The sequence below is a fragment of the Devosia sp. P3_B2 genome, assembly GCF_056402875.1.
Genome location: NZ_JBFUGO010000011.1, coordinates 111839 through 167980, shown reverse-complemented (window position 1 = coordinate 167980; position 56142 = coordinate 111839). Strand labels below are relative to the sequence as shown.

The following is a 56142-nucleotide window of genomic DNA, read 5'->3' as shown; positions in this document are numbered from 1 at the left end:
TCGGCGGCAACCTCTTGATGAATGTCGGCCCCACCGCCCGCGGCACGTTCGACGTGCGAGCCGAGCAGGCGCTCGGCGTTTATCGCGACTGGATGCGGGTGAACGCCCGTTCGATCTACGGGGCAGGGCCCTCGGACTTCACCCCGCCCAATGGCTGCAAGTTCACGCAGGTTGGCGACCGGCTTTACGTCCACGTGCAGACCTGGCCGTTCCGCCACATCCATATCGATGGGCTGGGCGGCAAGGTGAAGTACGCCCAGTTCCTGCACGATGGCAGCGAGATCCACTGGCTCGACCCAAAGGCCGAGGTGGACTCCAACATCGGCGTCGCCGTCGGCAGCGGCATGCTGACGCTCGAGCTGCCGGTCATCAAGCCGGACGTCGTCGTGCCGGTGATCGAGCTGATCCTCAACACCTGAGGGCCGGCGGATGAGCTTGGAGGAAGAACTGTTCGCCACGATGACCCCGGTCATCGCGGAACTGGCGGAAAGCGGCGACGGCGCGGTGTCGCTCGGCGGATCGCGGGCCAAGCACCGCTCCGACTCGCAGTCGGACTACGACTTCCGGGTCTATGCCGATCGGTTCAAGGGCCCCGAACTGCGCCAGACCAAGGCCTGGAAGCAGTTCGACGAAGTGCTGCAGGGCTGGGAGGCCAAGGGACTGCGCCTCGACGGCGTCTGGGCCCGCAGTTACGCCGGCGTGCAGGCCGACCTCGACGCGTGGATCGCCGGCCGCGGCGCCACCAAGCACTATGAGTGGACGATCTGGGGCTACCACCTGCCCACCGATCTCGCCCACCAACAGATCATCGTCGACCCGCAGGGTATCCTGGCGGGCTGGAAGGCCCAGCTCGCCACCTACCCGGAAGCGCTGCGGGACTCGATCATCACCCAGCACCTCGAGGTGCTGCGCTACTGGGCCGCCGACTACCACTACGCCAGCAAGGTGACCCGGCGCGATCTGGTGTTCCTGGTCGGGCTCACCGGCAAGCTTGTGAATGCGATCAACCAGGTCGTGTTCGCCATCAACCGCACCTACTACCCGGGCGACGGCTGGAATCTGGCCATCGCCAAGGACTTCGCTCGGCTGCCGCCCGATTTCATCGCGCGAATGACGGCCATTCTTGAGCCGGGCGACGACTGGCAGCGCCAGCGTACCGAACTGATCGCCGTCATCGCCGATCTGGAGGTGCTGGTCGCCGAATAGGTCCGCCCCGCACGTCGCCGCGCCAAGTGAGGAGGGCGCCCTCGTGCAGGACCAAGACACACGTGCCTGAACAACCAACGACATCCCGAGGAGGAACTATCGTGAAGCTATCTCTGATCTTGGCAGCCGCCGCTCTGGTGGGCAGCTCGGCCTTCGCACTTGAGGTGCAGGCGCAGGACGCCCCCGTCAATCTCACCTGGCAGATGTGGGGTGACGAAAAGGACACCGCGCTATTCCAGAGCATCGCCGACCTCGTGACTGAGGAATATCCCAACATCAAGGTGACGCCGCAGTTCTCCGGCTGGACCGACTACTGGACCCGCCTGCCGGTGCTGGCCTCGTCCGGCCAGATCGCCGACCTCGTGGCCATGCAGTCGATGCGCATGCCGAGCTTCTATGGCGTCCTCGAGCCGCTCGATCCGTTCATCGCCGCGGACAACTTCGACAAGTCGGTGTTCGAATCTTCGATCATCAGCGGCCTGTCGCAGGATGGCGTGCAGTACGCCCTGCCTTACGACGTCGGCCCGTGGCTGGTGTTCTACAACCGCGACAAGTTCGCCGAGGCCGGGCTCGCCGAGCCCAAGCCCGACTGGACCTTCGACGACTTCAAGGCCGCCGCCGAGAAGCTCACCAGCGGCGACAATTACGGCTATGCGGTGCAGGCATTCGACTTCATTGCCCAGCCGGTCGCCCTTGGGGCCGAGTACTTCAACGATGGCAACCAGTTCGACCTGACCAACCCCGGCTACGCCGCCGCGGTGGGTAAGCTCGTCGACCTCGTAGCGGTGGCCAAGGCCTCGCCGGTCTTTGCCTCTGGCGCCGGCGCCCAGACTGGTAGCGGGCGCTTTGCCGCCGGCAACGCGGCCATGGTGATCGACGGCCCGTGGTCGCTGCTGACCACCCAGGCCTCGGTGGGCTTCAAGGTCGGTGTCGCACCGCTGCCGCGCGGCGAAGGCCCGTCGCGCTACATCACCGCCGGCTCGGGCTGGGGCATCTCGGCCGCCAGCCAGCACAAGGACGAAGCGTATAAGGCGCTCAAGGTGCTGACCGGTCCCAAGGCCGCGGAAATCCTCGCTTCGGCCGGCCGCGCGCTGCCCGGCCGCCTCGCCGAGCAGAAGTTCTGGTACGACGTGGCCGCCAAGGATATCGCCGGCGCACGCGAGACGCTGCAATATTCCTTCGAGCATTCGACCCCGTTCCGCATCAACGAAAGCTGGAACGAGTTCGAGAACCTGATCACCCAGTACATCCCGCTGGCCCTCAACGGTGACAACACCACGGACGCGGTTCTGGCCGATATCCAGAGCCAGCTGCCGTAAGCCCTGGCGCCCGGCCGGTCAGCAGCCGGCCGGGCGCCTCAGCCGTGCATCGGCGCCAACGCGGCGCCGCCAGGGAGGAGGTGCCCATGACGATCATCCAGGATACCGCGGTCGCCGCCAGTGCGCCCGCCGCCCGCCAGCGACGGCGCAGCGGACCGCGCGACGGCCGCACGGCCTTCTTCTTCCTCCTGCCCAGCCTCTTGGGCGTTATCCTCTTTCTCGTCGTGCCGATCATCGCCTCGCTGGCGCTGAGCTTCACCAACTGGAAGCTGCTCGGCAAACCCGCTTTCGTCGGCGTTGCCAACTATGTCCGGCTGTTCACCGCCGACCCGCAGTTCTGGACCGTGCTGCGCAACACCCTGTTCTTCACCGTCGAATACCTGGTGCTGAACATCATCATCTCGGTTGGGCTCGCCACCTGGATCGCGAGCCTCAAGCGAGGGCAACGGTGGTTCCGGGTGGTGTTTTTCCTCCCCACCTTCACGCCCGGAATCGCCGTTGCCATTGTCTGGATGCTGATCTTCGCGCCGGGTGGCTTTTTCGATTTCATCATGAAGTCGCTGTCGCTGGGCGTACCGAACCTTCTGACCGACCAGACGCTCGCCATGCAGGCGGTGATCATCGTCTCGCTCTGGGCCAATGTCGGCTACAACACGGTGCTGTTCAACGCCGCGCTCGACATGGTGCCGCCGAGCTACCTCGAGGCGGCAAAAATCGACGGCGCCAGCGCCTGGGACCGCTTCTGGAAAATCCGCCTGCCGCTGATCTCGCCGACGCTGTTCTTCGGCACGGTGATGACTGCAATCACCTCGCTGCAGGTGTTCGACCAGATCTACGTGATGACCCGCGGCGGTCCGGGCAACGCCACCGCTACGCTGGGCTATGCCATCTACCAGCGCGGCTTCCAGAACTTCCAGATGGGCTACGCCTCTTCGATCGCCTGGGTGATGTTCGCGCTGATCATGGCGCTAACCGCCCTTCAGTTCTGGCTGCAGCGCAAGTGGGTGCACTATGACAACTAAGGCCCGTTCCCGCGCCGCCCTGGCGCTCGATATCCTCAACCATGGCGCGCTCATCCTGGTGGCGCTGCTGTTCCTGTTCCCGTTCTTCTGGATGGTGTCGAACGCGGTGCGCTCCAACGCCGAGGTGCTGGCCATCCCGGTGCGCATCCTGCCGCACGAGTTCCAGTGGGACAATTTCGCCAAGGCCTGGTCGGAGCTGCCCTTTGGCCGGTTCTTCCTCAATTCGATGATCGTCGCCGGCAGCGTCACTGTGATCACCGTGGTGGTCTCGTGCCTTGCCGGCTACGCCTTTGCCCGCCTGAAATTCCCTGGCCGCGATGCCCTGCTGCTGGGCTATGTCGGCACGCTCATGGTGCCCTCGATCATGCTGATCATCCCGCTGTTCCTGATCGTCAACAGCCTCGGGATGGTCAACACCTTCCAGGGCGTCATCCTGCCGGTGGCCTTCGGCACCTTCGGGGCGTTCCTGCTACGCCAGTTCTTCCTCTCGATCCCCGACTCGCTCGAGGAAGCGGCGCTGATCGACGGGGCCTCGCGGCTGCGCATCCTCATCAGCATCATCGTGCCGCTGTCGATGCCGGCCATCGGGCTCCTCTCGCTCTTCACCTTCATCGCCCAGTGGAACAACTTCCTCTGGCCGCTGATCGTGATGACCGGCCAGGAAAACGCGACCCTGCCGGTCGGCCTCACCCACTTCCAGACCCAGCAGGGCACGCAGTGGAACTACATCATGGCGGGCGCCGCCCTCTCCATGCTCCCCGGCATCGTGCTGGCAATCCTGCTGCAGAAGCTGATCTACAACAGCATCGCCCTGAACGCCGGCATGGGCGGGCGGTAGCGCCCGTCCAACCCGCTAGATCGCAAACCTCGCAACAGCGACGCCCTTGGTTGCTGTTTCGAAGCTGACCATGGCGCCGCAAAGCGGCCAGCGGGCCAGGTCTTCCGCGGCAACCCCGACGCTGAGGCTGGTGACGAACAGCGTGTCGAGGTCAGGGCCGCCGAAGCAGGGCATGGTGGGGCGCAGGTTCGGCAGGTCGATCCAGTCGAGCAGCACGCCGTCGGGTGAGAAGCGATTGAGCCGGCCCGCCGAGGCGCCGCCCGACCAGTAGTTGCCGTCAACGTCGCAGGCGCCGCCGTCGGGGCGGCCGGTGGCTTCGTCGAGGTCGAGCCAGCGCCGGCGGTTGGTGGCCGCGCCAGTGGCCGGATCGAAATCGAGGATGTCGACCCAGATGCCACGCGAGTCCGAGTGGTACATGCGCGTCCCGGCCGCATCCCAGGCGAGTCCGTTCGATATTCTAAAACCCTCGGTGATCACCGCCATGCTGCCGTCGGGCGCGAAGCGATAGAGCGTGCCGGCCGGGTTGGCGTCGCCGCTCGCATCCATCGAGCCAACCCAGAACGCGCCATCCGGGCCGACCTTGCCGTCGTTGAGCCGCATCTCTGGCTTGGCGTGCGTAACCGACGCGAGCGCCTGCCGGCTGCCGTCGCGCGGGTCGAACAGGATCACCGTGTCGCGCAGTGCGACGATGAGTTGCCCCGATTGGCAGAGCCCCAGCGCACCCACCGGCTCGCCCATCTCCCAGCGCTGCCGCGCGCCGGTGAGCGGATCGATCCGATGGATGATGCCGGGATTGATGTCCACCCAGTAGAGCAGCCCGGTCCGATCGTCCCACAGCGGGCTCTCGCCGATCTCGCAGCGATCGGCGGCGACGGTGCTGATAGCCGGTGCGCTCATTCGTGGCTGTCCTGCGCGAGGCTCCACTCGCGATAGCGCCGGCGTCCACCCTCGAGGTGCTGCCGCATGGCCAGACGCGCCTCGTCGGGCTTCCGATCGCTGATGGCGTCGAAGATGCGCTGGTGCTCGGCGCGGATCACGTCGAGGAACTCGGACTTGCTCTTGTCGTTGGAGAAACTGGCCCCCAGCGCGCGGCGCGGGATCAGCCGCTCGCCCATCTCGTCGACGAACAGGCGGAAGCGCTTGTTGTTGGTGGCGTCGGCGATAGCGCGATGGAAGGCGCGGTCGGCGTCGGTGGCGAGCGTATTGTCGCTGAGGTGGCGGTTGAACTGGGTCATCGCCTGCTCCATGCGCAGGAGGTTCACTTCCGTCCGGCGCTCGGCGGCGAGGCCAGCCGCCTCGACCTCGACGCTGATGCGGAACTCGAGGAAGTCGAGCACGTCGCCGATCTCCTCGGGCGCTGCCATCAGCATGGAGAGGCCGCCGGCAGGCAATGGTGGCTTGCTGACGTAGACGCCGCTGCCGCGCAACGAGCGCAGCCGGCCCTCGGCCTTGAGGCTCGCGATCGCCTCGCGCACCACGGTGCGGCTGACCGAGAACTGCTCGCACAGCCGGTCGGCCGGCGGCAGCTTGTCGCCGGGCTTCAGGTCGGTGGTTTCGATCAGCCGCAGCAGGTCGAGCTTGACCCGGTCGGTGAGGTGTATCGCTGGGCTGGATGACATTGTCGTTCTGGCGCCGTTTATCCGTCGTTCAGAGGCCATTCATAGGCGTGGCAAACCGGCGGCGAAAGAGGGGCGATGCTTTAGTCCCGGTTGCCCACATGATGAAACTATCATACTGCTTTGAAGAAGTCATATTTTTGGAGGGAAAGAATGTACGTAGGCACACAACTTGGCGGAGACCAGTTCGCCAAGGTCGGGGATCGCTACCTCGGGCAGCTGGCGCAGCTCGGCGTCCGGCATGTCTGCATCGACCCGGTTGGCGACCCGTGGCAGTGGAATCGCGACATCCTGATGCGCCACGCCGAGCATGTCTCGAAGTTCGGCCTCGTGCTCGATATGGTGCAGCTGCCGCTGCCGTCCTCGGGCATCGAACGCAATCACCAGGCGCCGGGGATTGTGCTCGGCAAGCCCGGCGAACGCGATCGCGAAATCGACGGCATCTGCAAGATCATCGAGGCGCTGGCCGAGGCAGGCATCGGCGCCGCGAAGTACAATTTCAACGTGCTGGGTATCCCGCGCACCGAGTCCGAGACCGGCCGCGGCGGGCAGAAGCTCTCGACCTGGCGTGCCGACCAGGCGACCGATGGCGACACACTGACCATCGCCGGCAAGGTCTCCGCCGACGAGTTCTGGGAGCGCATCGAGTACTTCCTCGAGCGCGTTGTCCCGGTCGCTACCGCCAACAAGGTGCGCCTCGCCTGCCATCCGCACGACCCGATGACGCCGCCCGGCTATCGAGGTTTCGAGACGCGCGTGCTCTCGAGCGTCGAGGGCCTGATGCGGTTCGTCCAGACCTGCGAGAGCCCCTATCACGGTCTCAATTTCTGCCAGGGCACCGTGGCCGAAGGCATGGAAAATCCGCGCGCCGAAATCGGCGAAGTGATCCGCTGGTTCGGCAGCCGGAAGAAGATCTTCAATGTGCATTTCCGCAACATCAAGGGCGGCCGCTACTCGTTCACCGAGGAGTTCCCGGACAATGGCGACATGGACATGCCGGCGGCGCTCAAGATCTACCACGAGGTCGGCTATGACGGCATGATCATGCCCGACCACGTGCCACACATCGATGCCGACAACTCGATGGAAACCGCCTTCGCGTTCTGCTTCGGCTACATCATCGGCCTGTTTCAGGCGAACGGCTGGGACCCCTACGGCGCCTGAGGTTTTCGCCTAAATGCAAAGGCCCGGATCGCGAGATCCGGGCCTTTTCGCCTCGGGCAGGGAGAGTGCCGTCAGGCGTTGGCTGGAATCAGATCCGCGAGGATCTTGCGCTCACTCGCATCGAGTTCGGTCAGCGGGGTGCGCACCTTGCCGGCGGAGCGGCCGACGAGCTCTGCACCGGCCTTGATCATCGAGACGGCGTAGCCGCGCTTACGGTCGCGCAACTCGATCAGCGGCAGGTAGAAGCTCTTCATTAGCCCGTCGATCACCTGCGTGTCGCGCTGCCGCACCGCGTTATAGAAGCGCAGCGCCAGCTCGGGCACGAAGTTGAACACCGCCGACGAATATGTGGTGACGCCCATCTCGAGATAGGGCTGCGCGAACACCTCGGCGGTGGGCAGGCCTCCGATATGGACGACGCGATCGCCGAGCCGGTGGGCGACGCGCTGCATCAACTGCAAGTCGCCGATGCCGTCCTTGTAGCCGATGAAATTCGGGCAGGCTTCAGCCAGCTTCTCAAGCCCGGCGGGTGACAGCCGCGTGTTGTCTCGCGCGTAATAGATGACGCCGAGTCCGACGGCATTACATATCGCCTGCATGTGGGCGATGACGCCCTCTTCTTCGGCGAACATCAGGTAGTGCGGCAGCACCAGGATGCCGGCGGCACCCGCCGCCTCGGCGCGCTTCGCCAGATCCACTGCCATCCTCGTGCCATAGCCGACGCCGGCCAGCACCGGCACATCGGCAGCGCTGTTCTCGACCGCCGTGCGGATCACCGCGTCGTACTCGTCATAGCCGATGGAAAAGAACTCACCCGTGCCGCCCGCCGCAAACAGTCCCGCGGCGCCATAGGACGAGAGCCACTGCAGACGCTTGGCGTATGAGGCCGCATCGAACTCGCCATCGGCGCCAAAATCGGTCACCGGGAAGGAAAGCAGCCCCGAGCCGATCTTCGATTTGATCTCGTCAAAAGTCACCAGGCGTCTCCATGGCGGTCAGAGAATTAGTACTATTTCTTTCTGCTACCACCCCAAAAACCCCGCTGTCAACGCAATCAAGGGTATGTCATCCACGCTCCACGTCAAAGAAGTATGATTTATCGTTGACAGCGCCATTGCAGTCATACCACATTGCCACCACCGACGCTGAAGGAGAACGCTCCCGGCGTTCGGAAGCAATTCTCACGGGAGGGTGAATTGAAGCATTTCCTTATGGCTTCGCTGGCCGGGGTATCGATGCTGGCATTGGCCGGCGCTGCGCTGGCAGCCGATTACAAACAGGCGCCGATGCTCGACGCGGCCGTTGCCGACGGCACGCTGGCGCCGGTAGCCGAACGTGTCGGCGCCGCGCCGCGCGTCATTACGCCGGTAAGCGAAATCGGCCAGTATGGCGGCACATTCCGCGGCGGCATGGTGGGCGGCAATGACCGCAACATGCTCTTCACCTACTTCGGCTACGAGCCGCTGCTGGCCTGGGACGCCGAGTGGACGGGCGAGGTCGTGCCCAACATCGCCAGCGCCTACAGCGTCAGCGAGGACAGCAAGTCCTTCACCTTCACGCTGCGCGAGGGGATGAAGTGGTCGGACGGTACGCCGTTCACCGCCGATGACGTGGCGTTTTTCATCCAGGACGTGCTGCCGGACGCGAAGCTGTTCCCGACCAAGCCGGGCTGGCTGACGGTCGAGGGCGAGCTGCCGACGATCTCCGTCGCCTCGCCGACGGAGTTCACGCTGTCGTGGACCAAGCCGAACGGCCTCTTCGTCCTCAACGCGGCCAGCGTCTACGGCGTGCAGCTGACGCTCTTGAGCAAGGCCTATTGCAGCCAGTTCCTGCCCAAGTACAACGCGGATGCCGATGCCCAGGCCAAGGCGGCAGGCGTCGCCGACTGGGCCGAGCAGATGGTCAACATGTGCGGCGTCGGCATCGAGAACATCCAGCGCTGGCGCAATCCGGATCGCCCGACGATCGAGGCGTGGCGGATCACTGAGCCATACGTTGCCGGCGCCACCCGCGTCGCGCTCGAGCGCAACCCGTATTACTGGAAGGTCGACACCGCCGGTAACCAGCTGCCCTATATCGACGGGCTCTCGATGTCGGTGAATGCCGAAGCGCAGACGCTGCTGCTCAGCGTGCTGGCCGGTGAGATCGACTACGAAGTTCGCCACACCGCCAACACCACCAACCTGCCGGTGCTGTCGGAGGGCCAGGAGGCCGGCAACTTCCGCCTCAGCCCGCGCGAGTCCCGCGTTGGTAATGCGCTGACCATCTCGGTCAACCTCAACTCGCACGATGCGGTGAAGGCGCCGATCTTCTCGAACAAGGACTTCCGTATCGCGCTGTCGCATGCGCTCGACCGCCAGGCGATCATCGATACGGTCTACCTGGGGCAGGGCACGCCGCGGCAGGTCGCGCCGCTTGAGGGCACGCCGTTCTACAACGAGAAGCTGGCGACCCAGTATCTCGAGTTCAACCCGGACGAAGCCAACCGCCTCCTCGACTCGATCGGGCTCGATAAGCGCGGCGCCAACGGCCTGCGCCTTGCACCAGATGGCAGCCCGCTGGTGGTGAACGTCGCCGCGGTGACTGCGCTCGGCAACATGGCCGACGTCGCGGAACTCCTGGTGCAGTACTGGCAGGCGGTCGGGGTCGATGCCCGCTTCACCGCCATGGATCGCACCCGCTTCTACGAGGAAAAGACCGCCAGCCAGCACGACATCGTGGTGTGGGGCGCAACCTCGGGCGGCATCGACGTCTACATCGATCCGCGCGACTACTTCCCGTTCTCCACGGAGTCGAATTTCGCCGTCGACTGGGCCAAGTTCTACATCAAGGACGGTGGGGTCGAGCCGCCGGATTACGTGAAGCAGCAGTGGTCGCTCTACGACCAGATCAAGGCCACGTCGAACGTCGACGAACAGGCGAAGCTGGTGAGCCAGCTGCTCGATATCAGTGCCGAGCAGTTCTACCAGATCGGCGTCAGCTCGGCGATCCAGGGCTTCTCCGTGGTATCGAACAAGCTCGGCAACGTGCCGGACGATACCCCCACTGGCTGGATCCATCCGGACCCGGGTACGCTGAATACCGAGCAGTTCTACTTCAAGCAGTAGTCACCGAACGCGCGATCTGGCGGAGTCCATCCGCCGGATCGCCCAACGCACGGGCGGTTCATGCTCCTCTACATCCTCAAGCGAATAGCCGGTATGATCCCGGCGATGGTGGCGATCTCGATCCTCGCGTTCACCGTCATCCAACTGCCCCCGGGCGACTACGTCTCAACCTATGCCGCGCAGATCGCGCAGTCGGGCGAGACCGTCGACAGCGCCGTGCTCAACAGCCTCCGCGAGCGCTACGGGCTCGGTGAGAATGTCGTGGTGCAGTACTTCAAGTGGATCGGCGGCATCGTCACCCGCGGCGATTTCGGCGACAGCTTCGAGTGGAACCAGCCGGTCACCGAGCTGATCTGGGGCCGTATGGGGATGACGGCGCTGATCTCGGTGCTGACGCTGATGTTGATGTGGGCCTTCTCGCTGCCCATCGGCATCTATTCGGCGGTGCGGCAGTACTCGGTCACCGACTATGTGGCGACCGCCTTCGCCTTCCTTGCCATGGCGACTCCCAATTTCCTCCTCGCCATCGTTCTGCTCTATGCCACCACCATGTGGTTCGGCGTCTCGGTCGGCGGCCTGTTCTCGCCGGCCTTCGAGAACGCGCCGTTCTCGCTGGCCAAGGTGTGGGACTTCATTACCCACGCCTGGATCCCGATCTTCGTCCTCGGCACGGCGGGTACTGCCTCGCTGATCCGCGTGATGCGGGCGAACCTCCTCGACGAACTGCACAAGCCCTATGTGGAGGCGGCCCGCTCCAAGGGCTTGCCCGAGGGACGGCTCATCCTGACCTATCCGGTGCGGGTAGCGCTCAACCCGTTCATCTCCACCGTCGGCTGGGTGCTGCCGGCGCTGATCTCGGGAGAGCTGGTGGTCTCTACCGTGCTGAACCTCCCCACCGCCGGCCCGCTGCTCCTGCAGGCGCTGAAGAGCCAAGACATGTACCTCGCAGGCGCCTTCATCCTGTTGAGCGGAGGCCTGGTACTCATCGGCACGCTGGTCTCCGACATCCTGCTCGCCATCTCCGACCCCAGGATCCGGCTGTCATGAGCGCGCCCACCGAAGCCACCGACATCGAAGCCGGTCTGCTCGATCAGCAGCTCACAGCCGGGCGCTTGCAGGCCGCCGGCCAGTGGACCCTGTTCTGGCACAAGTTCCGCAAGCACAAGCTGGCGCTGCTCTCGCTGTTTATCGTCGGGCTAATCTACTTCGTCGCGCTGTTCGCCGAGTTCCTCGCGCCGCAGGACCCGGCCAAGTTCGATCCGCGCTTCACTTACGTGCCGCCACAGACCATCGGCTGGTTCGTCGATGACGGCGCCGGCGGCTCGCGCTTCCAGCCGCATGTCACCGGCTTCGACATCAAGGTCGATGCCAAGAGCTTCCGACGTGTCTTTACCCCGAAGCCGAGCGAGATAATCCCCATCGGGCTGTTCGTCCGCGGCCAGAGCTACAAAATGTGGGGGCTATTCGACGCGGATCTCCACCTGATCGGGCCGCTCGAGAAGGGCAAGCCGTTCTTCCTCGCCGGTGGCGATCGGTTGGGTCGTGACCTGCTCAGCCGCACCATCCACGGCACGCGCATCTCGATGTCGATCGGCCTTGTCGGGGTCAGCCTATCGCTGGTCATCGGCATGATCCTCGGCGGCATTTCGGGCTATCGCGGCGGCACGGTCGATCGCGTGATCCAGCGCGTCATCGAGTTCATCCGCTCGGTACCGACCATTCCACTGTGGCTCGGGTTGGCGGCCGCCATGCCGAAGGACTGGCCGCCGCTGCAGGTGTATTTCTCGATCCTCGTCATCCTGTCGCTGATCGGCTGGACCGAGATTGCCCGCGTGGTGCGCGGCCGCTTCCTCAGCCTTCGCACCGACGATTTCGTCATTGCGGCGCGGCTCGATGGGGTCCGCGAGTTCCGGCTGATCATGCGTCACATGATGCCGAGCCTCTACTCGCACATCATCGCCGCCGTCACCCTCGCCATCCCGCACATGATCCTTGCGGAAACCGCGCTCAGCTTCCTCGGCCTCGGGCTGCAGCCGCCGATCGTCAGCTGGGGCGTGCTGTTGCAGGACACGCAAAACCTCCGCGCCATCACCCAGGCGCCGTGGCTGTTCGTCCCCGGCATCTGCGTGGTGGTGGCGGTGCTGTCGCTCAACTTCCTCGGAGACGGCGTCCGCGACGCTGCTGATCCCTATGCCAAGTAACGACACGCCCAACGCCAAACCGGTCCTCGTCGTCAAGGATCTCGCCGTCGAGTTCCCGGTGCACAAATCCGTGGTGCATGCGGTGCGGGGCGTCAGCTTCAGCCTGTCCCGCGGAGAAACGTTGTGCCTCGTCGGCGAAAGCGGCTCGGGCAAGAGCGTCACCGCCCGCGCCATCCTGCAACTCGTCGCCGCGCCCGGCCGCATCACCGCCGGAGAAATCCTGCTCGATACCGGCAGTGGCGAGGTCGACATCGTCAAGCTCGGCGCGCTCGGCCGCGGCATCCGCGAGGTGCGGGGCCGGCGCATCGCCATGATCTTCCAGGAGCCGATGTCGAGCCTGTCGCCGGTTCACACCATCGGCCACCAGATCATCGAAGCCATCCTCCTGCACGAAAAGATCAGCAAGGAGGAGGCCCGCAAGCGCGCCGCTGCGCTACTCGATCGCGTACGCATCCCCAATCCGGAAGCGGCGCTCGACCGCTACTCGTTCGAGTTCTCTGGCGGCATGCGGCAGCGCGCGATGATCGCCATGGCGCTCTCCTGCAACCCGGAAATCCTCATCGCCGACGAGCCGACCACGGCGCTCGACGTCACCACCCAGGCCGAAATCCTGTCGCTGCTGCGCGAGTTGCAGCGCGACCGCGGCATGGCCGTGCTGTTCATCACCCACGACATGGGCGTCGTCGCTCAGATCGCCGACCGCGTCATGGTGATGTTCAAGGGCGAGATGGTGGAGCAGGCCGACGTGTTCGACCTGTTCGAACGCCCGCAGCAGCCCTACACCAAGGCGCTGCTCGGCTCCGTGCTGAAGCTCGAAACGCCGGCGCCCCGTCCGCCGCGTCCGGCCGAGGAATCGCCGATCGCCGAAATCAGCGACCTGTCGCTGCATTTCCCGCTCAACCTCGGCATCCTCGGCAAGCCGACGGCGTATCTCAAGGCCATCGACGGCGTCAGCCTCACCATCAACAAGGGCGAGACGGTCGGCGTCGTCGGTGAGAGCGGCTCCGGCAAGACCACGCTGGGGCGCACGCTGCTGCGCATCTACACGCCGACCGGCGGGCAGGTGAACTACTGGCGGGGCGACGGCGTCGAGGTGGATATCGCGCGGCTGTCGAAGCGCGAGATGAAGTCGCTCTACAGCGAAGTGCGCATGGTGTTCCAGGACCCGCATTCCTCGCTCAACCCGCGAATGACGGTCTACCAGATCATCTCCGAGCCGCTGCGCACCAACACGGCGATGACCGAGCGCGAGATGCGCGACCGCGTGGCGGAACTGCTGATGCGCGTCGGGCTGCCGGCCGATGGCGGCGAACGCTATCCGCATGCCTTCTCCGGCGGGCAGCGGCAGCGCATCTCCATCGCCCGCGCCATCGCCCTGCGTCCACGCCTGATCATAGCCGACGAACCGACCTCGGCGCTCGACGTCTCGCTACGCCACCAGGTGCTCGACCTGATGCGCGGGCTGCAGGACGAGTACGGCCTCTCCTACCTGTTCATCAGCCACGACATCTCGGTGATCCGCTATTTCTGCGACCGCGTCGCGGTGATGAAGAACGGCAAGATCGTCGAGATCGGCGACGTGGCACAGATTTGCGAGCGGCCTGAGCATCCCTATACTCAGACTCTGATCCGCGCCGTTCTCCGCCCCGATCCGCGCCTGCGGCTCTCGGCTCCCGCCTGAGGAAACCCATGCCGCAAATCCTGTTGACTGGAGCCGCCGGCAGGCTCGGCACACACTTCCGGTCGAGATTTGCAGAAGCGGGCAGGGCGTTCCTCGCCACCGACATCCTAGCCCCGGCGGACGGCGGGGCCGTGGTCATCGCCGATCTGGCCGATCGTGCGGCGGTCGACGACCTGATGCGTCAGGACATCTCGGCGGTGGTGCACCTGGGCGGGATGTCCAAGGAAGCGCCGTGGCACCAGATACTCGATACCAACATTGTCGGCACCTACAACATCTTCGACGCCGCCCGCAAAGCCGGCGTGAAGCGCGTCGTCTACGCCTCGTCCTACCACGTGCTGGGCATGCACCCCGCAACCGAGGTGCCGCTCGATATCCACTCCGAGCTCCGACCTGACACGCTCTACGCCGTCAGCAAGCTGTTCGGCGAGAACCTCGGCCGGCTCTATCACGACAAGTTCGGCATCGGCTGCATGAGCATCCGTATCTGCGCCGCCAACCCGTCCAACACGCAGCGCGACCTGAAGCTCTTCGTCCACCGGGACGATCTGGTGAGCCTCGTCACCACTGCCCTCGACGCCCGCGACCTCGGCTATCGCACCGTCTTCGCCATCTCAGACAACGAGGGCGCCTGGTATCTCAACGATCCGGACCAGACCCTCGGCTGGCGTCCACAGCACTCAGCCAGCGAACAGCCGTTGCCCGAAGGCAAGACCGAGTGGCCCCAGCCGGACCCGGTCGTCACCCGCCTGCAGGGCGCCACCTTTGCCAACTGGGGCCATTTCGACGACTGACGGCTAGCCCTTGAGTCCGGTATGCGCGAGCCCTTCGATGAACTGGCGCTGCGCGAAAATGAAGACGATCAGCACCGGTAACGCGGTCAACGTCGCCGCCGCCAGCTGAATGTTCCACATCGGTCCCTGGTACACATCGACATACTGGGTCAGCGCTTGCGGCAGCGTGAAGTTGCCCGGCGAGGTCAGGAACACGATCGGCTCGAGATAGAGGTTCCACGAATGGAGGAAGGTGAAGATGGCGACCGCCGCCAGCGCCGGCTTCGCCAGCGGCAGCGCGATCTGCCAGAAGATGCCGAACCGCCCGAGCCCATCGACCCGCGCCGCTTCTTCCAGCTCCACCGGCAGCGCGATGAAGAACTGCCGCATCACGAATGTCGCGAACACGCTCGGCGCCCCGAAGATCGGCACGAGGATCAGCGGCCAGTGCGTATTCACCATCCCCCATTTGAGGAACATCTGGAACAGCGGCACGATGGTCACTTCGCTCGGGATCAAGAGCCCCAGCAGCACCACCATGAACAGCACGTTCGCGCCCGGAAACTTGATGCGCGCGAAGGCATAGCCGGCGAGCGACGACACCAGCATCGTGCCAATCGTGACGATCGCCGCGATGTAGCAGGAGTTCCAGTATTGCTGCGCGAAGGGCTGCAGCCGGAACACCTCGGAATAGGTCGACCAGTCGAAGCTGCGCGGGATGATCTCCGGCGGGAACGCGAAGATGTCCGAGATCGGCTTCACCGAGCTCGTCACCATCCACCAGGTCGGAAACACGAACGGGATGGCGAGCACGCAGAGCAGACCATACAGCGCGACGCGGACCCGCGGTGAGAGGTCAGTTTTCATAGAAGACGATCCGTTTGCGCATCTGCCACTGCGCGAAGGTCAGCACCGCGACGATCAGGAACAGGACGATGGAGATGGTGGCGCCGTAGCCGAAGCGATGGAACTGGAACGCCTGCTGGTAGAGGTAGTAGACCAGCACCGTCGTCGACATCCCCGGCCCGCCCTGCGTGAGCACCGCGATCTGCGCGAACACCTGTAGCGAGCCCACGATGGTGATGATCATGGTGAGCAGCACGGTCGGCGAGATCAGCGGCAGCGTGATCGAATGGAACTGCGTCCACCGGCCTGCGCCGTCGATCCGTGCGGCTTCGTAGAGCTCGCGCGGTACGCCCTGCAGGGCCGCAAGGAACAGCACCATGTTGAGGCCGACATTCTTGAACACCTGCACCACGATGACCGAGAGCATCGCGGTGGGCGGCGAACGCAGCCAGTTGGGGCCCTCGATACCGATAACCTGCAGCAACCCGTTGATGCCGCCATTGGCCTGAAGCAGGAAGCTCCAGACGATGGTCCAGGCGACCAGCGACACCACCACCGGCGAAAAGAAGATCGTCCGGAATACGGTGATCCCCTTGAGTTTCTGGTTCACCAGCACAGCTAACAGCAACGCCAGGCTCAGGTTGAACACCACCAGTCCGGCCGAAAAGATCGCCGTCGCGGTCAGCACCTCCGGCAGCGCCGGATCCGCCGCGAGCTTCTGGTAGTTCGCGTCGTTGACGAAGCGGAAGGTCCCGGCCAGCACGTTCCACTCGTGCAGCGAATACCAGAACACCAGCGCCAGCGGGATCAGCACGAAAACGACGATGCCGATCAGCTGCGGGGCGATGAACAGGTACCCGGCCAGCCTGTCCCGCCGGTCCGTCGTCCAGAACGGCCGCTTGCTCGTTCGGTCAGCTGTGGGCGCGGCGAAGGGCATGAGAAATCCTTGAAGGTGGCGAGGGCGCGGACGCCCTCGCCGGATAGGTTAGAGCATCGGTTGGATGCGGTCGCAGACCGACTTCAGCACGGCCGGGACGTCTGCTTCCGGCACCCACAGGGCATCAAGTGCCGCGCGGGCCGTCTGTTGGATCTCGGCGAAACCGGCATGACCGGGCTTCACTTTGCCGGTCGAGATGCCCTTGATCACCACGGCCTCGATCTGCTCGGCAGAGAGCTTCGGATTAGCGGCGCCCAGCACTTCGGCGGTCAGCAGGCTCGCCCGCGGCGGCGGGAAGAACTGTGCGAGCTTCTTGGCGTTCTCCGGGCTGGTGAAGAAGGCGAGGAAGTCGGCCGCCACCTGCGGGTTCTTGCCCGAGGCGAAGACCCCGATACCGGCCTGGCCGATCACCGCGTACTCACCTGCCGGACCAGCCGGGAGCGGCACGAGATCCCAGCTGAACGGGTTCTCCTTGGGCAGCAGCGAGGCGCGGCTGATCTGGGTGATGGTCATCGCCGCGTCGCCGGCAAAGAAGTCGGCGGTGACGCCAGGGCCGGGGATTGCCTTGTCGGTGAAGATGGCCTTGTGGATGAACGTCATCGCATCGACCATCGGCTGCTCGGTGAACGTGCAGGTCTTGCCGTCGGCGCTCCAGGGTGAGGCGCCCCAGCCGTTCCAGATGGCGGCCAGGTTGTCCCAGACTTTGTAGTCGAAATCGCGGACGATCAGCCCCTGCTTGCCCGCCGCGGAGACCGCCGTGTTGATAGCCTCGGCATTGTCCCAGGTCCACTCGCCCGCCGCGATCAGCTCGGCCGGTGTCTTCTGGCCGGTGGCCTTGATGACGTCGTTGTTGACGAACATGCCGAACGGCGAGGTGGAGAACGGGTATGCGTAGATCTCGCCGCCGGCCGTCCACAGTGCCAGCGCGCTTTCGGTCACATCGGCGAGGTTGTAGTCCGCCGCCCCCTCGAACGTTGCTTTCAGCGGCGACAGTGCCCCCGAACTGACGAAGTCGCCCGCGGTGGTCTCGAGGATCCACGCCAGATCCGGCGCATTGCCGCCGGCGATCTGCGTGGTCAGCGTCGTCGTGTAGCCGTCGAACGGCAGCGAGTCGAAGGTGATGTTCACCCCCGGATGCGCCGCCTCATACTCATCGGCAATGCCGTTGAAGAGCGCCAGGTGTGCCTCGTTGGCACTCCAGATCGCCATGCGCAGTTCCTGCGCCATTGCCGGTGCGGCAAGGGCGGAAAGGGCGGTAGTCGTCATCGCCAGTCCGGCGAGAATGGTCCTCAGTCTCATCATGTTCCTCCTTGTGCAGTCTCGGTGCGGTTCTTGGGTGTGAGGTTCCGCTAGTAGCCGCGCACGTCCGGCCAGCGGGTTTCGATCCCCTCGAGGGCGAGGCGGGCCTGGAAATCGCCCAGCTTCGCGTCGTCGGCCTGCACCTGATGCGGCGTCAGCCCCTCGTTGAGGCAATGTGCGGCGAGCAGTCCGGCGGCCTCGCCGATGTTCCATTCGATCGGGTGCAGCCGGTAGCAGCCGTTGGTGATGTGCGTGGTGCCGATGTTCTTGCTGGCCGGCAGCAGGTTGGTCATCCGCTGCGGCAGTAGTGCGCCGAGCGGGATCTCGAACGGGCACGAGGCGACGTCGATATAGTTGTCGCCGCCGGTCGAAGGGTGGAGATCGAGCCGGTACATGCCGATGCCGACGCTGTCGCGATAGTTCACCGCGCCCTGTTCGCCGCGCGTCGCATAGCTGAGGTCCTGCTCGACAATCGTGGTCACCGCCCGGATACGCCGGCTCTCGCGGATATAGGGCGCCATCGCCAGTCCGTGGCTGGTGCCGGTGACATCGCCGCGCAGCCGCAGGCCCGGGAAACCCTGGCCGCCATCCTCGCGCGGCGCCTCGGTCTGCAGCCAGTAGAACACCGACATCGAGAGCTCGGCCGCCTCGGCGAGCCGTGTCTGGTACACGTCCTCCGGCACGTCGATGATCGGCGCCTCGAAATAGTCGAGCATCGGCCAGTTCACGAGGCAGATGTCGGATTGGTAGGCACCGAGCACGAAGTTGCCCCGCGCCGCGATACGCCGGAACGTCCAGAGGTTGCCGTCGCCCGGGTTCTTGCGCTGGTCCGCGTCGACCAGCGTCGGATCGTCGTCCGGGTTCGGTGTGAAGCTGCGCACGGTCGGCAGGAGCGTGCGCGGATGCGGTGCGCGGAAGCCGATCAGCGGCCCGCCCCAGAAGCTTGGGGTCAGCGCCCGCCATTTCTCATAATTCTTCGGCTTGTCGATCCGCTGGTCGCCGTCGACATGGTCGATGGCAAAGCAGATCGACACCGCCTGCTGGTTGTCCGGCTGCGCCACATCAGGCGCCGACGGCTCGCCCGTTTTCGCCTGCGACTCGAAGCCGTTGACGTACTCCGTGCCGGTCATCGGCAGCAGATCGCCAAGCTCCGTCGCATCGATGATGTACTTCGCCGACACCACGATCCGCTCGCCGCTGTCGCGATGCCTGAGCGTCACGGCGCGCACCCGGTCGCCGTCGGTCTCCGCCGATACCGGCTTGTAAGGCTGCAGCACGGTGAGCTTGCCGCCGCCGCGATAGGGCATCAGCATCGCTTCCATCACTGCCAATCCCACCCGCGGCTCGTGGCAAAGCCGCGACACAAACCCGCCGCCGGGGTTGAGGTCGCCCCAGGCGCGGCTCTTTTCGGTCAGCGGAAAATGGTCGCGATAGTACTGGCGGATGCCGTTGCGCAGCGCGCGATAGCTGCGGGTGATACCGAACTGTTCGACCCAGCTGTGCTCGTCGGGCGGCACGGCCTGGCTGGTCATCTGCCCGCCGATCCAGTCGTATTCCTCCGTCATCACCACGGTGCGCCCGCCGCGCAGTGCCCCGAGCGCCGCCGCAACGCCGCCGAGGCCGCCGCCGATGATCGCGATATCTGCCGAAAACTCTTTCACTTGAAATCCGCCGCTAGGTTGGGAGTGCCGAGGGTTTCCCCTTCGACCGGTTCGCAGGCGAGCAGCACTTGCCCGCCCTCGGAATTGGCTTCGATCCGCTCGGCCAGCATCTGCGTCGCGCGCCGCGCCATCTCTTCGCGCGGGATCGAGAAAGTAGTGAACCGCGTGCCGGACTGGACGGGCCGGATATGGCTGCCGAGCACCACGATCGAGAGATCGCCCGGCACCGACAGCATCTGTGAGCGCGCCGCCGCCTCGACCACCACCGCGTCGGCCAGCTCGGTGAAGAACACCACGGTAGCGCCGGACTTGCGGATCGCCTCGAGTACCGGCAAGGCAGGGCCGCCCACTTCGGTAATGTGCAGAGCCAACTCGGCGTCCCCGAGCGCGGCGGTGAACCCGGCCCAGCGATCGACCGAGGACTCCGCGCCCTTGCCCGGGCCGACATAGGCCAGCCGTGTGTGTCCCTTGGCCTTGGCCCGGCGCACCATCTCCGCCGTGCCGGTGACATAGTCGGCGCCGACATAGGGCACCGGCGCACCAACGGGATCGCGGCGGCCCACGGCGACGAACGGATAGTCGCCTTGTACCAGCCGCTTCAGCTCAGCGCGGTCGAACTCACGCCCGAGGATCAGGCAGCCGTCGGCGAGGCGTAGCCGGTTGTTTTCGTGGAAGATCTTGCGCTTGCCACGCTGGCTCGGTGCCCCCGTGAGCAGCAGCAGGTCGTAGCCAAGCGTCTGCGCCGCTTCCTCGATGCCGAACAGGAACGGCGCGAAGAAGTCAGCCTGCGCACTGGGGAAAGCTGGCTCATAGGTGAAGACGCCGAGGATGCGGTTGAGGCCCTTGGCCATGCGGCGCGCGATCGGATCGGCGACATAGCCGGTCTCGCGGATCGCCTTCTGCACCCGCTCGCGCGTCTCGTCGGGAATGCGCCCTTCGGCCGCCTTGGCGTCGTTGAGCACCAGGGAAACCGTGGCCTGGCTGACCCCGGCAAGCCGGGCAATATCCCGCTGCGTAAGCCGTCCGCCCTTGGCCAACCGATCCTCCCAGATCCCGCTAATACGTATTAGCTGTTAATGCGTATTAGCAGCGATGACCAAGCGGAGTCAACCGGCAGGCTCCGGCTCCGGCTGGACGGGGAATAGCTTGAGGGTCAGGCGGCGGCGATCAGCGCCTTGGTGTAGTCCGCGGCGATGGCGCCGGAGCGGAGCTGCTCGCGCGTCAGGGTCTCGACCGGCTGGGCGTTGCGCATCACCATCAGCCGCTCACACATGTAGCTGATGACCGCGAGGTCGTGGCTGACGATCACGAAGGTGAGGCCAAGCTCTTTCCGTAACCGGTTGAGCAGGTTGAGGATTTCGGCCTGGATCGAAACGTCGAGCGCGGATGTCGGCTCGTCCAGCAGCAGCACTTTCGGGCTCAGCGCCAGGGCGCGGGCGATGGCGACGCGCTGACGCTGGCCGCCGCTCAGTTCATGCGGGAAGCGGAACTGGAACTTGGCGCCGAGGCCGATCAGCTCCAGAAGCTCCGCCGTACGGCGCTCCGGGTTCGCTATCCCATTGATTTTCATGGGTTCTGCGATCTGCTGGCCGATGACGTAGCGCGGATGCAGCGAGGAGTAGGGGTCCTGAAACACCATCTGGACCACCTTAGCGAGTTGTTTTCGCGGGGTTTTCCGGACGTCGAGGCCGTCGACCGTGATGCTGCCGGTCCAGTTGGCGTTGAGGCCCATGATGGTGCGGAGGATCGTCGATTTGCCCGAGCCGGACTCGCCGACGAGGCCGAAGCTTTCGCCGGAATCGACTAGAAATCCAGTGTTTCGAACGGCCAAAGTGCCGCTGAAGTCTACACTTAGATCATGAACTTCCAGCATGCTTCAGGCCTCCGCCCAACTTGCGTCGCGATTGAGCACGGGCAGCGGTTCAAGCGTGCCGTCGATGGCGGGCAGACACGAAAGTAATCCACGCGTGTACGGGTGGGTGGCCTCGTGCAGGCGGTTGGCTTCGATGCTCTCGACGATGCGGCCCGCGTACATGACGATCACCCGGTCGCAGAACTTCGACACGAGGTTGAGGTCGTGGCTGATGAAGATCAGGCCCATACCGCGACGGGTCACCAGTTCGTCGAGGATGGACAGCACTTGGGTTCGCACCGTCACGTCGAGCGCCGAGGTGGGCTCGTCGGCGATCAGCAGGTCCGGCTCGCGCACCACCATCATGCCGATCATGACGCGCTGGCCCATGCCGCCCGAGAGTTCGTGCGGGTAGAGCTTGTACACCCGCTCCGGCTCGCGGATGTGCACCGCCTCGAGGATGCCGAGCGCCTTCTTCTTCGCCTCGCCGCCGGAGATGCGGCGATCGCCGATACGGATGGCCTCGACGATCTGCTTGCCGACGGTCATCACCGGGTTCAGCGAGAATTTCGGATCCTGCAGGATCATCCCCATGCGGCCACCACGCAGCGACCGGCGAAGCTTCGGGCTGGCCGACTTCAAGTCGATGCCGTCGAACATCATCTTGTCGACGCTGATCCGCGCATAAGGCGGCAGCACGCCAAGCAGGGCACGGCCGGTGAGGCTCTTGCCCGAGCCGCTCTCGCCGACGATGCCAAGCTTCTCGCGGCCGAGCGACAGCGAGACACCGCGCACCGCATCGTTGTAGCCGCCCTCGTCATTGCGGAAGGCGATGTGGAGGTTCTCGATCTCGACGAGGTTGCTCATTTACGCTGCCTCAGGTGCGGGTCGAGCAGGTCGCGCATCGCGTCGCCGAGCAGGTTGAAGCCGAGCGACACGGTAAAGATCGCGATGCCCGGCACCGTCGCCACCCACCACTGGTCGAAGATGAACTTGCGGCCGGTGGAGATCATCGCGCCCCACTCCGGCAGCGGTGGCTGCGCGCCGAGCCCGATGAAGCCGAGGCCGGCGGCGGTGAGGATGATGCCCGCCATGTCGAAGGTCATGCGCACGATCACCGAGCTGAGGCACATCGGAATGACGTGGAACACGATGATGCGGAACTCGCTGGCGCCGGCGAGGCGCACGGCGTTGACGTAGTCCGAGTTGCGCACCACCAGCGCTTCGGCACGCGCGAGGCGCGCGTACGGCGGCCAGGCGGTGAGCGTGATGGCGAGCGCCGCGTTGGTGATGCCGGGCCCGAGCGCCGCGACGAACGCCAGCGCCAGGAGCAGCTTGGGGATGGCGAGGAACACGTCGGTGACGCGCATGAAAATCACGTCGACCCAGCCGCCGACCGTGCCGGAGACCGCGCCGATGATCAGCCCGATCGGCGCCGAAGTGACGATGACCAGCGCCACGATCAAGAGCGTCAGCCGCGAGCCGTAGATCACGCGCGAGTAGATGTCGCGGCCGAGCTCATCGGCACCAAGCCAGAAGGTGGCGCTGGGGGCGGCAAGCCTGTCGCCGAGGCTTGGCAGATACGGGTCGTGCGTCGCCAGCAGCGGCGCGAACGCGGCGCAGAGCAGCAGAAGCACGACAATGACCAGCCCGACCACGCCGAGCGGGTTGCGCATGAAGCGGCGGGTGAAGATCTTGAATTCGGCCCAGCGGGCGGCGCGCACCGCGCGCTTCGGATCGTCGACCAGATCGGGGGTGACGCTCATTTCGCGAACTCCCGCGAGCGCGGATCGAGTGCGCGGTACAGCACGTCGCTCAGCATGTTGAGAAGGACGAACACCACGCCGACCAAGAGTGTGCCACCCAGCACGGCGTTCATGTCGGCTGCGAACAGCGACGAGTAGATGTAGTTGCCGATGCCCGGCCACGAAAAGATCGTCTCGATCAGCACCGAGCCCTCGAGCAGTCCGCCATAGGAGAGCGCGATGACGGTGACGAGCGGGATAGCCGCATTGCGCAGCGCATGCCCGGCGACGGCGCGGAACTCGCTGGCGCCCTTCAGCCGTGCCGTCAGCACGTACTCGCGGCTCAACTGGTCGAGCATAACCGAGCGCGTCATGCGCGAGATATAGGCGAGGCTGTAATAGCCGAGCAGCAGCGCCGGCAGCGTCATGTGGCTGATGGCGTTGAGGAAGATCTCCCACTCACCGGCGATGGCGCTGTCGATCAGGATCGACCCGGTGATCCGGTCGACCACCCCGACATAGAACACATCGAGCTGGCCCGGGCCCGACACCCAGCCGAGCAGGTAATAGAAGACGAACAGCCCGACCAGTCCGAGCCAGAACACCGGCACCGAATAGCCGACGAGGCCGACGACGCGCAGCACGTGGTCCGGCCACTTCTCGTGCCAATAGGCCGAGGCGACGCCCATCGGCACGCCGAGCAGCACGCCGATGATCAGGCCGATGGTCGACAGTTCAAGCGTTGCCGGGAAGAAGTTCATGAGGTCGGTCAGAACCGGCCGTGAGGTCGAGAACGAGGTACCGAAGTCGCCGCGCAGGAGCTTGCCCAGATAGTCCCAGAACTGCGCCCAGATCGGCTTGTCGAGGCCGAGCTCGAGATAGACCTTCTGGTAAACTTCCGGCGTCGCTTTCTCGCCCACAATCGAGAGCACCGGATCGATCGGCAGCACCCGGCCGATGAAGAAGGTGAGAGCAGCAAGGCCGACGAGCGTAATCGCCACCGTGATCAGCCATGAGCCGATGTCGATGAAGAGGCGGAGGGAGCGGTTCATGCGGAGCACCCACGTACCGGGCTCATGTTCTCAGCAGTCGAATTCAAATGGGATCTCCAAGGCCAGTGGCCTCAGGTGGAAGAGGCCGGCGGCGGACCGCCGGCCCTTGTGAGTTATTCCTTCGTCACGCCGCCATAGCGGTCGTCCGAGAACGTGATGCCGAGCACCACGCCCTTGACGTTCGAACGCATGGCAACCTTGCGGCTGTCCTGGAACATGAACACGAACGGCGAGGTGTCGGTGTGCAGGCGCTGGGCTTCGTCGTAGAGCGCCTTGCGCTTTTCGACGTCCTGCTCCTGCACGGCCTGGTTCACGAGCTCAGAGACCTTGCCCGAGTCCCAGCCGAAGCGATCGGCGAGGTTGCCCTTCTGGCCATCCGGATCCGACGGATCATGATTGCCGAAGGCCTTGGCGTTCGAGTGCGGATCGGGATAGTCCGGGCCCCACAGGCCGAACCAGATGTCGAGATCGTGCGAGCGATAGCGATCGAGCCACGGGCCGCCGTCCACCACCTGCAGGTCGAGATCGACGCCGATCTGCGACAGCGTGGCCTGCACGGCCTGGGCGTAGTCCGGGTAGGGCGGCACGTTCCAGACAACGGTCGCGAGCTTGATCGGCGTAGCAACGCCGGACTCGGCGATCAGCGCCTTGGCCTTCTCGATGTTGAGCGAGTAGGGGTTGTAGTTGATGCCACCGCCCAGGAACCCGTCCGGGATCATGGTCTGGTGCACCTTGATGGTGCCCTTGCCGATGGTATCGGCGATGCCCTGGTAGTCGACGGCCCATTTGATGGCTTCGACAACCTTCGGATTGCTCAGCGCCGGGTTACGCACGTTGAGGCCGAAATAGTACATCGTCGAGGACACGCCCTCGAGCACCTGCACGTCGGGGTTCGCCGACACGGCGCCGATATCGTCCGGGCCGAGCTTGTTGGCGATGTCGATGTCGCCCTTCTCGAGCGCGAGACGCTGCGTCGCCGACTCCGGCATGTGCTGCAGGAAGACGCGGTCGACGCCCGGGGCGGTGCCCCAGTAGTTCTCATTGCGGCTGAGCAGGATGGAAACCTTCGGATCCCACTTGGTCAGCACGTACGGGCCCGAGCCGGCCGAATTCTCGGACTTCAGCCAGGCGTTGCCGTAGTCGTTGGAACCGTCTTCCTTGGTCCCCTCGTGCTGCTTGACGATAGCTGAGTCGACGATGCCGCCGGTGAAGGACGACAACACGTAGAGCACGAAACTCGGGGCGTACTTCTGGTCGACGACGAGCTGCAGGGTCTGCGGGTCGATCGCCTTGATGTTGTCCTTCACGTTGTCCTTGTTCAGGCCGAACTGCGTGAGGATGAACGAAATGCGGCTGTCGAGCAGGATGACGCGCTGCAGCGAGTATTCGGCGTCGGCGGCCGTCACCGGATTGCCCGAGGCGAACTTGGCCTTCGGGTTCATCTTGAAGGTGAAGGTCTTGCCGTCTTCCGACACCGACCAGCTCTCGGCGAGGACGCCGTTGATCTTGGTCGGATCGGCCGGATCGAAGCTGACCAGCGGCTGGTAGATCTGCTGGCTGGCAAGCACGCCGCCGACTTCCGACACTTCGGCCGGATCGAGCGTGATGATGTCGTCGATCGCGTCGGCGATGACGAGGGTATTCTTTGGTGTTTCGGCGATCGCTCCGGACGCGGTCATCACCGCGCCGACGGCAACCGCCATAAGCGTCTTGAACAAACGCATGACAGTCTCCCTGGTTGAAATCTTGAGGCTCCGGCTGATGAGGCCGGTTGTCGTCGTAGTCGTCATCTCTCGCTGATCTCCTGGGTCAGTTTACTGATCCCGCCTGGGTCAAATTACTGATCCCCTGGAAGGTGAAGGTCAGCGCAGCGATGGGTAGAAGGGTGTTGATGGCGGCGAGTGCCGCCTGGGTGAAAATGCCGGCATCGCCGAGCAGCGCCACGACGCCGCGCGTCTCGCCGGCAATCACGATCGGGAAGCACGAGCAGGCGCCATAGCCCATGGCGACGAGGCCATCCGTCTCGGGCAGAAAAGCGGCCATGCCGGCGACGCTGTCGCCGATGAGGGGCTTCATCTGCTTGAGGACAGTGTTATTCCAGACGTCGTCGCCCACCGGGTCGACATTGCCGACGGGAAAATCCACCGGGTTCGAGGTGCCGATCCGGTGCGTGACGCTCTTGTCCGGCGCCGTCGCGATGAAGGTCGCGGTGCGGACGCCGGGGATGGCGGTGAACAGCTCCGACAGCACGGCAAACAGCTGCGTCGGACCAGCCGCGAGGGCCGTACCGAGCTTCTTCGCGATCATCGGGTCGACAACGCTCATTCGGGGAACAGCCTCATCGTCCCCACCCAGAGTTCGAGCGCCGTGCCGGTGCCGATATTGGTGCCGCGATGCGGCTTGCGGCTGTCGAAGTGCAGCGTATCGCCGGGGCCGAGGCGATATTCGATGCCATCGACCTCGTAGAGCATCTCGCCTGAGACGAGATAGACGAAGTCCTCGCCCTCGTGGCTCATCATCTCCGAGGCATGGCCGGGCGGCACGTGCGACAGGCAGGCGTTGAGCTTGGCATCGGGGAAGCCGCGCTCGAGGAACTCATAGAAGCGCGAGGTGCCGCCGACCTTGTAGGTCTGCCGCTTGCCGGAATGGCTGACCACGCTGTGCTTGCGCGCCGGGGCGGAGGACACGAACATGTCCACCGTGGTTTCGAGCGCCTTGGCCACGTTGTAGAGCGAGGCCAGCGACGGCGTGGAGATGCCGCGTTCGATCTGCGAGATGAAGCCGACCGTCAGCGAAGCCTCTTCGGCCACCTGCTGCTGTGTCTTGCCCAGTTCCTTGCGACGGTCGCGCAGGCGCTGGCCGAGGCTGGGGTCGATCGGAGTAACCGTCTCGGCCGGATCGGAACGTTTTTCGAACTTCAAGACTGGCACGGGCGCCCTCGCGATTTTAGTGACACTAAAGAAGCGCGCGCCCGAGTCAATCCCGGCAGAAAAAGGTCGGCTATCGGGATCGCTAGCTCTGTCTCAGCTCCCACTCGATGGTGCGGCGCAACGCTTGTTCCTCGGGAACGATTTCACTGTAGCCCAGTTCCGCCCGGATACGAGCGGAATCCAGCGTTAATGGGTAGCTGAGATCACTGGAATCCGCACGATCGGCCAGCGCTCCGCCGGCCTCGGCGTCGACCAGCACGATTTCGCTGTCGATACCCATCACCGTCAGGATGGTGCGGGCCCAGTCGGCCTGCGTGCGCACGAACGGCTGCGCGGCGTTGTAGATCCGGCCGGCCGCCTCGGGCAGGGTGGCCGCCAGCGCCAGTGCCTCCGCCACATCGTCGATATAGGCATAGGAGTTGAGCCAGGCTGCACCCCGCCGGTCGAGGCGGAAGGGCTCGCCCGCCTTGGCGCCCTTGATGGCCCAGCCGAAGCGATGCTGCTTGTCGTCCGGCCCAAAGATCATCGGCAGCCGCATCACCGTTGCCTGCGGCGCCCCGTGCGCGAGTGCGAACTCCTCGATCGGGATCTTGTCGTAGTCCTCGAACAGGTCGTCCTCGACCCCCTGGGGCCGGCGCGAATTGCCGCGATAGGGGTAGCGCAGGGAGCGTAGCGGCGAGTCTTCAGTGGCCGGCTCCGGCCGGATTGCCGGGCTCTCCTTTTTCAAGAGGCCGCCATAGTTCGAGTAGACGTCGGTCGAGCTGACCATGATGTAGCGCGCCCCGGCCTTGGCCGTCGCCTCGATCACCGGCTGCGTGTTGCGCAGGCTGATAGTGAAGATGTCGATGACAGAGGTGACGCCGTTGGCCTGCAGCAGCTTGGCCAGCGCCTCGCCGTCCGTCCGGTCGGCCTTCTCGAATTTCACCCCGTCGGCTAGCGCCACCGGGCTCTGCCCGCGCGCCACGACCAGTACTTCGTGTCCGCGCTCCCTAAGCCGCTTCGCCGTAGCGGTGCCGAGAAATCCCGTGCCCCCGATGATTGCGATGGTCATGCCGCCGACTCCTTTTTTCGTCAAAGAGCCGGGAGATTGTTCGACAGGGGAGGGGCCGCGCAACCCCGAATGTCCCGGACGGGACATCCTGCCTGACCTAGTTCAGCAGCCGCCCGTGGTGTCGCAGCACCAGCCCGACCGCGCCCATGCAGGCGCCGTTGTCCGAGAACTGGCTGGGCCGGAGGATGGTGCGGGCCATGTCGGGAACGTCCCCATGCTTGACCAGCGTGTAGCGCTCAAAGCTCTCGGCCAGGGGCCGCATCAGGATGTCGCCGGCCATCGCCAGCCGGCCGCTGACCACCACCAGCGTCGGATTGAACACCGAACCGATCAGCCCGAGACCGTGCCCGCCGGCTTCCCCCGCCCGCGCGATCAGCCCGCGACAGGTGGCGTCGCCGGCAACGGCCAGGTCCACCACGTCGGTGAGGCGCATCGAGCGCCCGAAATGCCGTTCGGCCTCGGCCAGCGGCTCGCGGAAGCTGGCATAGACCTCGATGCAGCCGCGATTGCCGCAGCGGCAGAGCGGGCCGTGCGGATCGAGCACCACGTGCCCGAATTCACCGGCACCGCCGGCGATGCCCCGCAGCACCCGGCCGCCCGAGACGATGGCGCCGCCGACCCCGAGATCGAGCGTATAGACCACGAAATCGTCGTGTCCCTGCGCCGCGCCCCAGGTCATTTCGGCGATGGCCGAGCAGTTGGATTCGTTGTCGCAGAAGATCGGCACGCCTTCGAAGATCGGGCCGAACAGCTCGCGCATGTCGACGCCGGCCCAGGTCGGCATGCCGCCGGCGCGCAGCACCTTGCCGGTCACTGGATTGACGGGACCGCCCACCGCGATGCCCACTCCGAGCAGCCCGTCGCGACCCTGCCACTGGCCCTCGTAGGCCTCGGCGATCAGCTGCCGGACGTGCTGGATCGCCGTTTCCGGCGAATAATCCAGCTCGAGATTGGCCGAACGGTCCGACAGCACGCTGTGGGAAACGTCGGCGAGGATCACCTGGATTTCCGTCTGCCCGATGAGGATGCCGATGCAGGTGCCGGCCCGCGGATTGAGCGTCAGCGCCGTTGCCGGCCGGCCGACGCCGCCCGCCGACTCGCTGCCGACCTCGACCACCATCTTCGTGCGACGAAGCTCGGTGAGGGCTGTGGAAACGGTCGATTTGGCTAACCCGGTCAACCGGGCAATCTGTGTTGCGCTTAGCGCGCCGCGCTCGCTCAGGGTGCGCACGATACGGCCGGACGGCGTGCCTAAAGCACTGTCAGCCAGTAGAGATTTGAGCTCGATCCGGTTCACGCTCTCCCCTCCCCAAGCGCGTTGACAAGCCGAATAAGTTCACCATAGAACTAATACGACGGTGCGCAGGAGGATGTGCACCGCCGGGAGAAAAGCGCAAGTAGCCACAGAGGTCGGCCATAAGAGCCGGGTGGGAGACGGGCGCTTTCAAGGGAGAGAGACACAAATGAACTTCAGGACCAAGGTCGCGGTTTCCGCGGCCACGCTGCTTACGGCTGCGCTGCTCTCGGGCACCGCAATGGCCGCCCCCAAGGTGCTCATGCTGCACCAGTGGGCATCCGGCAACGACGCTGCCTCCATTGCCAAGCTCGGTGAGATGTTCACTGCTGCCGGCGGCACCTGGGAGCAGACGGCCATCGCCGGTCACACCGCCAACACGCTGGCAAAGCTCCGCGCCGACGTGGTTGCCGGCAACGCCCCCGCTGCCGTGCAGCTGAAGGGCCCGGAAATCGCCGAGTGGAACGCCACCGGCGGCACCGCCGACATGGACGAGCTCGCCAAGGCCGAGAACTGGGATGCGGTCGTTGCGCCCGAACTGCTGCCGGTGATGAAGCCGGAAGGCAAGTGGGTCGCGGCCCCGATGAACATCCACCGGATCAACTGGATCTGGGGCAACAAGGCCGCCATGGAAGCTTCCGGCGTGACCGAACTGCCCAAGACCTGGGCTGACTTCAACGCCGCCTGCGACAAGGCTGTCGCCGCCGGCAAGGTCTGCCTCGCGCACCTTTCTGCCGACTGGACCGACGCCACCACCTTCGAGACCATCGTCTACGGCCAGGACCTGGAACTCTACAAGAAGGCCTTTGTCGAGGCCGACGTCGACGCCCTCCGCTCGCCTGGCATGATCAAGGCGTTCGACCAGATGCGCCTGATGGTTTCGAAGTACATGGACCCGGCCATCGCCGGCCGTGACTACGACACCGCCTCCAACATGATGGTCAACGGCGACGCGCTGTTCTTCATCATGGGTGACTGGGAACTGGGTGCGATCAAGTCGGTGGGCCATGAGCCCGGCGGCGACATCCTGTGCGGCCAGTCCCCGACCGATTGGGCCGGTGACGGCTTCATCCTGAACTCGGACTCGGTGGTGTTCTTCAAGCAGAAGGACCCCGACTACCAGGAAGGCCAGAAGCTGCTCGCCAGCCTGATCCTGTCGCCGGAATTCCAGAAGGTGTTCAACATCACCAAGGGCTCGATCCCGGCTCGCCTCGATGTCGACCTGAAGGACGGCTTCAACGTCTGCCAGCAGCAGAGCCAGGCTTCGCTCAAGGCTTCGATCGAAGGCGGCACGCTGGTCCGTTCGATGGCCCACAACATGACTGTGCTCCAGAAGTATCGCGGCGCGATGATGGACACGATCACCGAGTTCGTGAACACGCCTGAGATGACGTCGGAAGAAGCCGCCAACCTTATGGCCGACGCCGTCGAAGCTCAGATGTAACTAACCTCCCAGGACGGCCGGCCGCGGTGCTTCTAGCCCGCGGCCGGCACCCTTGGCGGCAGGTTGGGAGGGAAGTCAGTTGGCTATTGCAGGTCAGTCCGTTTCGGCTGGCACGAGTATGTGGGACCGCATCAAAAAGTGGACTCCCGTCTTCGTCATCGCGCCGTCTATCGTTGCATCTTTCGTCTACGTCTTCGTCTTTGCGGGCTGGACCTTTTACATCTCGCTGAGTGACTCGACCCTGCTTCCCAGCTACGGCTTCAAGGGCTTTGAGAACTACGTCTCGCTCTGGACCAACCGCCGCTGGAGCGTCGCCTACAACAACCTGCTGTTCTTCTCGCTCTTTTACGTCACCATCTCGATGGCATTCGGCTTGCTGCTGGCCATCCTGATCGACCAGCGGATCCGCGCCGAGTCATTCTGGCGCACGATTTTCCTCTACCCGCTCGCCGTCAGCTTCATCGCCACCGGTACCGTGTGGCAATGGCTCTACAATCCCTCGAGCGGCATCCAGTTCCTGGTCAACGCGATGGGCTGGACCGACTTCCAGTTCGCGCTGACCACCGACCGCAAGAACGCCATCTGGGCGATCATCATCACCGGTATCTGGGGGTCTGCGGGCTTCTCGATGGCCCTCTTCCTCGCCGGCTTGAGGTCGGTCGACCCCGACATCATCAAGGCTGCGCAGATCGATGGCGCAAGCTGGTTCCGCACCTATCGCAAGGTGATCCTGCCAACGATTGGGCCGATCTTCATCGCCGTCGCGGTGGTGCTGCTGCAGTTCGCCATCAAGACCTTTGACCTCGCCGTCGCCCTCACCAACTCGGGCCCGGGCATCTCCACCACCTTCCCGGCCACCTATGTCTACGACTTCATGTTCCAACGTGGAGAGATCGGGCAGGGCGCTGCCGCGGCAATGATGGTGTTGGCCGCCCTGGCCATCGTGCTGGTCCCGTACTCGATCTACCTGGTCTGGCGCCAGCGCAGGGAGGCGAACAATGGCTGACGCTGTTTTTGGTGCGGCCGCGGTTGAAGACCGCGAGGCGGGAATCGCCAGCCGCCGGCGCCTGATCTCCAGGCTCATTGTCTACGGTCTGCTGGGTCTGATCTCGATCGTTTACATCGTCCCGCTGGCGGTGGTGGTCCTGAACTCATTCCGGACCAACGCCGAGATTGGTGCCAACGGCCTCATCTCGCTGCCCAACAGCTTCCGGCTCGATGCTTGGCCACAGGCTTGGAGCGACTTCTGTATCGGCGGCCAGTGCAATGGCGTTGCCCGCTACTTCTGGAACTCGGTGGCGATGGTCGTGCCTGCGACCATCATCTCGACCGCCCTCGGCGCGATCAACGGCTACGTCCTTTCGAAGTGGAAGTTCCCAGGCTCTGAGATCGTCTTTGGCTTCATGCTGCTCGGCGTGTTCATGCCCGGACAGATCGCCCTGTTGCCGTGGGCGTTTACCCTCGGCCAGCTCGGGCTTTCAAACTCGGTCTACGGCCTGGTCCTCGTCCACTGCATCCAGGGGCTGTCGTTCACGACGCTGTTCTTCCGCAACTACTACGTGTCCATTCCGGACGACCTGCTGAAGGCGGCGCGGATCGACGGCGCGGGTTTCTGGCGCATCTTCTGGAAGATCATCATCCCGCTGTCGCCGCCGATCATGATCGTCACCGTGATCTGGCAGTTCACCGGCATCTGGAACGAATACCTGTTCGGCGTGGTGCTCAATTCGGGTTCCAACCAGCCCATCACCGCGGCGCTGGTCGCGCTCTCCATGAGCGGCACCACCGTCCGTACCTACGACGTGATGAGTGCGGCCGTGCTGATCGGCGCGCTGCCGCCTCTACTCGTCTATTTCTTCGGCGGAAAATACTTCGTCCGCGGACTTACCCAGGGAGCAATCAAATAAATGGCATCCTTGACCATCAGGAACCTGCGTAAGAGCTTCGGCGCCGTCGAAGTGCTGAAGGGTGTCGACCTCGAGGCCAATACCGGCGAGTTCATCGCACTCGTCGGTCCCTCGGGCTGCGGCAAGTCGACCTTGCTCGCCATGATCGCCGGCCTCGAGACGGTGACCTCGGGCGAAATCTATATCGGCGACCGGCTGGTGAACTCGGTGCAGCCCAAGGATCGCGACATCGCCATGGTGTTCCAGTCCTACGCGCTCTACCCCACCATGACCGTCAAGGAGAACATGGCCTTCGGCATGGAAAGCCGGGGCGTGCCCAAGCCGGAGCAGGAGCAGACCATCGCCCGCGTGGCGGCGCTGCTCCAGATCGAGCCGTTCCTCAAGCGCAAGCCCGGCCAGCTTTCGGGCGGCCAGCGCCAGCGCGTCGCCATGGGCCGCGCGCTCGTGCGCGATCCGGCGCTCTTCCTGTTCGACGAGCCGCTCAGCAACCTCGATGCCAAGCTCCGCGTCGACATGCGCACCGAGATCAAGAAGCTGCACCAGCGCATCGGCAAGACCACCATCTACGTCACGCACGACCAGGTGGAGGCCATGACGCTCGCCTCGCGCATTGCCGTGATGCACCAGGGTGAAGTGCAGCAGTTCGACGAGCCCGACACCATCTACAACCGTCCCGCCAACATCTTCGTCGCCGGCTTCATGGGCTCGCCCTCGATGAACTTCATCAGCGCCGAGATCAGCAGCAATGCCGGTGTTCCCTCCGTCACCTTCCCGCTCGCCGATGGCGGCGTCGCCAACCTGCCGCTGCATAATGGCGTGGCACAGCGCGCCACCGACAAGAAGGTGGTGCTGGGTATCCGTCCGGAGCACCTGAGCCGGCAGAGCGCCAACACCACCAACAAGCCGGGCATCGCGACGATGAGCGCCCCGGTGGAAGTGGTGGAGCCGACAGGCGCCGAGACCATGGCCGTGCTGAGGTTCGGCGATCGCGAGGTCGTCGGCCGCTTCAGCCCAGACGAAGCGCCCAAGACCGGCGAGAACATGCCGCTTGCCGTCGACATGACGCGCGCCTGCCTGTTCGATCCGGCGACGCAGCGGCTGATCTAGTTATCGCAGATGGCCCGGAGCGCGCCGACCCCCACCCCTGTCCCCTCCCCCTCAGAAGGGGGAGGGAGACGAAAGCTCTAGCCTTAGTGGCAGCGTTTCCCTCCCCCTGTTCGGGGGAGGGGACAGGGGTGGGGGCGGCACGCGCGAATGTTCAAAGAGTAGGTTCTGAGAAATTACCGAGTTTGCCAATTATCCCAGCCTTGCCGGGCGGGTCGTGTTCGTCACCGGCGGGGCCTCGGGGATCGGTGCCGATGTCGTCCGCGCCTTTACCCGCTGCGGCGCCAAGGTGGCGTTCGTCGATATCCTCGAAGCCGAGGGCAGGGAACTGGTGGCGGAGACCGGCGCCACCTTCCTCGTCTGCGACATCACCGACATCCCCGGGCTGCGCGCCGCCATCGATGTGGTCAAGCATCGGCTCGGGCCGATCGGCGTCTTGGTCAACAATGCTGCCAATGACGACCGCCACGCCATCGACGACGTCACCGAGGAATACTGGGACCGCTCGACCGATATCAACCTGAAGCCGCAGTTCTTTGCGGCGCAGGCGGTGCGCTCGCATATGCAGGAGCTGGGTGGCGGCTCGATCATCAATTTCTCCTCGATCGCCTGGCGCGGCGGCGCCGACAACATGCCGGTCTATGCGACGGCCAAGGCCGCCGTGGTGGGCCTGACCCGCGCGCTTGGCCGCGGCTTCGGCAAGGACAATATCCGCGTCAACGCCATCGAGCCGGGCGCCGTGATCACCGAGCGGCAGCGGCGGCTGTGGTTCACCAACCAGGAATCGATCGACGCCGTGGTGTCGCGCCAGGCGCTGAAGCACGTGCTCCTCGGCGACGAGATCGCCCGCATGGTGCTGTTCCTCGCCTCCGACGACAGCCGCATGATCACCAAGCAATCCATCACCGTGGATGGGGGGTTGCGATAATACGAATTGATAGAGACGGCCCCCTCCCGGCCTCCCCCATAAAGGGGGAGGTGAAGAGTCGAGCTTGTAGCCTTGGCCTCAGTCATTCTTGAAGCAATTGCGGTGATCCGATGAAACTCACGACCGGCCTCAACCCCTATGGCCTCACCTATTATCTCGGCCTGCAGGGTGCGGGTACGCCGCGCCACAACCCCGACGGCGCCGGCCTCGAAGGCTTCATCAAGCTGACCGAGGAACTGGGCGGCAAGGCCATCGAGCTGTGGGAAGGCTGGCTGAAGGACATGTCCGAAGCCGAGCTCGCAGCGCTGAAGCAGCGGCTCGATACCCTCGGCTGGAAGCGCGTGCTGAGCTCGGGGCTGCAGCATGGCGACATGGACCTGCTGATCCGCTGCGCCAAGGCGCTCGACGCCCAGTTCATCCGCGTCGCGCTGACCCCGATCCTCTGCGGCGATCGCGCCGCCGCCGGCCCGAAGTGGCATGAGCTGGTCGCATCGGTGCACGAGAAGCTCCAGGCCGCCGTGCCCAAGCTGACCGCTGCGGGCGTCGTGCTGCTGATCGAGAACCACCAGGATTTCACCAGCCGCGAGCTGGTCAATTTCTGCGACGAGTACGGCCCGAACGTCCGCATCGTCTTCGACATGGCCAACACCTTCCCGGTGGCGGAGTCGCCGCTTGATTTCACCCGGGTGATCGCGCCTTACGTGCGCCACTGCCACGTCAAGGACTACCGTGCCGTGATGGAGCCCGATGGCTTCCGCCTCGTGCGCTGCCCCTCGGGTGACGGCGCCGTGCCGCACAAGGAAATGTTCGACATCCTCGCCGAGCACAATGACGAGATGATCGCCTGCATCGAGATCGGCGCGCTGGACGACCGGCACGTCAAGCTGCTGACGCCAGAGTGGTGGCACGGCTATGCGCCCAAGCAGGCCGAGGACCTCGCCGCGTGCCTGCTCGCCGTGCAGAAGAACCGGTTCGAGCCGGGCGAAGAATGGCGCACCCCGTGGCAGCGCAATGCCGACCACGAATTGATCGATTACGAGCTTGGGCAGTACCGGAAGAGCGCCGCGAACCTCAAAGCGCTTGGACTTATGTGATTGGAGGCCGTTGTGGCAGGTAAAGATCTTTCAGGAAAAATCGCTTTTGTAACCGGCTCGGGCCGCGGCCTCGGCAGCGTCATGGCGCGGAAGCTCGCGGCGCGCGGCGCCGATGTGGTGGTGCATGACCTGACGTGGGACGCCGCCGCCAAGTACGGTGAGGCGGACAACCTCGGCGCCATGATCAAGACCATCGAGGGTCTGGGCGTGCGCTCGATGGGCGTCACCGGCAATATCGGCGATCGCGACGCGGTGGCCAATATGAAGAAGGAGATCGAGGAGAAGTTCGGCCCGGTCGAAATCCTCGTCAACTGCGCCGGCGGCGATATCGGTGCCGCGGGCGGCAAGCCGGTGCCCAACAACATCCTCGGCATCACCTATGACGACCTGATCACGCTGACCAACAACAACCTGATCGGCACCATGCTGGTGACCCAGGCCTTCGTGCCGCAGATGGTCGAGCGCCAGCACGGCATCGTCGTCAACATTGCCTCGGTGGCGGCGCATATCGGCGTCTCGGGCGGCGGCATCTACGCCACCCTCAAGGCCGCCGTGACCCACTACACCCGCTGCCTCGCCGACGAAGTCCGCGAGCATGGCGTGCGCGTCAACGTGGTGAGCCCGGGGCCGGCCAAGACCGCCCGCTTCCAGGCCACCCGCACGGTCGACCCGGACAAGATGAACTCCAACAAGGTCTCGATGGACCGCTACGCGGAGCCGGAGGAAATCGCCGACGCGGTGGTGTTCCTGTGCTCGCCGGAGGCGAAGTTCATCCACGGGCAGCTGCTGCGCGTGGATGGCGGGCTGCAGCTTTACGCGGGGTGATTTGGCGGGACGCCGCAAGCTTTCGCCAGAGAGGGGGTGCGGAGCCACTGTGCCCACCAAGATCCCCTCTCTTGCGATTTCTAGGACTTAGCGAAGGGCTAAGCCCAAGAAATCGCTTTCTCTCCTGCAAGGGGAGAGATGAAGAGGCGTAAGATTTGGGGTTGCGGTGCCTCGGCTTGCGCCGCTACCGCTTTGGGATCTGTAACCCGGAGCGCCCATGCCCACTCTTGGCCTTGCCATTGCCGCCGCTGCGGCGCTCATTTCGTTCCTGACCGCTTGGTACGTGATGAGCCGTGCCGCTCGGCTCGGGCTGATGCAGGAGCCGAACGGACGCTCTTCGCATGTGAAGGCGACCCCCGGTGGTGGCGGCGTCGGCATCGTCGCGGGCGGTACCATTGCCGGGCTGCTGGTCGCACTTCTGGTGCCGTTCCTCGGCGTACCGGTGATCATGGCCGGCATCCTCCTCGCCTTCATCGGCTATTCCGACGACAAGCGCCCGATCGCGGCGCGCTGGCGGCTCGGCGCGCAGGTGCTGCTGATGGGCGCGGTCGTCGCCGTGCTACCGCTCGACCAGCTCGGTCTGCCGGTGCCGGAATCCGTGCTGCTGGTGATCCTCGCCCTTGGCGGTGCACTGTGGATCAACCTCTTCAACTTCATGGACGGCATCGATGGCCTCGCCGCCTCCGAAGCCATCTTCGTTCTCACCGGCGCCGCGCTGCTGGCTTACCTGTTCGAGCCCGGCATCATCGACGATCCGCGGCTCTGGTGGATGCTAGGCCTCGCCGCCGCCTGTCTCGGCTTCCTGCTCCTCAACTGGCCGCCCGCGAAGGTCTTCATGGGCGACGCCGGCAGCACCTATCTCGGGCTGATGACCGCATTCTTCGCCTTCACTACCATGCTCAGCTTCTGGCTCAGCCTCTGGCAGTGGCTGATCCTTGCCGGCCTGTTCCTCGCCGACAGCCTGACCACGCTGGTTCGCCGCATGCTCCGCCGCGAGCGTTTCTGGGAGGGCCACAAGCGCCATGCCTACCAGGCGCTGCAACGCCGCTTCGGCTCGCACCTCAAGGCGACGTTGCTCTATGTCGGTATCAATGTCGTGGTGCTGCTGCCGCTCTCTTGGCTGGCCGGCGCATATCGCGAGTGGGGCTTTGCCATCGCCGCGCTGACTTATGTCGCGCTGGTCGCCGCGGCGCTGTGGGCCGGGGCAGGGGCGCCGCTACAGGAGCAGGCTGAGGAAGAAGGCGCCGGCGCCTAGGATGGCCAGCGACGCGGCGGTCGCCGCGAATAGCATGTTCCGCGCATAGTCCGCGTGTCGCGCCAACTCGTAGCGGGTCGTGGCGCGGACGTCGAAATGTTCGAATTCCTGGTCGAGCATGATGCGAGCCCCTCAGCTGCAGGACAGAGGGTGCGCGCATGCCGGGCGCCCGGCCAGCGCTATGCAAAATCATGCTTAATTAGCTTCAAATGCCTTGTAGTTCCGCCCCGCTCGCGCAACCGTGTGCTTGCCCGTGACACAACGCCACGCGGCTGCCACGATTATCGCGCTCTTGCCGCCGCTTCGCTCTGGAACTCGCTGATGACGCTTCTGCGCTGCGGACTTCTCCTTCTCGCCACCCTGACATTGCTGAGCGCCTGTTCCTCGATCGTGCCGCCGGCCAAGGGGCCGAGCGGCAGCAGCATGACCAGCATCACGCCGATCCAGCTGTCGCAGGGCAATATCCTCTCCGCCATCAACGGCACCCGCGCCGCCAACGGCAAGCCGCCGCTGCGCTACAACGTCAAGCTCGAATCCGCCGCCCGCTCGCAAGCCAACCTGATGGCCGCCAAGGATACGCTGTCGCACGACCTCGGCGTCACCCTGCGCCAGCGCGTCACCACCGCCGGCTATGACGGCGCCGTGGGCGAAAACGTCGCCGGCGGCCAGTCGACGCTCGACCAGGCGATCAGCGGCTGGCTGGCGAGCCCGGCACACCGGGACACGCTGCTATCGAGCAAGTTCCAGGAATTCGGACTGGCGGTGGCGACGGTGCCAGCGAACCGCACGAGCAAGTACCGGACCTATTGGGCGTTCATCGCCGGCGGGCCGTTCGAGGCCTGGCACTGAGGGCTACACTCTAGCGCGGTGCGAAAAGCCGCCCGAACGTCGGCTTTCCAAGCGGACGTCCGCAGCTGACCGCTTCTGGCCCGAAGCGGCGCAGCCGAAGCTGCCTTTTTAGTCGCCCCCTCCGGTGACGCGCGCGAGCGGCTGTCGGTGCCAACCCGTGATTGTCGGATTTTTGCAATCTCCTCGCGGCCCCTCCTCGTAGCCTCATCCCATCAAACAACGCGTGGAGATGAGAGATGAACCGCCGTCAGTTTTCCCAGGCCCTCGCAGCCTCAGCCCTGCTCGCCGGCTTTACCGGCAAATCCGCCCTTTCACAGGAGACTTCGATCATGACGAACCCCGCCGCTTTTGAAATCGCTATCCCGGAATCGCAGCTCGCCGACCTCAAGTATCGGCTCCAGCACACCCGCTGGCCCGATCAGCCGGCCGATGCAGGCTGGGCCATCGGCACCAACCTCGAGTACCTCAAGGGCCTCACCGGCTATTGGATCAACGGCTACGATTGGCGGAAGGCCGAGGCGAGCCTCAATGCGCTCGGGAACTTCAAGGTCAATCTGGACGGCATCGACATCCATTTCGTCCACCGCCCCTCGGCGAACCCGAACGCGGTTCCCCTCCTGCTGCTCCATGGCTGGCCGGACTCGTTCTACCGCTACCACCGGGTGATCGAGTCCCTGACCAAGGACTTCCACGTCGTCGTGCCCTCCATTCCCGGCACCGGGTTTTCGGGCAGGACGGCGCTGCCGATGGATCAGGTCGCCGATCTCTTCGCCCACCTCATGACCGAGACGCTGGGGTACAAGAAGTTCATCGCGGCTGGCGGCGATGGCGGCTCGATCATTTCGATGTCGCTGTCCCAGCGTCATCCGGAGGTGCTGCTCGGCTACCATGTGACCGACGTCGGCTATCCGGACCAGACCACCGACTTTTCGGTCCTGACCCCGCCGGAGCAGGCCTATGCCGGCGCGATCCAGCAGTGGTTCTTCGCCCACGGGGCGTTCAACCTGGTGCATGCGACCAAGCCGCAGAGCCTAGCCTTCGCGATGAACGACTCGCCGGTGGGTCTCGCGGCCTGGATCCTGAGCTTCATGGCCGGAATGGGCGTCGGCGACGAGGCGGATGCGCGGTTCGGCCGCGACGAGCTGATCACCAACATCATGATCTACTGGCTGACCGAGACGGCAGCGTCATCGTTCCGGATCTACAGCCAGAACGCGATGCAGCCGCCGACCATCAAGGGTACGAATACCGGCGTCCCGGTGGCGGTGGCGACCGAGGTTCCCATCCCGGGTGGCGTGCGCCTGCCGCGCGAATGGGCGGATCGCCAGACCGCGGGCAACGTGGTCCAGTTCCATGACATGGAGAAGGCCGGGCACTTCGCAGCCTGGGAGGACCCCGAGTTCTTCGTCGGCGACCTCCGCGAGTTCGCAGCGCTACTCAAGAGCTGATCGCAACAACAAGCTTGCGCAAGGGCGCCGGTCGACTTTCGGCCGGCGCTCAAGGCTTGAGCGCTCCGCCAAGGCGGTCTCTCATCGGTAACGCATTTCGGGTCGCGCGCCACGACGAGGGGAAGCCTCCCTTCACCCGCTCAGGGCCTCGCTGAGTGCACGATTACGCACCGTGGCGAAGCCCATCCTTGCCAAGTGAGCAGTGCCGGACCAGTCTAGCGTCAAAGCGTTCAGCGGGTGGGGGCCTGTTTTTTGGTCGGGCAACGGGGAGAGGGCCTCAAGTCATGATTGCAGAAGATAAGGTTGTTGCAGGCGAACCGGACGCGACTGGTCGGTCGGGGCTTTTCAGTCGCCGGTCGTTCATGTTCGGCTCCATCGCCGGTCTCGGCGCGTTGGCGCTTGCCGGTTGCGCCCCGTCCGGCCTCATGAGCCTGGCGGAAGCGGAAAAGGTCTACGGGCCGGTGCCCGATGAGCGGTTCCCCATCCCCGCGGTCAACGTCAACAAGGTCAACCCGAAGTACTTTCGCCGGACGGTGCGTTACGCCAGCAAGGAGGCGGTCGGAACGATCATCGTCGATCCCCGCAACCACTACGTGTACCGCATTGAAGGCGATGGTAACGCCACCCGCTATGGCGTCAGTGTTGGTCGCGCGGGCTTCCTGTGGAGCGGCGACGCCTATATCGGGCGCAAGGCCGAATGGCCCATCTGGACGCCGCCCCAGGAGATGATCAAGCGACAGCCGGAGGCGGCCAAATATGCCGGTGGCATGGCGCCGGGCCTCGACAATCCGCTCGGCGCCCGGGTGCTCTATCTCTATCAGAACGGCGTCTACACCCTCTACACGCTCTATAGCACAAGCCGTCCCGAAACGATTGGCAAGGGCATCTCAAGCGGCTGTATCGGCCTGCTCACCCAGGACATGTTCGACCTCTACTCGAAGACGCCGGTCAATACGAAGGTGGTCGTTCTGAAGGCATAGGTGGTGGGTCGGCCGCGCCAGCCCTCACTCACGTACTAGCGTCCGCCGCACCGCATCGCGCCAGCCCTTCAGCTTCCGCGTCCGCAGCGCCTCATCCATCCGCGGCTGGAACTGCCGGTCGAGCGCCCAGCGCTCCGCGAACCCCTTCTGGTCCGGCCACACCCCGGCCTTCCAGCCCGCCAGCCATGCGGCACCCAGCGCCGTCGTCTCCAAGATCGTCGGCCGGTCGACCGGTGTGTTCAGGATGTCGGCGAGGAACTGCATGGTGAAATCCGAGCCCACCATGCCGCCATCGACCCGCAGCACGGTGTCGTTGGCACCCTTCCAGTCCTTGCGCATCGCGTCGATCAGGTCGCGCGTCTGGTAGCTGACGGATTCGAGTGCCGCCTGCGCCAGCTCCGCCGGCCCGGTATTGCGCGTCAGCCCGGTGAGCGAGCCGCGCGCTGCCGAATCCCACCACGGCGCCCCCAGCCCGACGAAGGCTGGCACCAGGTAGACATTCTGCGTCGGGTCGGCCTTCGATGCGAGCGCGCTCGCATCGGACGATTTCTCGAAGATCTTCAGCATGTCGCGCATCCACTGCACCGATGCGCCGGCGATGAAGATGGCGCCCTCGAGCGCATAGGTGGTCTCGCCGTTGAGCCGGTAGGCGATGGTGGTGAGCAGCCGGTTCTTCGAGCGCACCATGTCGCTGCCGGTGTTGAGCAGCGCGAAGCATCCAGTGCCGTAGGTGGATTTCATCATTCCCGGCTGGAAGCAGGCCTGCCCGATGGTCGCCGCCTGCTGGTCGCCGGCCGCGCCATAGATCGGGATCGAAACGCCGAACACCTCGGGGTCGGTCATGCCGAAATCGTCGGCATTGTCCTTCACCTCCGGCAGGATGGCGCGCGGGATGCGGAACAGCTTAAGCAGCTCGTCGTCCCATTCGCCGGTCTTGATGTTGAGCAGCAGGGTGCGGGAGGCGTTGCTCACGTCGGTGGCGTGGCTCCTGCCGCCGGTCAGCCGCCAGATCAGGTAGCAATCCACCGTGCCGAAGGCGAGTTCGCCCCTCTCAGCCCGCTTCCGTGCGCCTGGCACATTGTCGAGGATCCAGGCGAGCTTGGTGGCGCTGAAATACGGGTCGAGCAGCAGGCCAGTCTTCTTGCTGACCAGCTTCTCATGTCCGTCCTTCTTCAGCTTCTCGCACTGCTTCATCGTCCGGCGGTCCTGCCAGACGATGGCATTGTGGATGGCCTTGCCGGTCTTGCGGTCCCAGACGATGGTGGTCTCGCGCTGGTTGGTGATGCCGATCGCCGCGATCTCCGACGGCTTGATATTGGCCTTCTTGATCGCCGTCTTGGTGCTCCACAGCGCCGTGGCCCAGATCTCCTCGGGCACGTGCTCGACCCAGCCATCCTGCGGGAAATGCTGGGTGAACTCCATCTTGCCCAGCCCGACGATCTTCTGCCGATCGTCGAAGATGATCGCCCGGCTCGACGTCGTGCCCTGGTCGATCGCGAGGATGTTCCCGCTCATTGTCTCGTCCCCATTCCAGCGAGGCGTTCAGCCATGTATTTGGCCAGTGCCGCCTTCTCGTGTTCCCTGAACTTTAGCCCCTGCTTCGAGCGACGCCATAGCACGTCGTCAGCCGTCCGCGCCCACTCCCGATCCATCAGGTAATCGACCTCGCGCGCATAAAGCGTCGTGCCGAAATGCTCCCCGAGTTCCGCGGTGGTCTGTGCATCGCCCAGCACCTCCGCCGCAAGCGTGCCGTAGGCTCGCACCAGACGCCGGATGAACGCCGCATCGAGGTTCTTCTTCTTTGCCGCGAGCTTCCGCACCTCGGCGTCGAACGCCGTAGGCGGAAAGTCGCCGCCCGGCAGGTGTGCCCCCCTGGTCCAGCGCGATCCCTTCTTGCCGATGAGCCCGTCGATCTTGTCGACCACCTGCTCGCTGAGCCGCCGGTGCGTCGTGAGCTTACCGCCGAAAATGTTGATCAGCGGCCCGTTGCCGGCCTCGCCCTCGGTCTTCAGCACATAGTCGCGCGTGGCCTCCTGCGCGGCGCTGGCGCCATCGTCGAACAGCGGCCGTACGCCCGAATAGGTCCAGACGATCTCGTCGCGGGTCACCGGCCGGATGAAGTATTCGCTGGCCGCGGCGCAGAGATAATCGATCTCCTCGTCGCTGATCTTCACGCCAGTCGGATCGCCCTCGTAATCCATGTCGGTGGTGCCGATCAGCGTGTAGTCGCCCTCGTAGGGAATGGCGAAGAAGATCCGGCCGTCAGCGTTCTGGAAGAAGTAGCAGCGGTCGTGGTCGAACAGCTTTTTCACCACGATGTGGCTGCCCTTCACGAGCCGCACGTGATGGGCCTCGTTACGCCCCACCGCCTCTCGGATTACCTTATCGACCCAAGGGCCGGCCGCGTTGACCAGCAGCCGCGCGTGGGCGGTGCTCCGCTTACCGCCCGGGCCTTCCATCTCGATGGTCCACAGCCCGTTCTCGCGTCGCGCCGACACGACCCGCGTCTGCGTCAGCACCGTTGCGCCCTTGTCGGCCGCATCGCGGGCGTTGAGTGCCACCAGCCGGGCGTCGTCCACCCAGCCGTCCGAATATTCGAACGCCACGGTATGCCCCGGCTTCAGCGGCCGGCCGGCTGGATCCTTGGTCAGGTCCAGCGTCTTGGTCGCCGGCAACAGCTTCCGGCCGCCGAGATGGTCGTAGACGAACAGCCCGAGCCGCAGCAGCCATGCCGGCCGCAGGTTCTTCTCGTAGGGGAGAACGAAGCGCAGCGGCCAGATGATGTGCGGCGCCGAGGACCACAGCACTTCGCGCTCGATCAGCGACTCGCGCACCAGCCGGAACTCGTAGTGCTCGAGATAGCGCAGGCCGCCATGCACCAGCTTGGTTGCGGCCGACGAGGTGCCCGAGGCGAGATCGTGCATCTCCGCCAGCATCACCGAGTGCCCACGGCCCACCGCGTCGCGGGCAATGCCGGTGCCATTCACCCCGCCGCCGATGACGAACACGTCGACCGCGTCGCTCGCTGCTGCGTCGTTCATTGATTCACTAGTCCTTCGCTTGCGATTTGGAGTTCCACGCCGGCCGCCGCGCAGATCGCGGCGATGGCGGGGGAGGGTGGTTGGTCGGTGACGAACACATCGATCTGCTCGAGATGGCCGATCCGCACCGGCGCAGTGCGTTCGAACTTCATCGCGTCGGCGACGAGGATGGTCTTGCGCGCCGTTTCGATGATAGCCTGCGCCACCTTCACCTCGCGAAAATCGAAATCCAGCAGCGTGCCGTCGGCATCGATCGCCGAGGCGCCGATCACCGCGTAATCGACCCGGAACTGCCGGATGAAATCCACCGCCGCCTCGCCCACGACGCCCCCATCGGCATGCCGCACCACGCCCCCTGCGATCACCACTTCGGCGCTCGGCACCTCGCGCAGGATATTGGCGGCGTTGATGTTATTGGTCACCACCATCAAGCCCGTGTGACGGCGCAGCGCCATCGCCACCTGCTCGGTCGTGGTGCCGATATTGAGGATGAGCGACGACTGGTCGGGGATCATCGCCGCGGCGGCAAGGCCGATCCGGCGCTTGCTCTCGGCCGCAAGGAGCCGGCGCGCCTCGTAGGCGTAGTTCGAGACGCCCGAGGGGTAGGCGGCGCCGCCGTGTAGCCGATTGAGGAGCTTACGGTCGCAAAGCTCGTTGAGGTCCTTGCGGATGGTCTGCGGCGTGACCGCGAACTGCAGCGCCAATGCCTCGACATCCACCCGCCCGTGCTGCCGGGCGAGTGCCATGATGTCATCCTGCCGCTGCGTCAGCGCGTCCACGTCGTCCCCCAGGTGCGGGTTCGCTTATACGCGGGCGAAGTTCGTTTCTATAGCGAAATGTTCGGGTGAGGTTCACTTCGGGTGACGGGGCGGAATGAAAAACCCCGCCGCCCAGATGGGCGACGGGGTGAGAATCGCGTGTTGCGTTGATCAGAACTGGAAGTTCAGGCCGCCCTTCACGATGTGCGCGGCGACACCGTACTCGCCGCTGAAGAGAGTGGAGTCGAAACCGCCGAGATCCACATAGTTGTATTCGGCCTTGGCCGTAATCTCGTCTGTGAGCGCGAACTCGACGCCAGCGCCCGCGGTCCAGCCGAACGACCAACTGGACTCGTCATACGCGCCGGGGCCAGCCGCTATCCCCGATATTCCAAGTTCACCAAAGGCCGCGCCCGCTTCCACGTAGAACAAGGCGCGGTCGGCGGCGATACCGGCTCGCGCGGTCAGCGTACCCAGCCAAGTAAGGTCGAAGTCGCCAATGAAGGGAGCGAAGCCCTGATAATCACCGGAGATGTTGGTCCAGGCAATGTCACCTTCGACGCCGAGGACGAACTGGTCCATCTGCCAATTGGCACCGGCTTCAACGCCAAGCAGCCAGCCTTCCACGTCTCCACCAAAGGCGAAGGGGAAATTTTCGATGGCGCCCTCGCCCCATCCATAGCCGCCGATGACACCGACATAGCCGCCGGACCAGTCGTAGGCGGCCGCTGCCGCCTCCGCGATCTCGGGTTCGACGATGAGATCAGCCGCCTGCACGGCGGAAACAAACGCCGTAGAGGCGAGAACTGCTGCGAGCAAGTACTTCATTGCAAGGTCCCAAACCAAAGAAATCTTGCTAACAATATCCGAGTCTGCCGTTACTGTCTGTGGCTTCCTGGCAACGTTGTGGCGACATCATGGCGTCATCTTGGACGCCTCAGTCAGGTCATTGACCCCCGCCCGCATCCCGTGCATCAGGAACCACCCCTCCCGACCGGCCGCCCATGCTCGCCATTCTCAACGTCATTCTGCCGGTCTTCGCCATCCTCGCGCTCGGCTATGGCGCCGTGCGGCTGCGCCTGTTCCCGTCCGAGGGCGTGCGTGGGCTGGTGGTGTTCGTGAACAACTTCGCGACCCCGTGCCTGCTGTTCAACGCCATGCTGCATTCGGACTTTTCGACGACCTTCAACTGGGGCGTCATCGTGCCGTTCTATGTCGGCGCGGTCACCGTATTCGTCATCGGTATTGTGTTGTCGGCCAAGCTCTTCCGCAACAAGCCGGGCGAAGCCGTCGCCTCGGGCTTTTCGGCCATGTTCACCAATACCGTGCTGGTCGGCATCCCCGTGGTGCAGCGCGCTTACGGGCAGGAAGCGCTCACCACCGCCTTCTCGATCATCGCCTTCCACGCCCCGGTGCTGATCACCGCCGGCATGCTGACCATGGAGCTCTTGCGCCGCGATGGCGCGCCGCTGCTGAAGACGCTCGGCGTGGCTCTGATGCGCATCGTCGCCAATCCGCTGCTCTGGGGCATCGCGCTCGGCGCCGCCGCCAACCTGCTGAACGTCAAGCTGATCGAGCCGGCCGAAGCCTTCATCGCCATGATGGCCGCCGCCGTCACCCCCGCCGCGCTGTTCGGCCTCGGCGGCGCGCTGAACGACTACAAGCTCAGTGACAGCTGGGGCCAGTCGCTCACCATGTCGCTGCTGAAGCTGCTCGTGCAGCCGGCCATCGCCTGGGTGATCATGGTGCCGATCCTCCACATCGACCACGACCTCGCCCGCTACGGCGTGCTGCTCGCCGCCATGCCCGCCGGCATCAACGTCTACGTCTTCGCCACCTACTACAACCGCTCGGTCCACATCGCCGCCAACAGCATTCTGATCTCGACAGTGCTGTCGATTCTGACGGTCAGCGGCTGGCTGTATGTGCTGGGGCTGTAGGGGGCGGCCTGTCGCAAGGAGAGTCAGGTGTATCACTCACCAGGACGGCTCTGCTTCTGCCTCACAGACGACCAAGTGGCTGAGATTTGCGTCCAGCGCGTCGCCCCCGAACAAAACGATGATCTTGCGGGGTGATGAAGTCTGCGCGTTCGCCGGAGTGACGGACATTGTGGAGATAACCTTGCGTGATCGGCCTTTGTAAACCAGTTCGACCTCAGCGCGGTACGTCGTTCCGTCGACCAGTGGAAGGTTGTCGTCGACGGGCGCGCTGAACAGATCAGCAAGCATCCTACTTTGCGTGATCTTGATGGTTCCGCTGGAGGCGGCCAGCGTGAAGCAGTCTGGAGGGGCTGCGACTGCAGGTACGGACGCGACCACCAGTGCGAAAGCCACGACGCCCAAGCGTGTGATAACGGCCCGGACCATGGGCTACTGCGCCGCCTCGACGCTCATTGCCAGCACCTGCGGCTCGCCAACTGCCGGGATCGAGCGGATCGCCATGGTCGAGACCGCGTCGAGCCCCACGGCGACACGGACGTGCCGGTCGGTGGGGCAAAGCACCAGCATCGCGTCGAACCCGATCCAGCCCAGCCCGTCGTCGAACGCTTCGGCCCAGGCATGCAGCGTCGCCGGCGCTTCGTCGGAATGGAGATATCCGGTGACATAGCGCGCCGGGATATCGAGTGCCCGCGCCGCGCCGATGAAGGCGTGCGCGTAGTCGGCTGCCGGCGGCCGCATCCCCGGATGCTCGGCTGCGCCCTGCGATTGGCTCTGGCTTTGCCCGTCCTGGGTCTGGCTCTGCTCGGATCCGCCCACCACCTCTGCCACCCGCGCCATCAGTCCGTGCAGCAGCGCGATGCGGTCCTGCCCGGTCTTGGGCAGCGTGCGGAACTTGCTCGTGATCGCCCCCGCCGCCTTGGTCGCTGGCGTTGGGCGGCGATAGAGCGCCGGCGGAATGTCGCCCTGCACCCGGCCGATTACCCCGTTGCGGTCCACTGTGTCGACCACGCCCGCCACATTGATCACCAGCTCGGCCTCGGGCTTGATCTGGCTCACCAACTGCGCCTTGTTGCCGAACGCGTCGACGAACTTCGCCGCCGCGGCAAAGCCGGGCATCTCGATGTTCCACTCGCGCACCGTCTGCGTCGGCCCGGTCGAGGGCGTCAGCAGCAGGTGCTGCACGCTGCGGTTGATGCCGGGGCCGAGCGCCAGGCTCATGGAATGTCGGATCGCGATCTTCATCAGTAGAAGTTGTAGCTTTCGGCGAGGGCGTCCGTCATCCGGTTGTTCCGGTCGATGAACTCCGTCAGGAACTCGTGGAGGCCATTTTCGAAGATCTGGTCGACGCTGGCGTTCATCAGCAGCGCCGTCACCGCGTCCGCGGCATCGTGCCCCGCAGTGCGCTCGCCATAGATCTCCTCGAGCATGTCGATGGTGCGGTTGATCCACTGCACGCAGAAGATCAGTGAGCGCGGCATCTCGGGCCTGAGGATCAGGTAGTCGGCAATGTTCCAGGCCTTGTAGCGGTCGTGGTAGACGTGCCGGTAGCTGCGATGCGCCGATGCTGCGCGGAGGATCATCGTCCACTGCTGGATATCGACATCGCCGCCCACCATCGTGGCGCGCGGCAGCAGCACGTAATACTTCATGTCGAGGATACGCGCCGTATTGTCGGCCCGCTCGACGAAGTTGCCGATCTGCGAAAAGGCGTAGCCTGCGTCGCGGAGGAACGTCGAGAGCAGGGCGCCGCGATAGCGATGGCTCACCTGCTTCACCCAGAACAGCAGCTCCTGGAGCTTCGCGCCCGAGATATCCCGCGGCCGAATGGCTGAATATTCCAGCCACGCGGCGTTGATCGATTCCCACATTTCGGTGGTCAGTGCCGTGCGCACCGAGCGCGCATTGGTGCGCGCCGCGAGCAGGCACGATCTCACCGAGGAATAGTTCTCCTCGTCGAACAGCATATAGTGGGCGACGCTCGCGACATCGGCCTGCTTGTGCTTCTTGTTGAAGCCCTCGTCTGCCTCGGCCGCCTGCATCATCGAGACCAGGTGCTCCGAGGCCCCGCCCTCGCGCCGCGAGGTGAGGCTCATGCGATAGCCCACCTCGAACATCCGGGCCATGTTTTCGGCCCGCTCGATATAGCGGCTGAGCCAGAAGAGGTTTTGTGCGGTGCGTCCGAGCATGGTCAGTCCTCCAGCACCCAGGTGTCCTTGGTGCCGCCGCCCTGCGACGAATTCACCACCAGCGATCCCTTCTTCAGCGCCACGCGGGTGAGCCCGCCCGGCGTGATCCGGATGTCGTCGCCGCAGAGGACGTAAGGACGGAGGTCGACATGCCTCGGCGCGATGCCCTTCTCCACAAAGGTCGGGCAGGTCGAAAGCGCCAGCGTTGGCTGGACGATATAGTTGTCGGGCCGGGCGAGAATTTTCTTCCGGAACTCCTCGCGCATCGCCTTGGTCGAGGCCGGGCCTACCAGCATGCCGTAGCCGCCCGAGCCGTGCACCTCCTTCACCACCAGCTCCTCGAGATGCTCGAGCACATAGGCCCGCTCGTCGTCATTGGTGCAGTTGTAGGTGGGGACGTTCTTAAGCAGCGCCTTCTCGCCGAGATAGAACTCGATGATCTCCGGCACGTAGACGTACACCGCCTTGTCGTCGGCGATGCCGGTGCCCGGCGCGTTGACCAGCGTCACGTTGCCGGCGCGATAGGCATCGAACAGCCCCGGTACGCCCAGCATTGAATCCGGCCGGAAGGTCAGCGGGTCGAGGAAGTCGTCGTCGATGCGGCGGTAGATCACGTCGACCCGCTCGGGGCCTTTGGTGGTCCGCATGTAGACCTTGCCGCCATCGACGAACAGGTCCTGCCCTTCGCAGAGCTCGGCGCCCATCTGGTCGGCGAGGAACGAGTGCTCGAAATAGGCCGAGTTGTGGATGCCCGGCGTCAGCACCACGAGGTTGGGCGAGCCATGGATGCCGCCCGGCGCCACGCTCTCCATCGTCCGCCGCAGCGTCTCCGGATAGGTCTCGACCGGCGCCACCTTGTAGCGCTGGAACAGTTCCGGGGCGAGTTGCAGCATCGCCTCGCGGTTCTCCAGCATGTAGCTGACGCCCGAGGGGGTGCGGAGGTTGTCCTCTAGCACGTAGAAATCGTCGGGCCCGGTTCGCACGATGTCGACGCCGATGATGTGCGAATAGACCCCGCGCGCCGGATCGAGCCCCATCATCTCTGGGCAGAACGCCGAGTTGTTGAGGATCAGCTTTTCCGGCACCCGCCCGGCCTTCAAGATCTCCTGGCGGTGGTAGATGTCGTAGAGGAAGGCGTTGAGCGCCCGCACCCGCTGCTCGATGCCCTTCGACAGCCGCCGCCATTCCATCGCTGAAATGATGCGCGGGATGATGTCGAACGGGATGAGCTTTTCAGTGCCCTGGTCGCTGCCATAGACAGCGAAGGTGATGCCCAGCCGGCGAAACAGGCTCTCGGCGTCAGCCGACATCAGGCCCAGTGCTTGTGGCGGCTGCTCTTTCAGCCACTCTTCCAGGATGTGGTAGGGCGCGCGGACAGAGGCATCCGCATTGGTCATTTCGTCAAACGGCGTTGCGGACATCAACTCCCAAGGGCTTACGGCCTATCCCACTCGCGACTCATTGGTACACGTTTACTGAAGGGCCACAAGCCGGGTTCGATGGCCAAGGCGCTGGAATGACAGGGCGGTGCGGGAAGATTACCCCCCACTCTGTCCCTCCCCCGCAAAGGGGGAGGAGACCAAAACACCAGCACTAGTGTGAGCGTCTCCCTCCCCCTTGCGGGGAGGGGACAGGGGGAGGGGGTATTCTTTCCGCACCGGCTCATCGGCCTCCGGACCCATCCCACCAACGTCGCCTTCACCCCCGCGAAAAACTACCATACAACCGTCGCCCAAAGAGGGATGGACTGATGCCGGAAGAGATTCTCCAGACACATAAGCTGCTCGATCGCTGCGAACAGGCGCTGGCGGCGCGCTACACCGTGCACAAGCTGCATGAGGCGGCCGACAAGGACGGGTTGATCAAGGAAATCTCGCCGCGCATCCGCGCCATCGCTGGCGGCAACGTCGATGGCGCGCTGATGGACAGGCTCCCCAAGCTCGAGATCATTGCCAATTTCGGCGTCGGCTACGACTCGATCGACACCAAGGCGGCAAAGCAGCGCAACATCCGCGTCACCAACACCCCGAACGTCCTCAACGACGCCGTGGCTGAACTCACCCTCGGGCTGATGATCGGCCTCGCGCGCCGCATTCCGCAGGGCGACCAGTTCGTGCGCCAGGGCAAGTGGCCGAAAGGCGGCTTCCCGCTGCTCACCGAGCTCAACGGCAAGACCGTCGGCATTCTCGGGCTGGGCCGCATCGGCAAGGAAATCGCCACCCGCTGCCAGGCCATGAAGATGCGCGTCGTCTACCACGGCCGCTCCCGCCAGCACGACGAGCCCTACATTTTCTACGACAAGCTCGTCGACATGGCCCGCGACAGCGACTGGCTGGTGATCATTGCCCCAGGCGGCAAGGGCACCGAAAAGATCGTCTCGCGCGAAGTGCTCGAAGCGCTCGGCCCCGAGGGCTTCATCGTCAACATGGCCCGCGGCACGCTCATCGACGAAGCCGCCATGCTTGAGCTCCTGACATCGAAGAAGCTAGGCGGCGCCGCGCTCGACGTGTTCGAGAAGGAGCCGCAGGTGCCCGAGGGCTTCTTCAGCCTCGATAATGTCGTCCTCTCGCCCCATCAAGGCAGCGCCACGCACCAGACGCGCAACAAGATGGGCGATCTGGTGGTTGCCAACATCGTCGCGCATTTCGCCGGCGAACCTCTCCCGAGCGCGGTGGTCTGAACATGCTGATTGATCTCAAGAACAAAGTTGCCATCGTCACGGGCGCCGGCCGCGGCATTGGTCGCGTCATCGCCAAGACCCTCGCCGCCGAGGGTGTCACCGTCGCCATCGTCGATGCCCGTCAGGACCTGCTGGACGACGCAGCGATGGAGTGGACCGAGGCCGGCTGGCCTGGACTTCGCATCCTCTGCGACGTGCGCGAGGCAGCGCAGGTCACCGCCGCGGTGGGCGCCGTCGACAAGGCTTTCGGCCGCGTCGATATCCTCGTCAACAATGCCGGCGTCGCCGGCGGAGCCCGGGTCGACAAGCTGCCCGAGGAGGTCTGGGACCGCAACTTCGACATCAACACCAAGGGCACGTTCCTGGTGTGCCAGGCGGTGGCTCCGATCATGCAGCGCCAGAATTCCGGCCGCATCCTCAACGCCGCGTCGTTCGCCGCCATCATCCCCTCGATCGGCAGTGCCGCTTATGCGGCGTCCAAGTCCGCGGTGGTGCAGTTCACCCGCGTGCTCGCCGGCGAACTCGGCCCCTTCAACGTCACGGTGAACTCCTACGCACCGGGCATGATCCCCACCGACATGAACGGTTTCGCGGGCCTCCCCGACGCCCGCCAGCAGCGCCTGCTCGACACCCTGACGCTTCGCCGCTGGGGCGACCCGCAGGACGTCGCCAACCTCATCTGCTTCCTCGCCTCCGACCTCGCCGGCTACATCACCGGCGCCTCGATCGACGTCTCGGGTGGCAAGTATGCCACGCAGATGCCGTCGGTGGCATACGAGGGCTGAGCGGCTGAAGGCGGGACGGTTCGTTTCAGCCGACCTGGGCTGGCGGCCAGCCGCAATTAGGCAACGGCTTCGACGGCCACGGGATCTGGGCGGATGATCACCGTATCTGCGATCGGAAACAGTTCGTCTCCCGGCATACCGACCCGGCGGGCGTGCTCGCGGATCGATTCCGGATCGCGTGCCTCGTAGATGCAGACGGTGCCGAGTCTGCCGTCTGGCTCCTTAATCACATAGCTGCGTATCCAGCGGACGCGATCGGGCATCTCATCGTTGCCGATTCTGGTCGACTTGGCGGCGGCTGCCTGTAGCTCGCCGGCATTGGCCCACGCGCTACGGCGGCGGATAGCATAAAGGTCCATGACGTCCTCCTCGAAGTTTGCCGCGGTCAAATCGCGCAGCACCGGACCAGGCTACGCCACGTCCGCGAGGCGGATTGTCATGAGTTCTTGCGACAAGCGGCGAAATAGTCGCGCTGGTTCAACCCAGCGGCCGCGCCACGCTCAGCATGGCCCGCACTAATGCGGGCTGAGAGCGAACTCCGGTTCGGTCGTACATGCGTTGCAGGTGGGTGCGTGCCGTGTTGACGCTGACCTCGAGCAGCTTGGCTGCCGTGACGATGTCATGGCCGCCAATGATCAGCTTTGCGAGCCGCAATTGGGCAGGGGTGATGCCGTAGACCAGCGATGCGGCCGTCAGACGCTCCTCCGTCATGGGCCGGTCGTTGATCGAGACGAGCACCAGGCCGCTTTCCCCGATAACCCAGCATACGTTGACCGCGGTACCGAGGCCGCCGCTGAGCACGATCGGCACAGCTGCCCGCTCAGGATAGAGTTCGTCATCGAGGTGCGCTGCCCAGCGGACGGCCGCCTTCAGAAGCTGGTCCGCAGCCCGATCGACGGCGCGCAGGCGACCGGCTCGTTTTTCGATCACTTCGCTCGTGCCGAGTTCGGATTCCGCGGCGGCGTTCATCCACATGATGCGTGCCTGCTCATCCACCCTGACAACCGCGGAACTGAGATGGTCCATCGAACGCTGCAAAAAGAACAGGCAGGCGATCTTCCATTCGCCGTCATGCTTTTCGAGGATTCGCATCTCATGGGTGAGACCTGGCACGTCCATGCCGTCGCCGGTACTCGGAGCATGCTGGTCGAAAGTCGCCCACGCCACGTCGCCGCCAACTCGGACGACGAGCTTTTTGCGGCGCACCGCCGCCGTGGACTCATTGCGAGCAGGGTTGGCCATCATCAACCGTCGCATACGGGCCGCATGGTCGTCCCATCCGTCGCGCACCGTTATGCCGCCGCGAGCCGCCCACCAGCCCCAGCGGCGAACATAGTCATCATGCACCCAGAACTGAGCCCAGGCGTCGAAGTCTTTGTTCCAGAACGCCGCCGTTTCAGACTCAATCAGGTGAATGATCGCGGCCCGATCCGTCTCTGACGCCTCTTTCATACCGGTCCCTCCGGTGGACAAGCATCATAGCACGGCACGGCCGGGCCGGGACTGCTGCCGGACCGCAGGGCGCAAGCGCGTTGACCTCTGAAGCAGAGCGGTATTTGCTACATGGTGACTTCCGTCAGGGAGCGCGCCGATGGAAATAGTCGATCTGTTGAAGCAGACGCCGCTCTTCAGCGAGATGAACGAAGCGGACCTCGAGGAACTGATCCCGTCCACGCGCGTCGAGACCTATGAGCCGGGGCGTGTGATCCTACGGGAGGGACGCGTCGGCGCGGCCTTCTTCCTCATCGTTTCCGGCAGCGTTGAAGTCATCAAGGCTCTAGGCAAGCCGGAGGAAAAGGTCGTCAATAAGCTGGGGGCCGGCGATTTCTTCGGCGAGATCGCGAACATGAAGCATTCGACGCGCGTGGCGAGCGTGAGGGCGCTCACCGACACGCAGTGCCTGATGATTCAACGGCTGCACCTTGATTCCTACATCGAGCGATTTCCCGTCGTCCTCGCCAAGGTTGAACAAGCGGTCGCCGTCCGCGGCAGCGACTGAGGCTCGCCCCGCACCTCCCGGGCATACTCCGTCGGCGCCCGGCCGACGATCTTTTTGAAATCATTGGTGAAATTCGCCTGGTACCTCGGCTTCGTACAACGTGCCCTCCGGCAGTTCCCAGCTCAACCGACGTCAGTGTGAGCGTCCCCTTGCGGGGGGAGGGACAGGGTGGGGGGATTCTTCCCGAACCAGCCTATCCTGCCGGCATCTCCCCTACCGCCAAACCGCCAGCAACGCCCCCATCAGCACCAGGGCGATCAGGTTGTTGCCGAGGTTGATGGCGATCAGCCTCAGCGAGCGGTTCTCATATCCCCACAGCGACACCATCAGTGTCGCCATGAAACCGAGCCACACCCAGAAGCCGGCCAGCGCGCCGTTGAGCCAATCGGTGATGCCGGCGCCGACGATGATGTTGGCCAGCGCGAACGACATGATCAGCGAGGCGATGACGTCCACCACCATCGCCTTGCCCAGTCCCGCCCGCATCGACTCCGGCGTCACCCCGGTCACCGCCTGCCAGGGCTTCAGGAACAGCGGCGGCGAATACCACGCAAATCCCACCGCCATGCGGATGATCGCGGCGACAAGCACGGCCAACCAGTTGATCGGAAGCATTTTTCGAACTCCCCACGGCGCCCCTCGCGCCGGGCTAAATTCTACTGCCGAAGCAAATCGCCCCGCAATTGCCGGGGAACCCATATGTCCTTTAAGCGATTGCCTTTCCGGCGGCCGCTCGCGACAGTGCTGGCCACGTTACGGCGGAGACTTCAATGACGGAATGGTGGCGCGGCGCGGTGATCTATCAGGTCTATCCGCGGTCGTTTCAGGACAGCAACGGCGACGGCATCGGCGACCTGCCGGGCATCATGCGACGGCTCGATCACATCGCCAGCCTCGGCGTCGATTGCATCTGGCTTTCGCCGATCAACCAGTCGCCGCAGCGCGACATGGGCTACGACGTCTCCGACTACAAGGATGTCGACCGCCTGTTCGGCAGCCTCGAAGACTTCGACGACCTGATCAAGCGCGCCCACGCGCTCGGCCTCAAGGTGATCATCGACCAGGTGCTGTCCCACTCGTCCGACCAGCACCCGTGGTTCCGCGAGAGCAAGCTCAACCGCACCAACACCAAGGCGGATTGGTACGTCTGGGCCGACCCCAAGCGCGACGGCTCGCCGCCGAACAACTGGCCGAGCGTCTTCGGCGGCCGCGCCTGGGAGTGGAACCCCAGCCGCGGGCAGTACTACTTCCACAATTTCCTGATCGAGCAGCCCGACCTCAACTTCCACAATCCGGATGTGCAGGATGCGGTGCTCGACGTCATG

Annotated in this window: 56 protein-coding genes (2 of these 56 only partly in view); 27 read left to right on the top strand and 29 right to left on the bottom strand. The window is 64.7% G+C overall.

The genetic code is table 11. From position 1 onward, the window contains the following. From AC1DV8_RS17700 to AC1DV8_RS17680, 5 genes are all read left to right on the top strand, one after another. Nucleotides 1–419 carry the final stretch of an alpha-L-fucosidase gene (locus tag AC1DV8_RS17700; RefSeq protein ID WP_477158340.1) on the top strand. The gene continues 904 nt to the left of window position 1, outside the view, so only the last 419 of its 1323 coding nucleotides appear in the window; the start codon falls outside the window, past its left edge; the stop codon is at nt 417–419. Nucleotides 420–429: 10 nt separating this feature from the next. Further along, nucleotides 430–1206, top strand: a complete 777-nt coding sequence (locus AC1DV8_RS17695) for a DUF4037 domain-containing protein (protein ID WP_477150450.1) — start codon at nt 430–432, stop codon at nt 1204–1206. Nucleotides 1207–1307: 101 nt separating this feature from the next. Continuing rightward, nucleotides 1308–2525 carry an ABC transporter substrate-binding protein gene (locus AC1DV8_RS17690; protein WP_477158339.1) on the top strand — a complete coding sequence of 406 codons (1218 nt, stop codon included), beginning with the start codon at nt 1308–1310 and terminating at the stop codon, nt 2523–2525. Nucleotides 2526–2611: 86 nt separating this feature from the next. Next, nucleotides 2612–3547, top strand: a complete 936-nt coding sequence (locus AC1DV8_RS17685) for a carbohydrate ABC transporter permease (protein ID WP_477158338.1) — start codon at nt 2612–2614, stop codon at nt 3545–3547. Next, nucleotides 3537–4385: a carbohydrate ABC transporter permease gene (locus tag AC1DV8_RS17680; protein WP_477150453.1), complete on the top strand. Its 849-nt coding sequence runs from the start codon at nt 3537–3539 to the stop codon at nt 4383–4385. Before AC1DV8_RS17685 ends, AC1DV8_RS17680 begins: the two co-directional genes overlap by 11 nt. Nucleotides 4386–4400: 15 nt before the next feature. Here AC1DV8_RS17680 and AC1DV8_RS17675 read toward each other — a convergent pair whose 3' ends face one another. Further along, the gene (locus AC1DV8_RS17675) at nt 4401–5282 is read right to left on the bottom strand and encodes an SMP-30/gluconolactonase/LRE family protein (protein ID WP_477158337.1); all 882 of its coding nucleotides are present in this window, start codon (nt 5280–5282) and stop codon (nt 4401–4403) included. Continuing rightward, nucleotides 5279–6004: a FadR/GntR family transcriptional regulator gene (locus tag AC1DV8_RS17670; protein ID WP_477158336.1), complete on the bottom strand. Its 726-nt coding sequence runs from the start codon at nt 6002–6004 to the stop codon at nt 5279–5281. The genes AC1DV8_RS17675 and AC1DV8_RS17670 overlap by 4 nt, the downstream gene beginning before the upstream one ends. Before the next feature lie 150 nt (nt 6005–6154). Between AC1DV8_RS17670 and AC1DV8_RS17665 the strand changes: the two genes are divergently transcribed. Further along, nucleotides 6155–7165: a mannonate dehydratase gene (locus AC1DV8_RS17665; protein WP_477158335.1), complete on the top strand. Its 1011-nt coding sequence runs from the start codon at nt 6155–6157 to the stop codon at nt 7163–7165. Nucleotides 7166–7236: 71 nt separating this feature from the next. Here the strand turns inward: AC1DV8_RS17665 and kdgD are convergent, their stop codons facing one another. After that, on the bottom strand, nt 7237–8142 hold the full coding sequence (gene kdgD / locus AC1DV8_RS17660; protein ID WP_477158334.1) for a 5-dehydro-4-deoxyglucarate dehydratase: 906 nt from the start codon (nt 8140–8142) through the stop codon (nt 7237–7239). 219 nt (nt 8143–8361) lie between these two features. Between kdgD and AC1DV8_RS17655 the strand changes: the two genes are divergently transcribed. Genes AC1DV8_RS17655 through AC1DV8_RS17635 form a run of 5 tightly spaced genes read left to right on the top strand, consistent with a single transcriptional unit; the run spans nt 8362 to nt 14948 of the window. Further along, on the top strand, nt 8362–10272 hold the full coding sequence (locus tag AC1DV8_RS17655) for an ABC transporter substrate-binding protein (RefSeq protein ID WP_477158333.1): 1911 nt from the start codon (nt 8362–8364) through the stop codon (nt 10270–10272). Nucleotides 10273–10332: 60 nt separating this feature from the next. After that, complete coding sequence (locus AC1DV8_RS17650; protein WP_477158332.1) at nt 10333–11319, top strand: ABC transporter permease; 987 nt, start codon at nt 10333–10335, stop codon at nt 11317–11319. Continuing rightward, complete coding sequence (locus AC1DV8_RS17645; RefSeq protein ID WP_477158331.1) at nt 11316–12473, top strand: ABC transporter permease; 1158 nt, start codon at nt 11316–11318, stop codon at nt 12471–12473. The genes AC1DV8_RS17650 and AC1DV8_RS17645 overlap by 4 nt, the downstream gene beginning before the upstream one ends. Beyond that, entirely contained in the window at nt 12463–14154 is a 1692-nt protein-coding gene (locus tag AC1DV8_RS17640; protein WP_477158330.1) for an ABC transporter ATP-binding protein, read from the top strand. The genes AC1DV8_RS17645 and AC1DV8_RS17640 overlap by 11 nt, the downstream gene beginning before the upstream one ends. Before the next feature lie 8 nt (nt 14155–14162). Continuing rightward, a complete protein-coding gene (locus AC1DV8_RS17635) occupies nt 14163–14948 on the top strand; it encodes an NAD-dependent epimerase/dehydratase family protein (protein WP_477158329.1) in 786 nt (261 codons plus the stop codon). A gap of 3 nt (nt 14949–14951) precedes the next feature. On the opposite strand, the gene AC1DV8_RS17630 is transcribed toward AC1DV8_RS17635, so the two are convergent. From AC1DV8_RS17630 to AC1DV8_RS17565, 14 genes are all read right to left on the bottom strand, one after another. After that, nucleotides 14952–15794, bottom strand: a complete 843-nt coding sequence (locus tag AC1DV8_RS17630) for a carbohydrate ABC transporter permease (RefSeq protein WP_477150463.1) — start codon at nt 15792–15794, stop codon at nt 14952–14954. Then, a complete protein-coding gene (locus AC1DV8_RS17625) occupies nt 15784–16710 on the bottom strand; it encodes a carbohydrate ABC transporter permease (protein ID WP_477158328.1) in 927 nt (308 codons plus the stop codon). Before AC1DV8_RS17625 ends, AC1DV8_RS17630 begins: the two co-directional genes overlap by 11 nt. 48 nt (nt 16711–16758) lie before the next feature. Continuing rightward, entirely contained in the window at nt 16759–18009 is a 1251-nt protein-coding gene (locus AC1DV8_RS17620; protein WP_477158327.1) for an ABC transporter substrate-binding protein, read from the bottom strand. Between the two features lie 50 nt (nt 18010–18059). Next, complete coding sequence (locus tag AC1DV8_RS17615; protein ID WP_477158326.1) at nt 18060–19670, bottom strand: FAD-dependent oxidoreductase; 1611 nt, start codon at nt 19668–19670, stop codon at nt 18060–18062. After that, complete coding sequence (locus AC1DV8_RS17610; RefSeq protein ID WP_477158325.1) at nt 19667–20707, bottom strand: LacI family DNA-binding transcriptional regulator; 1041 nt, start codon at nt 20705–20707, stop codon at nt 19667–19669. The genes AC1DV8_RS17615 and AC1DV8_RS17610 overlap by 4 nt, the downstream gene beginning before the upstream one ends. A gap of 116 nt (nt 20708–20823) precedes the next feature. Then, nucleotides 20824–21543: an ABC transporter ATP-binding protein gene (locus AC1DV8_RS17605; protein ID WP_477158324.1), complete on the bottom strand. Its 720-nt coding sequence runs from the start codon at nt 21541–21543 to the stop codon at nt 20824–20826. Nucleotides 21544–21546: 3 nt separating this feature from the next. After that, nucleotides 21547–22389, bottom strand: a complete 843-nt coding sequence (locus tag AC1DV8_RS17600; protein ID WP_477150469.1) for an ABC transporter ATP-binding protein — start codon at nt 22387–22389, stop codon at nt 21547–21549. Then, nucleotides 22386–23288, bottom strand: coding sequence for an ABC transporter permease (locus AC1DV8_RS17595; protein ID WP_477158323.1), 903 nt, complete (start codon nt 23286–23288; stop codon nt 22386–22388). Before AC1DV8_RS17595 ends, AC1DV8_RS17600 begins: the two co-directional genes overlap by 4 nt. Then, nucleotides 23285–24319, bottom strand: a complete 1035-nt coding sequence (locus AC1DV8_RS17590; RefSeq protein WP_477158322.1) for an ABC transporter permease — start codon at nt 24317–24319, stop codon at nt 23285–23287. The genes AC1DV8_RS17595 and AC1DV8_RS17590 overlap by 4 nt, the downstream gene beginning before the upstream one ends. 113 nt (nt 24320–24432) lie before the next feature. After that, nucleotides 24433–26043 carry an ABC transporter substrate-binding protein gene (locus AC1DV8_RS17585; protein WP_477158321.1) on the bottom strand — a complete coding sequence of 537 codons (1611 nt, stop codon included), beginning with the start codon at nt 26041–26043 and terminating at the stop codon, nt 24433–24435. Between the two features lie 85 nt (nt 26044–26128). Further along, nucleotides 26129–26644: a GAF domain-containing protein gene (locus AC1DV8_RS17580; protein WP_477158320.1), complete on the bottom strand. Its 516-nt coding sequence runs from the start codon at nt 26642–26644 to the stop codon at nt 26129–26131. Further along, nucleotides 26641–27249, bottom strand: a complete 609-nt coding sequence (locus tag AC1DV8_RS17575; RefSeq protein WP_477150474.1) for a helix-turn-helix domain-containing protein — start codon at nt 27247–27249, stop codon at nt 26641–26643. Before AC1DV8_RS17575 ends, AC1DV8_RS17580 begins: the two co-directional genes overlap by 4 nt. A gap of 82 nt (nt 27250–27331) precedes the next feature. Then, nucleotides 27332–28300: an NAD-dependent epimerase/dehydratase family protein gene (locus AC1DV8_RS17570; protein ID WP_477158319.1), complete on the bottom strand. Its 969-nt coding sequence runs from the start codon at nt 28298–28300 to the stop codon at nt 27332–27334. Nucleotides 28301–28397: 97 nt separating this feature from the next. Beyond that, a complete protein-coding gene (locus AC1DV8_RS17565) occupies nt 28398–29597 on the bottom strand; it encodes an ROK family protein (protein ID WP_477150476.1) in 1200 nt (399 codons plus the stop codon). Between the two features lie 166 nt (nt 29598–29763). Here AC1DV8_RS17565 and AC1DV8_RS17560 point away from each other — a divergent pair, with 166 nt between their 5' ends. The 8 genes from AC1DV8_RS17560 to AC1DV8_RS17525 all read left to right on the top strand — a co-directional run bounded on the left by AC1DV8_RS17560 (nt 29764) and on the right by AC1DV8_RS17525 (nt 38151). Beyond that, the gene (locus AC1DV8_RS17560) at nt 29764–31038 is read left to right on the top strand and encodes an ABC transporter substrate-binding protein (protein WP_477150477.1); all 1275 of its coding nucleotides are present in this window, start codon (nt 29764–29766) and stop codon (nt 31036–31038) included. 118 nt (nt 31039–31156) lie between these two features. Continuing rightward, nucleotides 31157–32044 (top strand): carbohydrate ABC transporter permease, encoded by an 888-nt coding sequence (locus AC1DV8_RS17555; protein WP_477150478.1) that lies wholly within the window; start codon nt 31157–31159, stop codon nt 32042–32044. Further along, complete coding sequence (locus AC1DV8_RS17550; protein ID WP_477150479.1) at nt 32037–32945, top strand: carbohydrate ABC transporter permease; 909 nt, start codon at nt 32037–32039, stop codon at nt 32943–32945. Before AC1DV8_RS17555 ends, AC1DV8_RS17550 begins: the two co-directional genes overlap by 8 nt. Beyond that, complete coding sequence (locus AC1DV8_RS17545; RefSeq protein ID WP_477150480.1) at nt 32946–34052, top strand: ABC transporter ATP-binding protein; 1107 nt, start codon at nt 32946–32948, stop codon at nt 34050–34052. 214 nt (nt 34053–34266) lie between these two features. Beyond that, nucleotides 34267–34977, top strand: a complete 711-nt coding sequence (locus AC1DV8_RS17540) for an SDR family NAD(P)-dependent oxidoreductase (RefSeq protein WP_477158318.1) — start codon at nt 34267–34269, stop codon at nt 34975–34977. Nucleotides 34978–35087: 110 nt separating this feature from the next. Beyond that, nucleotides 35088–36071, top strand: a complete 984-nt coding sequence (locus AC1DV8_RS17535) for a sugar phosphate isomerase/epimerase family protein (RefSeq protein ID WP_477158317.1) — start codon at nt 35088–35090, stop codon at nt 36069–36071. A gap of 12 nt (nt 36072–36083) precedes the next feature. After that, complete coding sequence (locus AC1DV8_RS17530; RefSeq protein WP_477158316.1) at nt 36084–36896, top strand: SDR family NAD(P)-dependent oxidoreductase; 813 nt, start codon at nt 36084–36086, stop codon at nt 36894–36896. Nucleotides 36897–37113: 217 nt separating this feature from the next. Continuing rightward, the gene (locus AC1DV8_RS17525; protein ID WP_477158315.1) at nt 37114–38151 is read left to right on the top strand and encodes an MraY family glycosyltransferase; all 1038 of its coding nucleotides are present in this window, start codon (nt 37114–37116) and stop codon (nt 38149–38151) included. On the opposite strand, the gene AC1DV8_RS17520 is transcribed toward AC1DV8_RS17525, so the two are convergent. Then, on the bottom strand, nt 38113–38271 hold the full coding sequence (locus AC1DV8_RS17520; RefSeq protein WP_477150485.1) for a hypothetical protein: 159 nt from the start codon (nt 38269–38271) through the stop codon (nt 38113–38115). The two genes, AC1DV8_RS17525 and AC1DV8_RS17520, sit on opposite strands and share 39 nt — an antisense overlap. Nucleotides 38272–38472: 201 nt before the next feature. On the opposite strand from AC1DV8_RS17520, the gene AC1DV8_RS17515 reads away from it, so the two are divergent. The 3 genes from AC1DV8_RS17515 (at nt 38473) to AC1DV8_RS17505 (ending at nt 41428) form a co-directional block, all read left to right on the top strand. After that, a complete protein-coding gene (locus tag AC1DV8_RS17515; RefSeq protein WP_477158314.1) occupies nt 38473–39000 on the top strand; it encodes a CAP domain-containing protein in 528 nt (175 codons plus the stop codon). 236 nt (nt 39001–39236) lie between these two features. After that, a complete protein-coding gene (locus AC1DV8_RS17510; protein WP_477158313.1) occupies nt 39237–40448 on the top strand; it encodes an epoxide hydrolase family protein in 1212 nt (403 codons plus the stop codon). 284 nt (nt 40449–40732) lie between these two features. Next, nucleotides 40733–41428 (top strand): L,D-transpeptidase, encoded by a 696-nt coding sequence (locus AC1DV8_RS17505; RefSeq protein WP_477158312.1) that lies wholly within the window; start codon nt 40733–40735, stop codon nt 41426–41428. 24 nt (nt 41429–41452) lie between these two features. On the opposite strand, the gene glpK is transcribed toward AC1DV8_RS17505, so the two are convergent. From glpK to AC1DV8_RS17485, 4 genes are all read right to left on the bottom strand, one after another. Beyond that, complete coding sequence (gene glpK / locus AC1DV8_RS17500; protein WP_477158311.1) at nt 41453–42943, bottom strand: glycerol kinase GlpK; 1491 nt, start codon at nt 42941–42943, stop codon at nt 41453–41455. After that, nucleotides 42940–44469: a glycerol-3-phosphate dehydrogenase gene (gene glpD, locus AC1DV8_RS17495; RefSeq protein ID WP_477158310.1), complete on the bottom strand. Its 1530-nt coding sequence runs from the start codon at nt 44467–44469 to the stop codon at nt 42940–42942. Before glpD ends, glpK begins: the two co-directional genes overlap by 4 nt. Then, a complete protein-coding gene (locus AC1DV8_RS17490; RefSeq protein ID WP_477150491.1) occupies nt 44466–45248 on the bottom strand; it encodes a DeoR/GlpR family DNA-binding transcription regulator in 783 nt (260 codons plus the stop codon). Before AC1DV8_RS17490 ends, glpD begins: the two co-directional genes overlap by 4 nt. A gap of 150 nt (nt 45249–45398) precedes the next feature. Continuing rightward, complete coding sequence (locus AC1DV8_RS17485) at nt 45399–46055, bottom strand: outer membrane protein (RefSeq protein ID WP_477158309.1); 657 nt, start codon at nt 46053–46055, stop codon at nt 45399–45401. 176 nt (nt 46056–46231) lie between these two features. Between AC1DV8_RS17485 and AC1DV8_RS17480 the strand changes: the two genes are divergently transcribed. Further along, nucleotides 46232–47167 carry an AEC family transporter gene (locus AC1DV8_RS17480; protein WP_477158308.1) on the top strand — a complete coding sequence of 312 codons (936 nt, stop codon included), beginning with the start codon at nt 46232–46234 and terminating at the stop codon, nt 47165–47167. A 36-nt stretch (nt 47168–47203) separates the two neighbouring features. Here the strand turns inward: AC1DV8_RS17480 and AC1DV8_RS17475 are convergent, their stop codons facing one another. Genes AC1DV8_RS17475 through AC1DV8_RS17460 form a run of 4 tightly spaced genes read right to left on the bottom strand, consistent with a single transcriptional unit; the run spans nt 47204 to nt 50774 of the window. Then, nucleotides 47204–47593, bottom strand: a complete 390-nt coding sequence (locus AC1DV8_RS17475; protein WP_477158307.1) for a hypothetical protein — start codon at nt 47591–47593, stop codon at nt 47204–47206. A 3-nt stretch (nt 47594–47596) separates the two neighbouring features. Continuing rightward, nucleotides 47597–48409, bottom strand: coding sequence for a transglutaminase family protein (locus AC1DV8_RS17470; protein ID WP_477150494.1), 813 nt, complete (start codon nt 48407–48409; stop codon nt 47597–47599). Beyond that, the gene (locus tag AC1DV8_RS17465; protein WP_477150495.1) at nt 48409–49353 is read right to left on the bottom strand and encodes an alpha-E domain-containing protein; all 945 of its coding nucleotides are present in this window, start codon (nt 49351–49353) and stop codon (nt 48409–48411) included. Before AC1DV8_RS17465 ends, AC1DV8_RS17470 begins: the two co-directional genes overlap by 1 nt. Before the next feature lie 2 nt (nt 49354–49355). After that, on the bottom strand, nt 49356–50774 hold the full coding sequence (locus AC1DV8_RS17460; RefSeq protein WP_477150496.1) for a circularly permuted type 2 ATP-grasp protein: 1419 nt from the start codon (nt 50772–50774) through the stop codon (nt 49356–49358). 329 nt (nt 50775–51103) lie between these two features. Between AC1DV8_RS17460 and AC1DV8_RS17455 the strand changes: the two genes are divergently transcribed. Together AC1DV8_RS17455 and AC1DV8_RS17450 are read left to right on the top strand one after the other, a co-directional pair. Beyond that, the gene (locus tag AC1DV8_RS17455; RefSeq protein WP_477150497.1) at nt 51104–52033 is read left to right on the top strand and encodes a 2-hydroxyacid dehydrogenase; all 930 of its coding nucleotides are present in this window, start codon (nt 51104–51106) and stop codon (nt 52031–52033) included. Between the two features lie 2 nt (nt 52034–52035). Then, a complete protein-coding gene (locus AC1DV8_RS17450; protein WP_477150498.1) occupies nt 52036–52818 on the top strand; it encodes an SDR family NAD(P)-dependent oxidoreductase in 783 nt (260 codons plus the stop codon). A 56-nt stretch (nt 52819–52874) separates the two neighbouring features. On the opposite strand, the gene AC1DV8_RS17445 is transcribed toward AC1DV8_RS17450, so the two are convergent. Together AC1DV8_RS17445 and AC1DV8_RS17440 are read right to left on the bottom strand one after the other, a co-directional pair. Continuing rightward, a complete protein-coding gene (locus tag AC1DV8_RS17445) occupies nt 52875–53177 on the bottom strand; it encodes a nickel-binding protein (protein ID WP_477158306.1) in 303 nt (100 codons plus the stop codon). Between the two features lie 118 nt (nt 53178–53295). After that, nucleotides 53296–54270, bottom strand: a complete 975-nt coding sequence (locus AC1DV8_RS17440) for a LuxR family transcriptional regulator (RefSeq protein WP_477158305.1) — start codon at nt 54268–54270, stop codon at nt 53296–53298. Between the two features lie 139 nt (nt 54271–54409). Here AC1DV8_RS17440 and AC1DV8_RS17435 point away from each other — a divergent pair, with 139 nt between their 5' ends. Further along, on the top strand, nt 54410–54817 hold the full coding sequence (locus AC1DV8_RS17435) for a cyclic nucleotide-binding domain-containing protein (protein ID WP_477150501.1): 408 nt from the start codon (nt 54410–54412) through the stop codon (nt 54815–54817). 213 nt (nt 54818–55030) lie between these two features. On the opposite strand, the gene AC1DV8_RS17430 is transcribed toward AC1DV8_RS17435, so the two are convergent. After that, the gene (locus tag AC1DV8_RS17430; RefSeq protein ID WP_477150502.1) at nt 55031–55432 is read right to left on the bottom strand and encodes a DUF1761 domain-containing protein; all 402 of its coding nucleotides are present in this window, start codon (nt 55430–55432) and stop codon (nt 55031–55033) included. A 155-nt stretch (nt 55433–55587) separates the two neighbouring features. On the opposite strand from AC1DV8_RS17430, the gene AC1DV8_RS17425 reads away from it, so the two are divergent. Then, nucleotides 55588–56142: the 5' portion of an alpha-amylase family glycosyl hydrolase gene (locus AC1DV8_RS17425; RefSeq protein WP_477150503.1), read on the top strand. It continues 1092 nt past the right edge of the window; only the first 555 of its 1647 coding nucleotides appear in the window; it begins with the start codon at nt 55588–55590; its stop codon lies beyond the right edge, outside the window.

Coding starts and splice junctions, on each gene's coding strand:
- AC1DV8_RS17470 (WP_477150494.1), bottom strand. CDS start 48,409: ATGAAGATCGCGATCCGACATTCCATGAGCCTGGCGCTCGGCCCCGGC.
- AC1DV8_RS17645 (WP_477158331.1), top strand. CDS start 11,316: ATGAGCGCGCCCACCGAAGCCACCGACATCGAAGCCGGTCTGCTCGAT.
- AC1DV8_RS17625 (WP_477158328.1), bottom strand. CDS start 16,710: ATGCCCTTCGCCGCGCCCACAGCTGACCGAACGAGCAAGCGGCCGTTC.
- AC1DV8_RS17545 (WP_477150480.1), top strand. CDS start 32,946: ATGGCATCCTTGACCATCAGGAACCTGCGTAAGAGCTTCGGCGCCGTC.
- AC1DV8_RS17480 (WP_477158308.1), top strand. CDS start 46,232: ATGCTCGCCATTCTCAACGTCATTCTGCCGGTCTTCGCCATCCTCGCG.
- AC1DV8_RS17430 (WP_477150502.1), bottom strand. CDS start 55,432: ATGCTTCCGATCAACTGGTTGGCCGTGCTTGTCGCCGCGATCATCCGC.
- AC1DV8_RS17550 (WP_477150479.1), top strand. CDS start 32,037: ATGGCTGACGCTGTTTTTGGTGCGGCCGCGGTTGAAGACCGCGAGGCG.
- AC1DV8_RS17475 (WP_477158307.1), bottom strand. CDS start 47,593: ATGGTCCGGGCCGTTATCACACGCTTGGGCGTCGTGGCTTTCGCACTG.
- AC1DV8_RS17445 (WP_477158306.1), bottom strand. CDS start 53,177: ATGGACCTTTATGCTATCCGCCGCCGTAGCGCGTGGGCCAATGCCGGC.
- AC1DV8_RS17555 (WP_477150478.1), top strand. CDS start 31,157: ATGTGGGACCGCATCAAAAAGTGGACTCCCGTCTTCGTCATCGCGCCG.
- AC1DV8_RS17605 (WP_477158324.1), bottom strand. CDS start 21,543: ATGCTGGAAGTTCATGATCTAAGTGTAGACTTCAGCGGCACTTTGGCC.
- AC1DV8_RS17435 (WP_477150501.1), top strand. CDS start 54,410: ATGGAAATAGTCGATCTGTTGAAGCAGACGCCGCTCTTCAGCGAGATG.
- AC1DV8_RS17510 (WP_477158313.1), top strand. CDS start 39,237: ATGAACCGCCGTCAGTTTTCCCAGGCCCTCGCAGCCTCAGCCCTGCTC.
- glpD (WP_477158310.1), bottom strand. CDS start 44,469: ATGAACGACGCAGCAGCGAGCGACGCGGTCGACGTGTTCGTCATCGGC.
- AC1DV8_RS17650 (WP_477158332.1), top strand. CDS start 10,333: ATGCTCCTCTACATCCTCAAGCGAATAGCCGGTATGATCCCGGCGATG.
- AC1DV8_RS17665 (WP_477158335.1), top strand. CDS start 6,155: ATGTACGTAGGCACACAACTTGGCGGAGACCAGTTCGCCAAGGTCGGG.
- AC1DV8_RS17695 (WP_477150450.1), top strand. CDS start 430: ATGAGCTTGGAGGAAGAACTGTTCGCCACGATGACCCCGGTCATCGCG.
- AC1DV8_RS17620 (WP_477158327.1), bottom strand. CDS start 18,009: ATGAGACTGAGGACCATTCTCGCCGGACTGGCGATGACGACTACCGCC.
- AC1DV8_RS17535 (WP_477158317.1), top strand. CDS start 35,088: ATGAAACTCACGACCGGCCTCAACCCCTATGGCCTCACCTATTATCTC.
- AC1DV8_RS17455 (WP_477150497.1), top strand. CDS start 51,104: ATGCCGGAAGAGATTCTCCAGACACATAAGCTGCTCGATCGCTGCGAA.
- AC1DV8_RS17460 (WP_477150496.1), bottom strand. CDS start 50,774: ATGTCCGCAACGCCGTTTGACGAAATGACCAATGCGGATGCCTCTGTC.
- AC1DV8_RS17680 (WP_477150453.1), top strand. CDS start 3,537: ATGACAACTAAGGCCCGTTCCCGCGCCGCCCTGGCGCTCGATATCCTC.
- AC1DV8_RS17595 (WP_477158323.1), bottom strand. CDS start 23,288: ATGAGCGTCACCCCCGATCTGGTCGACGATCCGAAGCGCGCGGTGCGC.
- AC1DV8_RS17520 (WP_477150485.1), bottom strand. CDS start 38,271: ATGCTCGACCAGGAATTCGAACATTTCGACGTCCGCGCCACGACCCGC.
- AC1DV8_RS17515 (WP_477158314.1), top strand. CDS start 38,473: ATGACGCTTCTGCGCTGCGGACTTCTCCTTCTCGCCACCCTGACATTG.
- AC1DV8_RS17590 (WP_477158322.1), bottom strand. CDS start 24,319: ATGAACCGCTCCCTCCGCCTCTTCATCGACATCGGCTCATGGCTGATC.
- AC1DV8_RS17585 (WP_477158321.1), bottom strand. CDS start 26,043: ATGCGTTTGTTCAAGACGCTTATGGCGGTTGCCGTCGGCGCGGTGATG.
- AC1DV8_RS17450 (WP_477150498.1), top strand. CDS start 52,036: ATGCTGATTGATCTCAAGAACAAAGTTGCCATCGTCACGGGCGCCGGC.
- AC1DV8_RS17485 (WP_477158309.1), bottom strand. CDS start 46,055: ATGAAGTACTTGCTCGCAGCAGTTCTCGCCTCTACGGCGTTTGTTTCC.
- AC1DV8_RS17560 (WP_477150477.1), top strand. CDS start 29,764: ATGAACTTCAGGACCAAGGTCGCGGTTTCCGCGGCCACGCTGCTTACG.
- AC1DV8_RS17640 (WP_477158330.1), top strand. CDS start 12,463: ATGCCAAGTAACGACACGCCCAACGCCAAACCGGTCCTCGTCGTCAAG.
- AC1DV8_RS17440 (WP_477158305.1), bottom strand. CDS start 54,270: ATGAAAGAGGCGTCAGAGACGGATCGGGCCGCGATCATTCACCTGATT.
- AC1DV8_RS17525 (WP_477158315.1), top strand. CDS start 37,114: ATGCCCACTCTTGGCCTTGCCATTGCCGCCGCTGCGGCGCTCATTTCG.
- AC1DV8_RS17635 (WP_477158329.1), top strand. CDS start 14,163: ATGCCGCAAATCCTGTTGACTGGAGCCGCCGGCAGGCTCGGCACACAC.
- AC1DV8_RS17600 (WP_477150469.1), bottom strand. CDS start 22,389: ATGAGCAACCTCGTCGAGATCGAGAACCTCCACATCGCCTTCCGCAAT.
- AC1DV8_RS17465 (WP_477150495.1), bottom strand. CDS start 49,353: ATGCTCGGACGCACCGCACAAAACCTCTTCTGGCTCAGCCGCTATATC.
- AC1DV8_RS17580 (WP_477158320.1), bottom strand. CDS start 26,644: ATGAGCGTTGTCGACCCGATGATCGCGAAGAAGCTCGGTACGGCCCTC.
- glpK (WP_477158311.1), bottom strand. CDS start 42,943: ATGAGCGGGAACATCCTCGCGATCGACCAGGGCACGACGTCGAGCCGG.
- AC1DV8_RS17675 (WP_477158337.1), bottom strand. CDS start 5,282: ATGAGCGCACCGGCTATCAGCACCGTCGCCGCCGATCGCTGCGAGATC.
- AC1DV8_RS17685 (WP_477158338.1), top strand. CDS start 2,612: ATGACGATCATCCAGGATACCGCGGTCGCCGCCAGTGCGCCCGCCGCC.
- AC1DV8_RS17505 (WP_477158312.1), top strand. CDS start 40,733: ATGATTGCAGAAGATAAGGTTGTTGCAGGCGAACCGGACGCGACTGGT.
- AC1DV8_RS17570 (WP_477158319.1), bottom strand. CDS start 28,300: ATGACCATCGCAATCATCGGGGGCACGGGATTTCTCGGCACCGCTACG.
- AC1DV8_RS17630 (WP_477150463.1), bottom strand. CDS start 15,794: ATGAAAACTGACCTCTCACCGCGGGTCCGCGTCGCGCTGTATGGTCTG.
- AC1DV8_RS17670 (WP_477158336.1), bottom strand. CDS start 6,004: ATGTCATCCAGCCCAGCGATACACCTCACCGACCGGGTCAAGCTCGAC.